General features: G+C 59.7%; 55 protein-coding genes and 1 tRNA gene (2 of these 56 only partly in view). 28 read left to right on the top strand and 28 right to left on the bottom strand.

From position 1 onward, the window contains the following. The 7 genes from AC27VO_RS12280 to pth all read left to right on the top strand — a co-directional run. A protein-coding gene (locus tag AC27VO_RS12280) for a tetratricopeptide repeat protein (protein ID WP_488667001.1) crosses the window boundary here: on the top strand, window positions 1–1,308 show its 3' portion. 456 nt of this gene lie to the left of the window's left edge; the window shows 1,308 of its 1,764 coding nt (coding positions 457–1,764); its start codon lies beyond the left edge, outside the window; the stop codon is at window positions 1,306–1,308. Between the two features lie 149 nt (window positions 1,309–1,457). Next, the gene (locus AC27VO_RS12275) at window positions 1,458–1,844 is read left to right on the top strand and encodes a lipoprotein insertase outer membrane protein LolB (RefSeq protein WP_488667000.1); all 387 of its coding nucleotides are present in this window, start codon (window positions 1,458–1,460) and stop codon (window positions 1,842–1,844) included. A gap of 42 nt (window positions 1,845–1,886) precedes the next feature. After that, a complete protein-coding gene (gene ispE, locus AC27VO_RS12270; protein ID WP_488666999.1) occupies window positions 1,887–2,747 on the top strand; it encodes a 4-(cytidine 5'-diphospho)-2-C-methyl-D-erythritol kinase in 861 nt (286 codons plus the stop codon). A gap of 42 nt (window positions 2,748–2,789) precedes the next feature. After that, a tRNA-Gln gene (locus AC27VO_RS12265) sits at window positions 2,790–2,866 on the top strand. Between the two features lie 41 nt (window positions 2,867–2,907). Beyond that, a complete protein-coding gene (locus AC27VO_RS12260) occupies window positions 2,908–3,867 on the top strand; it encodes a ribose-phosphate pyrophosphokinase (RefSeq protein ID WP_488666998.1) in 960 nt (319 codons plus the stop codon). A gap of 130 nt (window positions 3,868–3,997) precedes the next feature. Then, window positions 3,998–4,615, top strand: coding sequence for a 50S ribosomal protein L25/general stress protein Ctc (locus AC27VO_RS12255; protein ID WP_488666997.1), 618 nt, complete (start codon window positions 3,998–4,000; stop codon window positions 4,613–4,615). Between the two features lie 122 nt (window positions 4,616–4,737). Further along, complete coding sequence (gene pth / locus AC27VO_RS12250) at window positions 4,738–5,376, top strand: aminoacyl-tRNA hydrolase (RefSeq protein ID WP_488666996.1); 639 nt, start codon at window positions 4,738–4,740, stop codon at window positions 5,374–5,376. Window positions 5,377–5,439: 63 nt separating this feature from the next. Here the strand turns inward: pth and AC27VO_RS12245 are convergent, their stop codons facing one another. Continuing rightward, window positions 5,440–5,700 (bottom strand): YfhL family 4Fe-4S dicluster ferredoxin, encoded by a 261-nt coding sequence (locus AC27VO_RS12245; protein ID WP_488666995.1) that lies wholly within the window; start codon window positions 5,698–5,700, stop codon window positions 5,440–5,442. Window positions 5,701–5,891: 191 nt separating this feature from the next. Between AC27VO_RS12245 and AC27VO_RS12240 the strand changes: the two genes are divergently transcribed. The 5 genes from AC27VO_RS12240 (at window position 5,892) to AC27VO_RS12220 (ending at window position 11,213) form a co-directional block, all read left to right on the top strand. Further along, window positions 5,892–6,854 carry an ABC transporter permease gene (locus tag AC27VO_RS12240; protein ID WP_488666994.1) on the top strand — a complete coding sequence of 321 codons (963 nt, stop codon included), beginning with the start codon at window positions 5,892–5,894 and terminating at the stop codon, window positions 6,852–6,854. Then, window positions 6,851–7,696 (top strand): ABC transporter permease, encoded by an 846-nt coding sequence (locus AC27VO_RS12235; RefSeq protein WP_488666993.1) that lies wholly within the window; start codon window positions 6,851–6,853, stop codon window positions 7,694–7,696. Before AC27VO_RS12240 ends, AC27VO_RS12235 begins: the two co-directional genes overlap by 4 nt. A 15-nt stretch (window positions 7,697–7,711) precedes the next feature. After that, a complete protein-coding gene (locus tag AC27VO_RS12230; protein WP_488666992.1) occupies window positions 7,712–8,755 on the top strand; it encodes an ABC transporter ATP-binding protein in 1,044 nt (347 codons plus the stop codon). Then, window positions 8,752–9,615, top strand: coding sequence for an ATP-binding cassette domain-containing protein (locus AC27VO_RS12225; protein WP_488666991.1), 864 nt, complete (start codon window positions 8,752–8,754; stop codon window positions 9,613–9,615). Before AC27VO_RS12230 ends, AC27VO_RS12225 begins: the two co-directional genes overlap by 4 nt. A gap of 95 nt (window positions 9,616–9,710) precedes the next feature. Then, window positions 9,711–11,213, top strand: a complete 1,503-nt coding sequence (locus AC27VO_RS12220; RefSeq protein WP_488666990.1) for an ABC transporter substrate-binding protein — start codon at window positions 9,711–9,713, stop codon at window positions 11,211–11,213. A 93-nt stretch (window positions 11,214–11,306) separates the two neighbouring features. Here the strand turns inward: AC27VO_RS12220 and AC27VO_RS12215 are convergent, their stop codons facing one another. From AC27VO_RS12215 to AC27VO_RS12135, 17 genes are all read right to left on the bottom strand, one after another. Then, the gene (locus tag AC27VO_RS12215; RefSeq protein WP_488666989.1) at window positions 11,307–11,954 is read right to left on the bottom strand and encodes a LysE family translocator; all 648 of its coding nucleotides are present in this window, start codon (window positions 11,952–11,954) and stop codon (window positions 11,307–11,309) included. A gap of 143 nt (window positions 11,955–12,097) precedes the next feature. After that, window positions 12,098–12,328, bottom strand: coding sequence for a hypothetical protein (locus AC27VO_RS12210; protein WP_488666988.1), 231 nt, complete (start codon window positions 12,326–12,328; stop codon window positions 12,098–12,100). Between the two features lie 10 nt (window positions 12,329–12,338). Further along, on the bottom strand, window positions 12,339–13,220 hold the full coding sequence (locus tag AC27VO_RS12205) for an EamA family transporter (protein ID WP_488666987.1): 882 nt from the start codon (window positions 13,218–13,220) through the stop codon (window positions 12,339–12,341). A gap of 63 nt (window positions 13,221–13,283) precedes the next feature. After that, window positions 13,284–14,024: a GTP cyclohydrolase I gene (folE, locus tag AC27VO_RS12200; RefSeq protein ID WP_488666986.1), complete on the bottom strand. Its 741-nt coding sequence runs from the start codon at window positions 14,022–14,024 to the stop codon at window positions 13,284–13,286. Window positions 14,025–14,082: 58 nt separating this feature from the next. Further along, the gene (locus AC27VO_RS12195) at window positions 14,083–14,886 is read right to left on the bottom strand and encodes an endonuclease/exonuclease/phosphatase family protein (RefSeq protein WP_488666985.1); all 804 of its coding nucleotides are present in this window, start codon (window positions 14,884–14,886) and stop codon (window positions 14,083–14,085) included. Further along, complete coding sequence (nudB, locus tag AC27VO_RS12190) at window positions 14,883–15,359, bottom strand: dihydroneopterin triphosphate diphosphatase (protein WP_488666984.1); 477 nt, start codon at window positions 15,357–15,359, stop codon at window positions 14,883–14,885. The genes AC27VO_RS12195 and nudB overlap by 4 nt, the downstream gene beginning before the upstream one ends. Window positions 15,360–15,490: 131 nt before the next feature. Beyond that, window positions 15,491–17,293, bottom strand: coding sequence for an aspartate--tRNA ligase (gene aspS, locus AC27VO_RS12185; RefSeq protein ID WP_488666983.1), 1,803 nt, complete (start codon window positions 17,291–17,293; stop codon window positions 15,491–15,493). 44 nt (window positions 17,294–17,337) lie between these two features. Continuing rightward, window positions 17,338–17,961, bottom strand: a complete 624-nt coding sequence (locus tag AC27VO_RS12180) for a DUF502 domain-containing protein (RefSeq protein ID WP_488666982.1) — start codon at window positions 17,959–17,961, stop codon at window positions 17,338–17,340. A gap of 8 nt (window positions 17,962–17,969) precedes the next feature. Further along, window positions 17,970–18,248: an FmdB family zinc ribbon protein gene (locus AC27VO_RS12175; protein ID WP_488666981.1), complete on the bottom strand. Its 279-nt coding sequence runs from the start codon at window positions 18,246–18,248 to the stop codon at window positions 17,970–17,972. Between the two features lie 160 nt (window positions 18,249–18,408). Next, window positions 18,409–19,866, bottom strand: coding sequence for a high affinity choline transporter 1 (locus tag AC27VO_RS12170; protein WP_488666980.1), 1,458 nt, complete (start codon window positions 19,864–19,866; stop codon window positions 18,409–18,411). Window positions 19,867–20,122: 256 nt separating this feature from the next. Continuing rightward, window positions 20,123–21,688 carry a ubiquinone biosynthesis regulatory protein kinase UbiB gene (ubiB, locus tag AC27VO_RS12165; RefSeq protein ID WP_488666979.1) on the bottom strand — a complete coding sequence of 522 codons (1,566 nt, stop codon included), beginning with the start codon at window positions 21,686–21,688 and terminating at the stop codon, window positions 20,123–20,125. Next, a complete protein-coding gene (locus tag AC27VO_RS12160) occupies window positions 21,685–22,227 on the bottom strand; it encodes an SCP2 sterol-binding domain-containing protein (protein ID WP_488666978.1) in 543 nt (180 codons plus the stop codon). Before AC27VO_RS12160 ends, ubiB begins: the two co-directional genes overlap by 4 nt. Window positions 22,228–22,260: 33 nt before the next feature. Further along, window positions 22,261–23,250: a Tim44 domain-containing protein gene (locus AC27VO_RS12155; RefSeq protein ID WP_488666977.1), complete on the bottom strand. Its 990-nt coding sequence runs from the start codon at window positions 23,248–23,250 to the stop codon at window positions 22,261–22,263. Between the two features lie 83 nt (window positions 23,251–23,333). Continuing rightward, window positions 23,334–24,065: a bifunctional demethylmenaquinone methyltransferase/2-methoxy-6-polyprenyl-1,4-benzoquinol methylase UbiE gene (gene ubiE / locus AC27VO_RS12150; protein WP_488666976.1), complete on the bottom strand. Its 732-nt coding sequence runs from the start codon at window positions 24,063–24,065 to the stop codon at window positions 23,334–23,336. A 286-nt stretch (window positions 24,066–24,351) separates the two neighbouring features. Next, a complete protein-coding gene (locus AC27VO_RS12145; protein ID WP_488666975.1) occupies window positions 24,352–24,834 on the bottom strand; it encodes a gamma-butyrobetaine hydroxylase family protein in 483 nt (160 codons plus the stop codon). Between the two features lie 110 nt (window positions 24,835–24,944). Next, a complete protein-coding gene (locus tag AC27VO_RS12140; RefSeq protein WP_488666974.1) occupies window positions 24,945–25,376 on the bottom strand; it encodes an HIT family protein in 432 nt (143 codons plus the stop codon). Beyond that, a complete protein-coding gene (locus tag AC27VO_RS12135) occupies window positions 25,373–29,284 on the bottom strand; it encodes a DUF3683 domain-containing protein (protein WP_488666973.1) in 3,912 nt (1,303 codons plus the stop codon). Before AC27VO_RS12135 ends, AC27VO_RS12140 begins: the two co-directional genes overlap by 4 nt. 402 nt (window positions 29,285–29,686) lie before the next feature. Between AC27VO_RS12135 and ugpB the strand changes: the two genes are divergently transcribed. The 6 genes from ugpB (at window position 29,687) to ugpQ (ending at window position 35,832) form a co-directional block, all read left to right on the top strand. After that, window positions 29,687–31,006, top strand: a complete 1,320-nt coding sequence (gene ugpB / locus AC27VO_RS12130) for a sn-glycerol-3-phosphate ABC transporter substrate-binding protein UgpB (protein WP_488666972.1) — start codon at window positions 29,687–29,689, stop codon at window positions 31,004–31,006. Between the two features lie 222 nt (window positions 31,007–31,228). Then, on the top strand, window positions 31,229–32,110 hold the full coding sequence (ugpA, locus tag AC27VO_RS12125; protein WP_488666971.1) for a sn-glycerol-3-phosphate ABC transporter permease UgpA: 882 nt from the start codon (window positions 31,229–31,231) through the stop codon (window positions 32,108–32,110). A gap of 2 nt (window positions 32,111–32,112) precedes the next feature. Further along, complete coding sequence (ugpE, locus tag AC27VO_RS12120; protein WP_488666970.1) at window positions 32,113–32,961, top strand: sn-glycerol-3-phosphate ABC transporter permease UgpE; 849 nt, start codon at window positions 32,113–32,115, stop codon at window positions 32,959–32,961. A 59-nt stretch (window positions 32,962–33,020) separates the two neighbouring features. Beyond that, window positions 33,021–34,028, top strand: coding sequence for a sn-glycerol-3-phosphate import ATP-binding protein UgpC (locus tag AC27VO_RS12115; protein WP_488666969.1), 1,008 nt, complete (start codon window positions 33,021–33,023; stop codon window positions 34,026–34,028). Between the two features lie 173 nt (window positions 34,029–34,201). Further along, window positions 34,202–34,909: a glutathione S-transferase family protein gene (locus tag AC27VO_RS12110; protein WP_488666968.1), complete on the top strand. Its 708-nt coding sequence runs from the start codon at window positions 34,202–34,204 to the stop codon at window positions 34,907–34,909. A 146-nt stretch (window positions 34,910–35,055) separates the two neighbouring features. Beyond that, window positions 35,056–35,832 carry a glycerophosphodiester phosphodiesterase gene (gene ugpQ / locus AC27VO_RS12105; RefSeq protein WP_488666967.1) on the top strand — a complete coding sequence of 259 codons (777 nt, stop codon included), beginning with the start codon at window positions 35,056–35,058 and terminating at the stop codon, window positions 35,830–35,832. Between the two features lie 195 nt (window positions 35,833–36,027). Here the strand turns inward: ugpQ and AC27VO_RS12100 are convergent, their stop codons facing one another. The 3 genes from AC27VO_RS12100 to AC27VO_RS12090 all read right to left on the bottom strand — a co-directional run bounded on the left by AC27VO_RS12100 (window position 36,028) and on the right by AC27VO_RS12090 (window position 39,057). Then, the gene (locus tag AC27VO_RS12100) at window positions 36,028–36,999 is read right to left on the bottom strand and encodes a Bug family tripartite tricarboxylate transporter substrate binding protein (protein ID WP_488666966.1); all 972 of its coding nucleotides are present in this window, start codon (window positions 36,997–36,999) and stop codon (window positions 36,028–36,030) included. A 172-nt stretch (window positions 37,000–37,171) separates the two neighbouring features. Further along, the gene (locus AC27VO_RS12095; protein ID WP_488666965.1) at window positions 37,172–38,074 is read right to left on the bottom strand and encodes an N-formylglutamate amidohydrolase; all 903 of its coding nucleotides are present in this window, start codon (window positions 38,072–38,074) and stop codon (window positions 37,172–37,174) included. Continuing rightward, a complete protein-coding gene (locus AC27VO_RS12090) occupies window positions 38,074–39,057 on the bottom strand; it encodes a tripartite tricarboxylate transporter substrate binding protein BugE (RefSeq protein ID WP_488666964.1) in 984 nt (327 codons plus the stop codon). Before AC27VO_RS12090 ends, AC27VO_RS12095 begins: the two co-directional genes overlap by 1 nt. Before the next feature lie 150 nt (window positions 39,058–39,207). Between AC27VO_RS12090 and AC27VO_RS12085 the strand changes: the two genes are divergently transcribed. Further along, window positions 39,208–40,131: a LysR substrate-binding domain-containing protein gene (locus AC27VO_RS12085; protein WP_488666963.1), complete on the top strand. Its 924-nt coding sequence runs from the start codon at window positions 39,208–39,210 to the stop codon at window positions 40,129–40,131. Here the strand turns inward: AC27VO_RS12085 and AC27VO_RS12080 are convergent. Beyond that, a complete protein-coding gene (locus tag AC27VO_RS12080; RefSeq protein ID WP_488666962.1) occupies window positions 40,111–40,389 on the bottom strand; it encodes a hypothetical protein in 279 nt (92 codons plus the stop codon). The two genes, AC27VO_RS12085 and AC27VO_RS12080, sit on opposite strands and share 21 nt — an antisense overlap. A gap of 71 nt (window positions 40,390–40,460) precedes the next feature. On the opposite strand from AC27VO_RS12080, the gene hemA reads away from it, so the two are divergent. The 5 genes from hemA (at window position 40,461) to paeA (ending at window position 45,897) form a co-directional block, all read left to right on the top strand. Beyond that, window positions 40,461–41,756: a glutamyl-tRNA reductase gene (gene hemA / locus AC27VO_RS12075; protein ID WP_488666961.1), complete on the top strand. Its 1,296-nt coding sequence runs from the start codon at window positions 40,461–40,463 to the stop codon at window positions 41,754–41,756. Between the two features lie 102 nt (window positions 41,757–41,858). After that, window positions 41,859–42,941: a peptide chain release factor 1 gene (prfA, locus tag AC27VO_RS12070; protein ID WP_488666960.1), complete on the top strand. Its 1,083-nt coding sequence runs from the start codon at window positions 41,859–41,861 to the stop codon at window positions 42,939–42,941. 61 nt (window positions 42,942–43,002) lie between these two features. Next, a complete protein-coding gene (gene prmC / locus AC27VO_RS12065) occupies window positions 43,003–43,866 on the top strand; it encodes a peptide chain release factor N(5)-glutamine methyltransferase (protein ID WP_488666959.1) in 864 nt (287 codons plus the stop codon). Between the two features lie 53 nt (window positions 43,867–43,919). After that, window positions 43,920–44,243 carry a Grx4 family monothiol glutaredoxin gene (gene grxD, locus AC27VO_RS12060; protein ID WP_488666958.1) on the top strand — a complete coding sequence of 108 codons (324 nt, stop codon included), beginning with the start codon at window positions 43,920–43,922 and terminating at the stop codon, window positions 44,241–44,243. Window positions 44,244–44,451: 208 nt separating this feature from the next. Beyond that, complete coding sequence (paeA, locus tag AC27VO_RS12055; protein ID WP_488666957.1) at window positions 44,452–45,897, top strand: polyamine export protein PaeA; 1,446 nt, start codon at window positions 44,452–44,454, stop codon at window positions 45,895–45,897. Window positions 45,898–46,000: 103 nt separating this feature from the next. Here paeA and AC27VO_RS12050 read toward each other — a convergent pair whose 3' ends face one another. Continuing rightward, on the bottom strand, window positions 46,001–46,654 hold the full coding sequence (locus AC27VO_RS12050; protein ID WP_488666956.1) for a lytic transglycosylase domain-containing protein: 654 nt from the start codon (window positions 46,652–46,654) through the stop codon (window positions 46,001–46,003). A 147-nt stretch (window positions 46,655–46,801) separates the two neighbouring features. Continuing rightward, complete coding sequence (locus AC27VO_RS12045; RefSeq protein ID WP_488666955.1) at window positions 46,802–48,544, bottom strand: proline--tRNA ligase; 1,743 nt, start codon at window positions 48,542–48,544, stop codon at window positions 46,802–46,804. A 91-nt stretch (window positions 48,545–48,635) separates the two neighbouring features. On the opposite strand from AC27VO_RS12045, the gene AC27VO_RS12040 reads away from it, so the two are divergent. Then, window positions 48,636–49,289, top strand: coding sequence for an RNA pyrophosphohydrolase (locus AC27VO_RS12040; RefSeq protein WP_488666954.1), 654 nt, complete (start codon window positions 48,636–48,638; stop codon window positions 49,287–49,289). Window positions 49,290–49,353: 64 nt separating this feature from the next. Here AC27VO_RS12040 and proB read toward each other — a convergent pair whose 3' ends face one another. From proB to rplU, 4 genes are all read right to left on the bottom strand, one after another. Continuing rightward, the gene (gene proB, locus AC27VO_RS12035) at window positions 49,354–50,490 is read right to left on the bottom strand and encodes a glutamate 5-kinase (RefSeq protein WP_488666953.1); all 1,137 of its coding nucleotides are present in this window, start codon (window positions 50,488–50,490) and stop codon (window positions 49,354–49,356) included. Window positions 50,491–50,569: 79 nt separating this feature from the next. After that, the gene (gene cgtA / locus AC27VO_RS12030; RefSeq protein ID WP_488666952.1) at window positions 50,570–51,643 is read right to left on the bottom strand and encodes an Obg family GTPase CgtA; all 1,074 of its coding nucleotides are present in this window, start codon (window positions 51,641–51,643) and stop codon (window positions 50,570–50,572) included. A 170-nt stretch (window positions 51,644–51,813) separates the two neighbouring features. Next, window positions 51,814–52,074, bottom strand: a complete 261-nt coding sequence (gene rpmA, locus AC27VO_RS12025) for a 50S ribosomal protein L27 (RefSeq protein WP_042416998.1) — start codon at window positions 52,072–52,074, stop codon at window positions 51,814–51,816. 18 nt (window positions 52,075–52,092) lie between these two features. After that, window positions 52,093–52,404, bottom strand: coding sequence for a 50S ribosomal protein L21 (gene rplU, locus AC27VO_RS12020; protein ID WP_284335103.1), 312 nt, complete (start codon window positions 52,402–52,404; stop codon window positions 52,093–52,095). A gap of 210 nt (window positions 52,405–52,614) precedes the next feature. On the opposite strand from rplU, the gene AC27VO_RS12015 reads away from it, so the two are divergent. From AC27VO_RS12015 to AC27VO_RS12005, 3 genes are all read left to right on the top strand, one after another. Continuing rightward, entirely contained in the window at window positions 52,615–53,544 is a 930-nt protein-coding gene (locus AC27VO_RS12015) for a polyprenyl synthetase family protein (protein ID WP_488667011.1), read from the top strand. 142 nt (window positions 53,545–53,686) lie between these two features. Then, the gene (gene pilB, locus AC27VO_RS12010) at window positions 53,687–55,429 is read left to right on the top strand and encodes a type IV-A pilus assembly ATPase PilB (RefSeq protein WP_488666951.1); all 1,743 of its coding nucleotides are present in this window, start codon (window positions 53,687–53,689) and stop codon (window positions 55,427–55,429) included. 84 nt (window positions 55,430–55,513) lie between these two features. Further along, window positions 55,514–56,636: the 5' portion of a type II secretion system F family protein gene (locus tag AC27VO_RS12005; protein WP_488666950.1), read on the top strand. 101 nt of this gene lie beyond the right edge of the window; 1,123 of the gene's 1,224 nt are visible here — the first part of the coding sequence; it begins with the start codon at window positions 55,514–55,516; the stop codon falls past the right edge of the window.

Here is a 56,636-nt window from a genome sequence, read left to right as displayed (position 1 = left end):
GCCAAGCCAGCGACATACCTTGCCATTGCCCAGCTTTACAGCCGTGTCACGGACAAGGCCTTGGCCGCGGCCGTGGTCGAGCAAGCATTGCAAACTGATCTGAAAAATGCTGACCTGGCACCCGCAGCTTGGGCCACGATTGGACATCTGCGCATTGCGGCCAACCAGAAAGACTTGGCATTGCAGGCCTTGGTACATGCCCATGACCAAGGGCCGCGCAGCGGCGCCACCGCCTTGCTGGCACTGGAACTGATGGAAGCCGGCGTGTCATCGGCGGAGTCCATGGCTCAAGCCTATATGCGCGCGGAGCCGGCACCGACCATTCAAATGGCCTATGCCCGCGTCTTGATGGGCCAGAACCGCTGGGATGAAGCCCAAAACCAGCTGACTGCACTGCTCAAAGCCAACCCCAATATGGCCGACGCTTGGATGGCACAAGCCAGCCTGCATGCGCAAAAAGGCAACTGGAAGAAAGCCCAGCAAGCGGTAGCGCGCGTTGAAAGCCTTGTGCAATCCCTGCCTGATGCCTCTGCACGTGACTTCGCGCTATCACAAGCCTATTTGCTCGGCGGGCGCATCTCGCTGCAGCAAAAAGACTATGTACAGGCACTGACGTGGCTGGAAAAAATACCGAATGCATCCGCGCTACTGAACGTACAAAGCCTCAAAGCCCTGGCGCTGGCCAAGCAAGGCAAGCTGGCCCAAGGCCGTGCATTGATTCGTGCCGTGCCCGCTGAAAGCGACGCAGAGGCGATGCAAAAACGCCAGGCAGAAGTCACACTGCTGCGGGAAAACGGCGCCCCACAAGAAGCCTACCTGCTGCAACTGACGCTGTACGAGCAGTTTCCCAACAATGCCGACATTGCCTATGAGACTGCACTCTTGGCTGAACGCGCGGGCAAGCTCGATGCCATGGAAAGCATTCTCCAAAATGTCATCGCTCAGCACCCGAACCACTACCACGCCGCGAATGCGCTGGGATATTCCTATGCCGATCGCGGCATCCGCCTGCCTGAAGCGAAGAGATTGATTGAAACAGCACTGCAGCACGCACCTGATGACCCGTTCATCACGGACAGCCTTGCCTGGGTTGAATTCCGCATGGGCAATACCAGCAAGGCGCTGGAGTTGCTCGAACAAGCATACGCACAACGCGATGACGTAGAAATTGCTGCCCATTTGGGCGAGGTGCTCTGGAGCGCGGGGCAACAAGACCGCGCACGCAGTATTTGGCGCCAAGCCCTTGATCGCGATGCCGACAATGAAACCCTGCGTGCGACCTTGACGCGGCTGCAGGTCAATCCTTGAAAGCGGTAGCACCCATGATGCGCTGGATGCCGACTGCCCGCCAATTCACAGCTTGCACGCTAACTGCTGCGGCGCTCGTACTCTCCGGTTGCAAGGCACCTCCCCTGCAATTGACTGCAGGGCAAGAGGGCCATAGCTGGAGCGGCCGCATGGGCCTGCAAATACACGACCCCATGGCGCAAGAACAGTCATTCAGTGCGTCATTTCACCTGCAGGGCACGCCAGAACAAGGGAGCCTGGACGTATTCAATCCCCTCGGGTCACAAATTGCCAAGCTGCAATGGCAGCCAGACACAGCGCTCCTGCAGCAAGGCGAGCAAATCACCCAATCCGATTCCCTGCAGGCGCTATTACACCAAAGCCTAGGGACGGCATTACCGGTGCAAGCCCTTTTCAGCTGGCTGCAAGGGCGCGCCACCAACGCAGACGGCTGGACAGTCGATTTGAGTCGCCATGCCGAAGGGCGCATTACTGCGCAACGCATGAGCCCACCGCCGCAAGCCACATTGCGGGTGGTATTGCAACCCACCGAGTAAAGCCCCTCGCCCGCTGCACCGCTTGCTGTATTCGTTTTCCCCATGCACTGCCTCTACGACGTACCCGCGCCCGCCAAACTCAACCTGTTTCTGCACATTACCGGACGCAGGGATGACGGCTACCACCTGCTGCAGTCGGTCTTCATGCTCATTGACTGGCAAGACCGGCTGCACTTTGAGCGCATTCAAAGCGCCGAAGTCTCCCGCCAAGACCTGAACCCCCTGGCGCCCGCATTGCCCACCAACGATTTGTGCGTACGCGCCGCCCAAGCGCTGCAAGCGGCGACGGGATGCACCCAAGGCGTGCGTATTGCGATTGACAAGCACATTCCTTCCCAGGCGGGCATGGGCGGTGGTTCTTCTGACGCGGCCTCCACGCTGATTGCACTCAATCGCCTGTGGAACCTGCAGCTCACCCGCACAGATTTGGAGCACATCGGCGTGCGCTTAGGCGCAGATGTTCCTTTTTTCATACGCGGCCAAAACGCTTGGGTTGAAGGTATTGGCGAGGCCATCACCCCACTGACCGCCGCCTCCGCGCTGCCTGCCCGTGATTTCTGGGTCGTCAAACCCGAAGCAGGCGTGAATACACAAAGCATATTCACCGCGCCGCAGCTGCAACGCAACACAAAGCATGCTACAATCGAAGACTTTGCTGCAGATCACTATGGCTTTGGCCACAACGACTTGCAGCCTGTCGCTGAAGCACTGTGTGCCGATGTGATGCGCGCCAAGAACTGGCTCAACTCACAAGGAATGCGTGCTACAATGACTGGCTCAGGAAGTGCAGTGTTTGCACAAGCCAGCAAAGCCATTGATTTACCAAGCGCTCCTAGCAAATGGCAAATCAAACTTTGCAAAAATCTGGAAAAACATCCTTTGTTCGATTGGATTCCAGAGTAACAAGCTACAGGTTGATTGTTATCGATGACAATTGACCAGTGTAGGGGAGTCGCCAAGTTGGTTAAGGCACCGGATTTTGATTCCGGCATGCGAGGGTTCGAGTCCTTCCTCCCCTGCCAAATATCTTTTGCGTTTAAGCAAACCCAATACTGGGAAGCTCATGCACTCCAACAATTCTGAATTCGTGGTTTTTACGGGCAACGCTAACCGCGTTATGGCCGAAGAAATCGCCAAGCACCTCGGCGCCACTCTGGGCGCTGCTGACGTTGGTCGTTTCTCTGACGGTGAAGTTACCGTAGAAATCAAGCAAAACGTACGTACACGCGACGTGTTCGTGGTACAGCCTACCTGCGCCCCCACCAACGACAACCTGATGGAGTTGCTGGTGATGGTGGATGCTTTGAAGCGTGCTTCCGCTCAAAGCATCTGCGCAGTGATCCCCTACTTTGGTTATGCCCGCCAAGACCGCCGTGTGCGTTCGACCCGTGTGGCAATTACCGCCAAGGTTGTGGCCAACATGTTGCAAGCCGCTGGCGTCAGCCGCGTGCTAACCATGGATCTGCACGCTGACCAAATCCAGGGTTTCTTCGACATTCCTGTCGACAACATCTACGCTTCGCCCGTTCTGCTGCGTGACCTGAACCAGAAGAAGTACGAAGACCTGATCGTCGTCTCTCCTGACGTGGGTGGTGTGGTGCGTGCACGTGCACTGGCCAAGCAACTGGGTTGCGATTTGGCCATCATCGACAAGCGTCGCCCCAAGGCCAATGTCTCGGAAGTGATGCACGTCATTGGCGACATTGATGGCCGTAACTGCGTGATCATGGACGACATGATCGACACCGCAGGCACCTTGGTGAAAGCTGCCGAAGTGCTCAAGCAACGCGGCGCGAAGAATGTGTATGCCTATTGCACACACCCCATCTTCTCCGGCCCTGCGATCCAGCGTATTTCCGAAGGCACTGCGCTGGACGAAGTGGTGGTGACCAACACCATTCCTTTGACACCCGCAGCCCAGGCATGCGGCAAGATTCGCCAGCTGTCCGTGGCCCCTCTGTTTGCAGAGACCATGCAGCGCATCTCCACCGGTGATTCGGTGAGCAGCCTGTTCCAGGACTAAGTTTTTTCCTTCGGGAAATACATCCAGCCTCCTTCGGGAGGCTTGTGTTTTCCGGAGTTTCACCCAAGGCATGCGCCTTGGATATCAACCGAGTGGGACTGGTCGCGGTCCACTCATTTTGGAGTTAGTTATGCAAATCGTCGCAACAACGCGCAATCTGCAAGGTACGGGTGCGAGCCGCCGCCTGCGTATTTCCGGCAACACCCCTGGTATCGTTTTTGGCGCTGGCCAAGATGCCCAAAAGATTGAAATCAATCACAACAACCTGTTCCACGCTCTGAAGAAGGAAGAATTCCACACTTCGATCCTGGACCTGGAAGTTGACGGCAAGTCCACCAAGGTTGTGCTGCGCGACGTGCAGTTCCACCCCTTCCGCCCTATGGTTCTGCACATTGACTTCCAACGTGTGGACGAGAACACCAAGGTGGAATCCAAGGTTGCTCTGCGTTACGAAAACATCGAGCAGTCGCCTGCTGTGGCCACTGAAAACGGCACCGTGACTCCTCTGATCACCGAAGTGTCCGTGCTGGCTATTCCTGCGAAGACTCCTGAGTTCATCGCTGTGGACCTGTCCAAGCTGTCGACCAAGGCTATCCCCGGTCTGCAAACTGTGAAGGCTCCTGCTGGCGTGAAGATCATCGCTCGTGGCGCAAACAAGAACCCCGTTCTGGTTTCCATCAAGTTGCCTGAAGCTGCTGTTGCCGCTCCTGTGGCTGCTGCTCCTACCGACAAGAAGAAGAAGAAGTAATTTTTCGCTTGCTGTCGCTACAGCCCCTCGGGGCTGTGAGCAAAACAAATGGCCCACCTCGCGTGGGCCATTTGTTTTGCTGGCTACACCCTTGTATCCAGCCCTGATTGGATAATCCTCGCATGATCAAACTGTTTGTGGGCCTTGGTAACCCAGGCCCGGAATATGAAGACACCCGCCATAACGCCGGTTTTTGGTGGATCGACGGATTGGCGCGTGAACTCAAGGTCACGTTGCAACCCGAACGCAGCTACTGGGGCTTGGCCGCACGCGCCAATGTGCAAGGGCAGCCTGTGTGGCTGCTGCAGCCACAGACCTTCATGAACCTGTCGGGCAAATCCGTCGGTGCGCTGGCACGCTTTTTTAAGATCAAGCCGGAAGAAGTACTGGTCGTACACGATGAGCTGGACTTCGAGCCCGGCCAGATCAAGCTTAAAAAAGGCGGAAGCCATGGCGGGCACAACGGTCTGCGCGATATTCATGCCCAGCTGGGCAGCCCTGAGTACTGGCGTCTGCGTGTGGGAATTGGCCACCCCGGGCAAAAAGGTGAAGTGTCAGGCTGGGTGCTTAAAAAGCCGCCCCAGGAACAGTGGAATGCCATCCACGAACAGCTGGATCGCAGCCTCAAAGCCTGGCCCTTGCTGGTAGCCGGTGACATGGACAAAGCCACCGTGCAAATCAACACCAACAAGCCACCACGCCCCAAGCCACCGCGGCAAGCGCCTGCACAGCCAGCGGCCCCCACAGCCTCTAAAGAATAAAAAAATAGCTGCTAGCGCTTATTCCATCAGCGTTAGCAGCGTATTTGATGGACAACGCCAAACTCAGTGCTTGGCGGCCTCCGCCTGCAAACGGGCAAATTTCTGCAGCAAGGTCTCCTGACTCTCGACAAAATCGGGGTTCACCGGGATGCATGACACCGGGCACACCTGCATGCACTGCGGCTCATCAAAGTGGCCCACGCACTCCGTGCACTTCAAGGGGTCAATCTCATAGATGACCTGCCCCATGTAAATAGCATCGTTGGGGCATTCAGGCTCGCACACATCGCAGTTGATGCATTCATCCGTGATCATCAGCGCCATAGCACGCCTCCTTGGCACAAGGCCGCACAGCAGGCTGGGGCACGGTCATAGGTGTTCAACACAGGGGACATGGACACAATTATCGTGCCCCAGCACCACCACCCTGGCATATGGCGCACACTTCCATGCTTTGCACTGTGGGATTTCCCGCTATGCTCGGAGCCCGCTACTCCACCAACCGCCTTGCTGCCATGCGTGTTTTCCTCCTCCAAAGACTGCTGACGCTGATCGCCACCCTGCTGGGCGCCTCCGTCGTAGTGTTTGCCGTACTGGAAATACTGCCAGGCAACGCAGCCCAGGTGCTGATGGGACCCGATGCGGACCCCGAAGCCGTGGCAGCCATGACCGAACAGCTAGGACTGAACCAGCCGGCATTGCAACGCTATCTGGATTGGATATGCGGTTTTTTCACCGGCAACCTTGGCAACAGCTATGCCTACGGCTCTCCGGTATGGGATTTGGTGCAAGAGCGCCTGGCGCTCACACTGCCCTTGGCCATACTGGCCATGCTCATCACCACGGTACTGGCTTTGCTGGCTGGCGTGTATGCCGCTTCGCGCCACAACAAGCTGGGCGATGCGGGCATCATGGGGCTGGCACAACTGGGCATCGCCATCCCCAACTTCTGGTTCTCCATCCTTTTGATCTTGCTGTTTTCCGTGAAGCTGCAATGGTTCTCTGCCGGCGGCTTCCCTGGCTGGAGTACAGAGATGGGCGGTGGCCTGTGGCCCGCTCTGCAAGCACTCTTGTTGCCCGCGATTGCCCTGGCCGTGGTGCAAGCGGCCATTTTGGCGCGCATCACACGCTCTGCGGTGCTGGAAGTCATGCGGGAAGACTTTGTCCGCACCGCCCGTGCCAAGGGGCTGAGTCAGCGTGCCGTACTCTGGGGCCATGTGCTGCGCAACGCCATGATTCCCGTCATCACCGTCATGGGCCTGCAATTTGCCAACTTGCTGGCAGGCACCATCGTGGTGGAAAACGTGTTTTACCTGCCCGGCCTGGGGCGCTTGATTTTTCAATCCATCGCCAATCGCGACCTGATCGTCGTGCGCAACTGCGTCATGCTGCTGGCGGCCATGGTCATCTTCGTCAATTTTGTGGTGGACCTGCTGTATGCCGCCATTGACCCCCGTGTGAAAGCCAGCGATCTATGAGCCAGCCCCGCACCTTGCTGCAGCGCGGGCTGCATCACCCCAGCTTTGTCATTGGCGCCCTGCTCACGCTGGCGATGCTTGCTTGCGCCCTGCTGTCTTTCATCTGGACCCCCTGGAGTCCTTACGCGATGAATATGGACGCCAAGCTGCTGCCCCCCAGCGCACAATTCTGGATGGGCACCGACGCTTTTGGCCGCGATGTGCTTTCACAAATCATGGTGGGCGCGCGCAGCTCCATTGCCGTAGGGTTGATTGCTGTCGGCGTGGGCGTGGGGTTTGGCGTCACGCTGGGGCTGCTGGCTGCCGCCTTCCGTGGCTGGGTGGAAGAAGTCATCATGCGAATGTCAGACTTCACATTCGCTTTCCCGGCCATCTTGTCAGCCATCATGATGACGGCTGTGTTTGGCCCCGGCATGGTCAACGCCATCATTGCCATCGGCATCTTCAACATCCCTACGTTTGCCCGCATCACACGTGCTTCTGCCAATGCCATCTGGTCACGCGAATACGTCTTGGCAGCACGCGCCTGTGGCAAAAACCGCTTCAGCATCACGCTGCAGCACATCCTGCCCAACATTCTGGGCGTGCTCACCGTGCAGGCCACCATCCAGTTTGCCCTGGCCATCCTGGCTGAAGCCGCTCTGTCCTACCTGGGCTTGGGCACGCAGCCGCCGCAACCCTCCTGGGGGCGCATGCTCAGTGATGCGCAGACATTGATGTTCCAGGCGCCATTGCTGGCCGTCTTCCCCGGCGTCGCGATTGCGCTGTCCGTGCTGGGTCTGAACCTGCTGGGCGACGGTCTGCGCGATGTCATGGACCCGCGCCTGAGCCACCAGCGCTGATACTGCAAGACCGCCATGCCCCTGCTTGAAGTCACCGGCCTCAACCTTTTTCTGCGCAACCGCCAGGGCGCTGCCCAGGCCTTGCGCCACCTCTCGTTCAAGCTCGAACGCGGGCATTCGCTGGGCATCATTGGTGAATCCGGTTGCGGCAAATCCCTCACCGCGCAAACATTGATGGGGCTGCAGCCCAGCCATGCCAGCACCACAGGCAGCATCCTGTGGGATGGCCAGGAACTGCTGGGCCAGCCAGAGCACGCATGGCAAGCCCTGCGCGGCAACCGCATGGCCATGGTGTTTCAAGAGCCCATGACCGCCCTCAACCCCGTACACAGCGTGGGCCGCCAAGTGGCCGAACCCATGGTACGCCACCGGGGCTTGACGCGCCAGCAAGCACTCCACGCCGCGATTGCTTTGCTCGAGCGCGTTGGCATTGCGAATGCCAGCACACGTGCCCATGACTATCCCCACCAGTTCTCCGGTGGTCAGCGCCAGCGCATCACCATCGCTATGGCGCTGGCCTGCGAGCCCGATCTGCTGATTGCCGATGAGCCCACCACCGCACTGGACGTGACGGTGCAGCAGCAAATTCTCGACTTGATCAACGACGTCGTGGCCGAGCGCAATATGGCGCTGATCCTCATCTCCCACGATCTGGGCGTCATCTCGCAGAACGTGGATGACATGCTGGTCATGTATGGCGGTCAAATCGTGGAAAGCGGCCCTACTGCAGCCATCTTCCGGCACATGGCTCACCCTTACACCCGCGGTCTGATGGCCGCCCGCCCCCGGCTGGATGCCCCACGCCAGCCCAGCGGCAAGCCTTTGGACCTGTTCACCATTCCCGGTGCCGTGCCAACACTGGCCGACTTGCCCCGTGGGTGCACGTTTGCTGGCCGCTGCGCATTCACACAGGAGCGCTGCTTTGAAGACAGGCCGCAGCGCGTAGGCATTCCCAGCTTTCAGCCGCACGAAGCCGAGTACAGCAGCCTTGGCGTGCACCAGGTGCGCTGCCTGCGCCCGGAGGCCATGCGCCCCGGCAACATGGAGGCCTGGAAATGACACCCGACAGCATTCGCGCCCCCCTGCTGCAAACCCAGGGGCTGAGCAAAACCTATCAGTTGCCCCGCCGCCAGCTGTGGCAACCGGCGCCCCAGCTGCAAGCGCTGCAAGACATTGATCTGACCGTCTACAGCGGCCGCAACGTGGGCATTGTGGGGGAGTCAGGCTCCGGAAAATCCACGCTCGCACGCCTGGCCATGGGGCTCGATACCCCCACCGCTGGCCATGTGCACTGGGAAGGGCAAGACCTGCAGACGCTCTCCAACCAAGCCTTGCGCAGCGCCCGCCGCAACTACCAGATGGTGTTCCAGGATCCTTACGGTTCGCTGGACCCTCGCATGACGATTGCCCGCATCGTGGCCGAGCCGCTGCAGGCACTGAGTCGCAGCAGCCGTACCGAACAGCGCGAGCAGGCAGCCGAAGCACTCGATCAGGTGGGCCTGCAGACCCATGACCTGGACAAATACCCGCACGAGTTCTCCGGCGGGCAACGTCAGCGTATTGCCATTGCGCGCGCGCTGATCACACGCCCCCAGCTCATCGTGGCCGACGAACCCGTGAGTGCGCTGGATGTCTCCATCCAGGCCCAGGTGCTCAATCTGCTGCTGGACTTGCAGCAGCGTTTTGGCATGACCTACTTGCTCATCAGCCATGACCTGGCTGTGGTCAATCACCTGTGCGATGAGGTGGTGGTCATGCAGCAAGGGCGCATTGTGGAGCGTGGCGCCCCCAAACAGCTGTTTACGCATGCGCGCCACCCCTATACCCAGAAGCTGCTGAACGCCGTGCCACAAATTGCACCTGGGCGTGCACGGGCACTGCGCAACCTGCGCAGCAAAGCAAATTCCAACTTGGTGTAAAAAGCGGTCTGCGCACGCAGATTGCGCACTGCAACAAAGGCTTGGGCCTGCGTTGTCTACCCCATTCCACCGAGACATACTGGAGACGCCCCATCATGATCCATCGCCGCAGCTTGCTTGCGTCCGGCGCCCTGGCCGGACTGACCGCGCTGGTGCCACTGCACACCTTGGCGCAGCAGGTGAAAAAAAATACGGTGACACTGGCCTTGACGCTGGAGCCTCCGGTGCTGGATCCCACGGCCAGTGCCTCGTCGTCGATTGCGGAAATCACGCAATACAACATTTTTGAGACGCTCACCAAGATCAACCCGGACGGCAGCGTCTCTCCGCTGCTGGCCGAGAGCTGGGAAGTCTCCAAAGACCTCAAGACCTACACCTTCCGTCTGCGCAAAGGTGTGAAGTTCCAAAATGGCGAACCGCTCACCGCAGAAACGGTGAAGTTTGCCTTTGAGCGCGCAGGCAGCGAAAAAAGCACCAACAAAGACAAGCGCACCTTCGCCAACCTGAAGGTACAGGTGCTGGATGCCTCAACGGTGGAGCTGGTCACCGAAGAGATCGACCCCGACTTCCTGTTCGTGCTGGGCCAGGGCACCTCTATCATCGTGGAGCCCAAAAGCGCCCCCACCAACGCGACACAACCCGTGGGCACCGGCCCTTACAAGTTGGCGCAATGGCAAAAAGGGGCCTCCATCACCCTGGCAGCCTGGCCCGACTTCCGCGATGCCAGCAAGATCCGCATTCAGCGCGCTACCTTCCGCTTTATTCCAGACGCAGCCGCCCAGGTGGCGGCCCTGCTGGCCGGCGATGTGGATGCCTTCCCCCGCGCCACACCGCGCAGCGTGCCGCAGTTTGAGAAGAACCCACGCTTTCAAGTGACGGTCAGCGGCTCGCGTGCAAAAACGATCCTGGCCATCAACAACGGCAAAAAGCCACTCAACGATGTGCGCGTACGCAAAGCGATTGCCGCCGCCATTGACCGCAAGGCCATCATCGAAGGGGCTGCCGAAGGCTATGGCGTGCCCATTGGCAGCCACTACGTGCCTGGCGCGTTTGGCTATGTCGACACCACGGGCATCAACCCGCACAACATCGACAAAGCCAAGGCCCTGCTGGCCGAAGCCGGGGTCAAACTGCCCCTGAAGCTGACCATGACCCTGCCCCCCGCACCGTATGCGCGCCAGGGCGGTGAAATCATTGCGGCCCAGCTCGCGCAGGTCGGTATCGAGGTCAAGCTGCAGAACGTGGAGTGGGCGCAATGGCTGTCCGGCACCTACGGGCAAAAGCAGTACGACCTGACCATGATCAGCCACGTTGAACCGTTTGACCTGGGCAACTTTGCCAAGCCGGATTACTACTGGGCTTACGACTCTGCAGCATTCCGCGAGCTGTTCGAGAAAATCAAGAACACCCCCAAGCCCACAGACCGTGCGCGCCTGCTAGGTGAAGCGCAGCGCCTGTTGGCCAATGATGCCGTGCACGGCTTCCTATATCAGCCGCAATGGGTGACGATTGCCAACAAGAACCTGCGCGGTCTGTGGAAAGACATGCCCGTGTTTGTGAATGACCTGTCCGCCATGTATTGGTCGGACAAGAGCTAAGCAATCACAAAAAAATAGCGCCTAGCACTCATAAACAAAGGGGTTCAGATGCAAAACCATCTGAACCCTTTTTTGCATCTGCGCTAGCCGCTCTTATTTTTGCAAGCTGACCAAGCGCACCGCCAGCCCCAGAAACACCACGCCCGCCAGCCGGTTCAGCCACCACTGCGCACGCGCAGAGCGCTGCAAGATGCCGCCAAACACGCCAGAGAAGCAGGCAATGGCGCCAAACACCATGAAAGTGGCCAGCACAAACACCAGGCCAAAGCACACGATCTGCAGCGCCACGCTGCCGCGCTCCGGATCGGCAAACTGCGGCAAAAAGGCCAGAAAGAAAATCAGCACCTTGGGGTTGGTGATGTTCATCACCACGCCACGCCCCACCATGCGCAGTGCTTCGCGCCACGCCAGCGGTTGCACCATGGCATGGCCCTGTGGCGTGTCATCGGTGCTGGCAGGTGCACGCAGTGCACCCCAGGCCAACCACGCCAGATAGGCCGCACCGGCCCATTTCAGCAGTACAAACGCCGTGCTGGATGCCGCAAACAAGGCCGCCAGCCCCAGGGCCACCGCCGTGGTGTGCACCACAATGCCCAGGCACAGCCCCAGCACCACGCACATGCCCACGCGCCAGCCACGCTGGATGGATTGCACCAGTACAAACAAGTTATCTGGGCCAGGGCTCAGTGCCAGCAGCACTGCCACCCCCAAAAAGGCCACCAAAGCATTCCATGCAGGCATTGTGTCAACCGCTTTTCCATGCAAACCACGAAGCTGCCATTGTGCGTGCGCTGCGGCGCGAACACCAAGCACGCCGATGACAGCACCTCAGGCCCACAGCATCAGCAGTTGGCATCGTTCTTGGAAAAGCTGCAAAGATTTTTTCAACGCCCAGGCGCCCGCGTCGCAGGCGTCTGCGGCTGGCACTGCGCATTGTGAAAAGGCCCTTGCAGCTTGCGCCAGCCCTGGGCCGGCATGGCCTGTGCGCACACGCGCTGCCCATCGTGCCGACTCTCCCACCAGAACCACGGCGCGGGTTTGGCCCAGGCAGGCACAGCCAGCATCACGCAGGCCACCGCAATGCCGGCGCACCACGCCGTTTTGTACATTGGCATGCGCACCATCTCAGCCCAACCCCAAAGCTGTCACCCCCAGCGCGATCAGGATGGCACCGCCAATACGCACCATACGATCGCCCTCCCGCAGCAGGTGGCCGCCAATCAGCGCCGCAAACAGCATGGACACCTCGCGCGCAGGCGCGACGTGGGAAATGGGGGCGCTTTGCATGGCAAACAGCACCAGCACATAGGCGATGGGGCTGACCACCGCCACCAGCAAGGCCCAGCGCCACTGCAGCAACCACAGGGATTTGGCCTGCGCCACATTGCACAGGACCACCGGTGCCAGCAACACCACACGCAGGCAACTGCCCAGGTAATCAATCAGGATGGGCGAGAGCAGCAGCACCTTCACACCATAGCCATCCACCACGGTATAGCCGGCGATGAAAATACCCGTCACCACCCCGTAGAACAGCCCGTGGTACAGGCGCTGCTGCGCCGCTGCATCTGTGCGCTGGCGAAACAGGCTGGGGCCACCCGCAATGAAAAAGACGCCCAGCACCACCCCGGCGACACCCAACAGGCCCAGCTGCGAAATCTCTTCGCCCAGCACCACAATCGCGAACAGTGAACTCATCAACGGCCCGCTGCCACGCGCCAGTGGGTACACCACCGTCAAATCCGCCTTGCGATAGCCGCGCAGCAAGATCACGTAGTAAAACAGGTGCAGCAAGCCACTGAGTGCCACCAATGCCCATGCCTGCCAACCCCAATGCGGCACCACATCGTGCCCTACCCACCACGCCAGTGGCGCCCACACGATGATGAGCAGCAACGAGGTGAAGAAGGCAAAGCGCGAATCACCCCCGGCCTTTTTGGCGGCGATGTTCCAGCCAGCGTGAATCAGACCCGCCAATAAAATCAGTGCGAAGGCTTGCAAGGACATGAGAGAGACTCAGAAACGAAAAAGGCTGCGCACTGCGCAGCCTGAAAGCTTGGGCGAACAACTTTAATCGACCTTGCGCCCGGGAATCAATGCCAGAAACTCACGGCGCAAGGTGGGGTCCTTCAGGAACGCGCCGCGCATGACCGAGTTCAGCATCTTGCTGTCTTTCTCGCGCACACCGCGCCAGGACATGCAAAAGTGCGAGCACTCCATGACCACTGCCAGGCCGTCTGGGCGTGTTTTTTCCATGATCAAATCGGCCAGCTGAATGATGCCCTCTTCCTGGATCTGCGGGCGGCCCAGCACCCAGTCCACCAGCCGTGCATATTTGGACAGGCCAATCACATTGGTGTTCTTGTTGGGCATCACGCCAATCCAGACCTTGCCCATTACCGGGCACAGGTGGTGGCTGCAGGCGCTGCGCACCGTGATCGGGCCGACGATCATCAACTCGTTGAGGTGCTTGCCGTTGGGGAACTCCGTGATCTTGGGCGCTGTGTGGTAGCGGCCGGCGAACACTTCCTTGAGGTACATCTTGGCCACACGGCGCGCCGTGGCCTGGCTGTTGTGATCATTGACGGTGTCAATCACCATGCTGTCCAGCACACCCTGCATCTTCGCCTCGACCTCGTCGAGCAATAGCTCCAGCTCACCGGGTTCGATGAAGTCTGCAATATTGTCGTTGGCGTGAAAGCTCTGCCCGGCTGCCTGAACGCGTTCGCGAATCTTGACAGAAACGGGGGTGCCTTGCGGGTCAACGCCTGCGGGCTGTTTGTCGGATGCAGCAACCAAATCTTGAAACATGGGCGGATGGTAACAGTGAATCAGCGGGCCGACAGACCCTATGGAAATGCCTGCAGCCTCAGAGCTTAAACTCGGCAATCAGGGGCAAGTGGTCCGACATGCGCCACCAGATACGGCCTTGTGGCACCAGCAGGCTCAAAGGCTCCAGCCCGCGTACATACACATGGTCCAGCTGGGCCAGCGGCAGGCGCGAGGGATAGGTGAACGTGCTGCTGTCACCGTCATATTCGTACATGCCAAAACCGGCCAGCATGCGCTTGATGTGATGGCCCCAGTCGTTGAAATCTCCGGCCACCACCACAGGAGCCCCGGGGGGCACCTCATGCTCGATGAACTGGTGCAGCTGTTGAATCTGGCGCACGCGGCTGCCCGCAATCAGGCCCAGATGCACCACCACGGTATGCACCGAGCGGCCCTGGAACATCACCTCGGCATGCAGCAGACCCCGCTGCTCAAAACGGTGGTCAGACACATCCAGGTGCTTGATGTCACGCACCGGCCAGCGCGACAGCAGCGCATTGCCGTGCTCGCCATCGCGCGTGTAGGCATTCGTGTGATAGACCGCTTCATAGCCATCAGGGGCCAGAAACTCTGCCTGACCCACTGCGGGCCAGTTGTCAAAATACACCGCCTCGCGCCGGTTCATCTTGCGCACTTCCTGCAGGCACACGATGTCGGCATCCAACTGTTCCACGGCCAGGCCCAGGTTGTAGATTTCCAGGCGCCGCGTCGGCCCCAGGCCCTGCACGCCCTTGTGAATGTTGTAGGTTGCCACGCGCAGCACCCCGGGTTCGGGCGGCACAATGATGCCCGACTCCGTGGTCGTTGCGGCAGACAGGGGGAACTGGGGCTCAGAGGTCATGCGGCAAGAAAAGCTGGCAAATGAAGAATGGCTTCGGCGTTCGAGGGCGCATAGCAGCGGTCAGCGGCTTCACGCCAAGGATGCCAAGCAAACGCGGTGTGTTCACGCGGATTCAAGGTCACGTGTGCGTAGGACGGCAACTGAAGCCCGAAAACCCGCTCGGTATTGCTGCACACACCCGGTGCGTAGCGGTGCAGCCACTGTGGATAGATCGGGTAGATGTTTTCAAGTTCCCAATCGTGCAGCAGGCAACCCGGGGCATGGACGTTGATACCCGTCTCTTCCGCCACCTCACGTGCAGCCACCTGCGCCCAGGGCTCGGCTTCAAAATCTTTGCTGCCTGTGACCGATTGCCAGAACTCGCCACCCAAACCATCGCCTTGCGTGCGCTGCAGCAACAGCACATCGCCCTGCCGGGTGTAGATGACCACCAAGACCGATTGCGCAATTTTGTAAGCCACAGGCTGCTGCATACATCCCATCTTCACACCAAACGCGGGCGCCCCATGAAAAAAGCCTTTGCGTTTCCGCAAAGGCTTTGTGCTTTTTTGGCCTCTAGCGCTCGTACATCAAGCGCTTGTAGCTATGACTTTATGAGTCATCGTTACACAGCTTTCACTGCATCAGGGTTGCGCAGCTTGATGTGCAGCTCGCGCAATTGCTTTTCGTCCACAGGCGAAGGCGCTTGTGTCAACAAGTCTTGAGCGCGCTGTGTCTTGGGGAATGCAATCACGTCGCGGATCGACTCAGAGCCGGTCATCAAAGTGATCAGACGGTCCAAACCGAAGGCCAGACCACCGTGGGGAGGCGCACCGTATTGCAATGCGTCCAACAGGTAGCCGAACTTAGCGCGCTGCTGCTCGGGCGTGATGTGCAGGGCTTCAAACACCTTGGCTTGCACGTCGGCACGGTGGATACGCACCGAGCCACCGCCCAGTTCCCAACCGTTCAGCACCATGTCGTAGGCCTTGGCGATGCACTTGCCGGGATCGGTGGCCATGAACTCTTCGTGGCCATCCTTGGGAGATGTGAAGGGGTGGTGCACCGCCACCCAACGGCCTGTTTCTTCGTCGTGTTCGAACATGGGGAAGTCCACCACCCACAGCGGTGCCCACTTGTCTTCGAACAGACCGTTCTTCTTACCAAACTCGCTGTGACCGACCTTCAAACGCAGCGCGCCGATGGAGTCGTTCACAACCTTTTCCTTGTCCGCACCGAAGAACAGCAGATCGCCGTCTTGTGCGCCGGTGCGCTTCAAGATTTCTGCGATAGCGGCATCGTGCAGGTTCTTCACGATGGGCGACTGCAGACCGTCACGGCCCTTGGCCACTTCGTTGACCTTGATCCAGGCCAGGCCCTTGGCACCGTAGATCTTGACGAACTCGGTGTAGCCATCGATCTCGCCACGCGAGATGTGGGCGCCACCGGGCACGCGCAGGGCCACCACACGGCCACCCTTGGTGGTAGCGGGGGTCGAGAAGACCTTGAAGTCCACATCCTTCATGCAATCGGTCAGCTCGGTGAATTCGAGCTTGACGCGCAGGTCAGGCTTGTCCGAACCAAACCGGAAGGCCGCATCTTGGTACGTCATGATCGGGAATTCGCCCAAGTCCACGTTCAGCTGCTGTTGGAACACTTCCTTGATCATCTGCTGGAAGATCGCGCGGATTTCTTCTTCGTTCAGGAACGAAGTTTCGCAGTCGATCTGTGTGAATTCAGGCTGGCGGTCAGCGCGCAAGTCTTCGTCGCGGAAGCACTTGGTGATCTGGTAGTAGCGGTCAAAGCCCGAGACCATCAGCATCTGCTTGTACAGCTGGGGCGACTGAGGCAGCGCGAAGAACTGACCGTCGTGCACACGCGAAGGCACCAGGTAGTCGCGGGCGCCTTCGGGGGTCGACTTGCCCAGCATGGGCGTTTCGATGTCGATGAAGCCCAGCTTGTCCAGGAAGTTACGCACCTGGATCGATGTCTTGTAGCGCAGCATCAGGTTGCGCTGCATTTGGGGGCGACGCAGATCCATCACGCGGTTGGTCAAACGCACGTTTTCGGACAGGTTGTCGTCATCCACCTGGAAGGGAGGTGTGACGGCGGCGTTGAGCACGTTCAGCTCGTGACACAGCACTTCGATCTGGCCGCTCTTGAGCTTGTCGTTGGTCGTGCCAGCAGGACGCGCACGCACCACGCCCTTCACTTGGACGCAGAACTCGTTGCGGATCTCTTCGGCCACCTTGAACATGTCAGGGCGGTCAGGATCGCACACCACCTGCACATAACCTTCGCGGTCGCGCAGGTCAATAAAGATCACGCCACCGTGGTCACGGCGACGATTCACCCAGCCGCACAGGGTAACGGTTTCGCCCATTCGGGCTTCGGTCACAAGACCGCAATATTCAGAGCGCATGGCCATGGTCTATCTTCCTGCGCCTCAGGGGACGCGCTTTTTTGGGTTGTTTATCGTTCTTCGTCCGGCACAGGCAGGGGCGGAGGCACCACCACACCCATCGAGACGATGTACTTGAGCGCAGCGTCCACGCTCATTTCAAGTTCCACACAGTCACTCTTGCGCATCAGCACAAAGTAACCGCCTGTCGGGTTGGGCGTGGTCGGCACGAACACGCTCACAAACTCATCGCGCAAGTAGCTGGCCACCTCGCCAGCTGGTGTGCCCGTAATAAAGGCCACCGTCCACACGCCTTCGCGTGGCCACTGCACCAACACGGCCGTGCGAAATGCATTGCCGTTGTCGGAGAACACCGTGTCAGACACCTGTTTGACGCTGGAATAAATCGAGCGTACCACTGGTATGCGGGTGATGAGGGCATCACCCCAAGTCACCAACTTGCGGCCTACAAAATTACTGGCGATTGCCCCGATGGAGAGCAGCACCACCAGCGTCAGGATGACCCCGAAGCCCGGGATGTGCATGCCCAGCAGATGATCGGGCTGCCAGTCGGCGGGCAACAGATAGAGGGTCTGGTCCAGCGTGCTGATGATCCAGTGCAGCACCCAGACGGTGATCACACCCGGCACGATGACCAACAAGCCGGTAAACAGCCATTTACGCAATGCAGACATGGTGCGCATCAAGCCTCGGTGGCGGCGGGGCAACCCGCTGCAGCACAGGCGCTGCCGCCGTTGTCACAGGCGGCTGCGGGCGCAGCCGACGCACTGCTGCTGGTGCCGCCCTTGAAATCGGTGGCATACCAGCCCGTGCCTTTGAGCTGAAAGCCCGGGGCAGTCAGCTGCTTGGAAAATGCAGCAGCGCCGCAGGCCGGACAATCGGTCAGCGGGGCAGCAGACATCTTCTGGAGAACATCCTTGGCGTGGCCACAGGCGCCACACTTGTACGCATAAATCGGCATAGCTTCAGATCAGCTCAGCTTTGGGCTTAAGTAGAGAATTCGCAAAACCCTCAATTATAGGCAGCCCTACTTTTTTTGCCGTAACAAGTGGGCTTGCACCTGGCAACAAAAAGGGCGCGTATGCGCCCTTTTTGAGAATCTGTCCCCGATGGACGGTGCCTTATTCGGTTTTGCTGCCTTGATAGTGCATGACATGGCCATGCTGGTTGGGGATGAACTGGGGCGCCAGGGAGCCAAAGATCATGCCGGCAAACGCTGCCATCAAGCCTGCCAGCTGCTGCGGGAATGCATCGGCCCAGCCCGGCATGAAGATGAACATCAGCCACACGCCCAGGCCCAGGGCCACCGCCAGCAAGGCACCTTGGGTGGTGGCACGCTTCCAGTACAGACCACAGACCAGCGGCACAAAAGCACCCACCAGCGGCACTTGATAGGCCCCTGCCACCATTTCATAGATGGAGCTGTCTTGCATGCTGATGGCATACACCAGCACACAGAGGGTGAACACCACCACGGTCACGCGCATGGCTTTGAGGGTCTGTGCATCGCTCATGCCCGGCTTGATGTTGCGCAGCACGTTTTCCACAAACGAGGTCGAAGGCGCCAGCATGGTGGCCGAAGCGGTCGACATGATGGCCGACAGCAGCGCGCCAAAGAAGGCGATCTGCAGCGCGACGGGCATGTGCTCCATCACCAAGGTGGGCAAAATCTTCTGTGGGTCATCCGCCATCAGCGCTTCGGTGGCCTCGGGCATGATCAACACCGCTGCCGTCACCACAAACATGGGGATGAAGGCAAAGCAGATGTACAGCGCACCACCGATGATGGGACCCAGGCGGGCCACGTTCTCATCCTTGGAGGACATCACGCGCTGGAACACGTCTTGCTGCGGGATAGAGCCCAGCATCATGGTGATGGCCGCTGCAAAGAAGAACAGCCAAGTCTTCAGGTCCGCATCCACCGGGAAGAACTGCATCTTGCCTTCGGCCACGGCAAAGTCGATCACCTTGTCGGCGCCGCCCGCCAGATCCCCGGCAAACCAGGCAATCGCGGCCAGACCCACACAGATCACGACCATCTGCACCAAGTCGGTGATGGCCACCGACCACATGCCGCCAAACAGCGTGTAGACCAGCACGATCAGCGTGCCCAGCACCATGCCTTGCACCAGCGACAGGGCGCCGCCGGTCAGCAGGTTGAACACCAGACCCAGGGCCGTTACCTGCGCTGCCACCCAGCCCAGGTAGCTGAAGATGATGATGACCGAGCACACCAGCTCGATGGTCCTGCCAAAGCGCAGGCGGTAGTAGTCACCAATCGTGATGAGGTTCTTCTTGTAGAGCTTGTAGGCAAAGAACAGGCCCACCAGAATCAGGCAGAAACCTGCGCCAAACGGATCTTCCACCACGCCGCCCAGGCCTTTTTGCACAAACACGGCCGAGACACCCAGCACCAGCTCCGAGCCGAACCATGTCGCAAACGTCGTCGCCACCACGATGTACAGCGGCAAATTACGCCCCGCCACCGCATAGTCCGCCGTGTTGTTCACACGGCGCGCAGCGTACAGACCAATGCCGATGGACACCAACAGGTACACGGCGATAAAGGTAATCAGCATGGTGGCTGCTCCCCCCGAAAAAAGAAGAAGTTGTTGAAATTTTGAGGCGCGATTATGGGCATGAACCCACACCCGTTCGCAGAAAAAAACGCGGCCTGTCTGCTTGCGACCACAAATAAAAAAGAGCGCCTTGCGCTTGACCTCTCTGGATTTGCGAGTGATATCACTCTTAAAGCCTTTAAGAACAAGCGCTAGGCGCTCTCTTTATTTGCAGATAAGTGCTTGCTTACACAGCAAGCCCACTACCAAGCCAGCGTTAGAAAACCCGAAACCGCGTAAGGATTTGCATGGCCAACATGCCCAGTACAAACCCCAATCCGCCGTAAACCAGGCCCTGCAGCAAGCGATTGGTGCGCCGCTGCTCACGAAGCAACTCCTGTACCAATTGCTGATCAGGCCCGTTTTTCTGCTGCAGATAGCCATAGACCAGGCGCGGCAGCCCAGGGATGAGCTTGGCGTAGCGCGGCGCCTCGGCCTGCAGCTCGCGCCAAAAGCGCTGAGGGCCCATTTGCTCGAGCATCCACTTCTCCAGAAATGGCTTGGCCGTGCTCCACAGATCCAGGTTCGGGTCGAGCTGGCGACCCAGCCCTTCGATGTTCAGCAGCGTCTTTTGCAGCAGCACCAGCTGCGGCTGAATCTCGACCTGGAAACGACGCGACGTCTGGAACAGGCGCATCAGCACCATGCCCAGCGAAATTTCAGCCAGCGGACGGTCAAAGTAAGGCTCACACACGGCGCGAATCGCTGCTTCCAGCTCTTCCACCCGGGTGGTTGCAGGCACCCAGCCACTTTCGATGTGCAGTTGCGCCACGCGCTTGTAGTCGCGGCGGAAGAAGGCCAGAAAGTTCTGCGCCAGATACTCTTTGTCGAACTCGGTGAGCGTGCCGACAATGCCAAAGTCCAGCGAGATATATCGCCCGAAGGTGGCGGGATCCAGGCTGACCATGATGTTGCCCGGGTGCATGTCGGCGTGGAAGAAGCCATCACGGAACACCTGGGTGAAAAACAGCGTGACGCCATCGCGTGCCAGCTGCGGAATGTCCACCCCGGCGTCGCGCAAGCGCTCCACCTGGCTGATGGGTACACCCTGCATGCGCTCCATCACCATCACCTCGGCATGGCAGTAATCCCAGAATATCTCGGGGATCAGCACCAGGTCCAGCCCTTCCATGTTGCGGCGCAGCTGCGCCGCGTTAGAGGCCTCACGGATCAGGTCCAGCTCGTCGTGCAGGTAGTTGTCAAACTCGGCCACCACCTGGCGGGGCTTGAGGCGCTTGCCGTCACTGGAGAGCTTTTCGACCCAGCCCGCCATCATGTGCATGAGGGCCAGATCCTTGTCGATCACCGACTTCATCCCGGGGCGCAACACCTTCACCGCCACATCGCGCGTCTGGCCATCACGGTCACGCACGGTGGCAAAGTGCACCTGCGCAATCGATGCGCTGGCCACAGGCGTGCGCTCGAAGCTGGTGAAAATCTGGTCCAGCGGCTTGCGGAAGCTGCGCTCGATCGTATTCACCGCAATTTGCGAATCAAACGGTGGCACGCGGTCTTGCAGCTTGGCCAGCTCTTCGGCCACATCGGGTGGCATCAAGTCGCTGCGTGTGGAAAGCACCTGGCCAAACTTCACAAAGATGGGCCCCAGCTGCTCCAGCGCCTCACGCAGGCGCTGCCCGCGCGGAGCCTCCAGCTTGCGGCCGATGGTCAGCACACGGCGCAGCGTGTTCAGCGTGGGGTGCTTGAAGCTCGAGAGCACCAGCTCATCGAGCCCATAGCGCAGCACCACCCAGACGATGGTGAAGCCTCGGAAGAATCGGCTCATTGCTGCGCGCCGCCCGAAGGCATACGGCCACCGACAAACTGGCGCACCGCGCCGGCCACCGTGCGGCCAATGCTGGCCAGCGTGTGCGCGGGCACATCTCCCATGATGCGGGCCATGTCTTCTTCGACATCCCACTCCACGTTGTCGACCAGCCAGTGAATGTCTGCCGCCAGTTGCACATCGCCTTCGATGCGCAGATTGGGCTTACCGCCGCTGAGCGCGGTTTGCGCCAGTGCCAGCGGGTTGCTGTCCAGAATTTCCAGCTGCAGATCGGGTTCTGCGCCTTCGGCCGCCAAATTCAGCAGGCCAGCAGGCGTCACCACCAGCGCCATATTGAAGTTGCGCCACTGCACACGGGCCACGCGCCCTTTTTGGCGCACCAGGCGCTCCATGGCTTCGCGCTCCTGCATCAACACATGGTTGAGAAACAGCACGGCGCGCTGCTGGGTTTCGTGGACGAGCCAGCTTGGTGGCTGCACGACTTCAACCGCGCGCTCCACTAAACCGTTCAGGAATGAAAAAGGGGACTGTGTTGCCATAGTCCCCTGATTATTCCTGAAGTGGAAAGTTTTTTAACCTAAGGCTTGTAAACCCGCAACCAACCATCCACTGGAGTTGTCTTTGGGCTTGGCCATATTCCACACTTCCCGGAAGGGGCTGGGGCCTGCGGAGGGCTCTTCGCGGATCAGGCCCGAAAATTCCACACTGGCCATGTAGGAATCTCCCAAATCTTCGATCCCCAGCAGCTGGCCATCAATCATGAGCACATCGGTTTGGTTGGGTGCGCCGCCACTTTCGGCTTCACGCGCTTCCAACTGGTGCTTGATTTCAGCCAGCATCTCGTCCGTCATCATGGAACGCAGGGTGGAAATATCGCCCTTGTCCCATGCGGCTTGCAGGGTCACGAAGTTGCGCTTGGCTGCGTCGAGGAAGCCATTGGCATCAAAGTCGGCAGGCACATCCCAGCTGGAGGCTGCGGGCGTCAGGCCGGCACCAATCATCGAGCCGTGCGCACCACCTAGAATCTGCTCCCAGGGGCGTGCCGATGCATCGTTGCCCACGTTCTGGGGCTTGTACTGTGGAGGTGTCGCCACGGCATCCGGCTGCACAGGGGCACCAGCGCCCTGGAAGGCAAACGGCGACGCAGCGGCAGTCGCCGGCTTTTTGTTGGCACGCGCACGCAGGATGGCGCCAATGACCACCATCACCACCAATGCCAACAGGCCAAACATCAACATATTGGCAAATGCCTCGCCAAAGCCCAGTGAGTTGGCCAGCCAGGCCAGGCCCAGGCCGGCTGCCAGGCCACCCAGCATGGCGCCCCAAGGCTTCTTGGCGGGCGCTGCCGCAGGCGCAGCAGGCTTGGCCGCAGCGGTATTGGACTGTGCGTTCGAAGGCTGCGCAGGGCGCGCAGGCGGAGCGGCTGGAGGTGTGGCCTGGCGCTGTGTCACGCCGCTGGACTGTTTGCCGAAGGAGCCACCGCCCCCCATGCGTTTGGCTTCTGCCAGGGGATGCATGACGACCAACGCCGTCGCCAAAGTCACTGCCCACACCTTCTTCATCGTTCTATCTCCGCTTAAATTCAAATTCACTGCTGCTTAGCCAAACCCGGCAAAAAAACTATGCATGAGGCTGCACTCCCTGCTCAGCACTTGATACCCACGTGCAGGGCCACAATGCCCGCCGACATGTTGTGGTAGTCCACGTGCCCGAATCCGGCCGCCTGCATCATGGTCTTGAGCTCTTCTTGCCCAGGGTGCATGCGAATGGATTCCGCCAGGTAGCGGTAGCTGTCGGGGTCACCGGCCACCATCGAGCCCATCTTGGGCAGCATGTTGAAGGAGTACCAGTCATACACCTTCTCCAGCGGCTTGGCGACCTTGGAGAATTCCAGCACCAGCAGCTTGCCGCCGGGCTTGAGCACGCGATTCATTTCTTTGAGCGCCGCATCCTTGTGCGTCATATTGCGCAGGCCAAACGCCACGCTGACCAGATTGAAATGGCCATCGGGGAAAGGCAGCTTTTCCGCATCGCACACCAAGGTGGGCAGCAAGATGCCCTTGTCGGTCAGTCGATCACGGCCCACGCGCAGCATGGCTTCGTTGATGTCGGTGTGCACCACGGTACCGCTGGCGCCCACCTTCTTGGAAAACGCCATGGACAAATCGCCCGTGCCGCCTGCAATATCGAGCACCTGGTCGCCCTCTTTGAGGTTGGCCACCATGACGGTATAGGCCTTCCAGGCGCGGTGCAAACCGGCCGACATCAAGTCGTTCATGACGTCGTACTTGGACGCCACCGAGTCAAACACGCCACGCACGCGGCTGGCTTTTTCTTTCTCGTCGACTGTCTGGAATCCAAAGTGTGTGCTGCTCATAAGCTTCAAATGTAAGCAGGACGCTGCGCTGAGACCAGCGACAACCCCGCGTACTCGCAGGGCATACAGTGCCTGAGTCAAAAGTCTGTACCGGAAAGTCGCTTTGACAGCCTGACTTCCCAGCTACGTTAAATATAGCATTGCACTGCCAGTCAGCTGAAAACCCGAGGATTTCACCTGTGACTGCAATGCATCAAATGCTGGGCAAGGGCGTCAAAAAAACACTTTGCCAATCAATATCTTGCGCTTTCACTGCGCCAACCCCGGGTTGCCAGGGCTGCGCCGATCAGCTGCCGCAACCGCAGGCGCCGCTGCCACAACCACCGCCCGTGGCAGGCTCTGCCGCACTGCTGCTGGAGCCGCAACCACCACCGGTGCCGCAGCTGCCGCCCGCTTTTTCGGGCATGGGGGTGTCGCGGTCCACACCTGCAGCTTGCAGGCGTGCCAAGTATTCCGCCCACAGCGCATCTTGCTGGGAGCCCAGTTCGTACAGGTAGTTCCAGGTGAACAGGCCGCTTTCGTGGCCATCGCTGAAAAACGGCTTGATGGCGTAGTTGCCCACCTGCTCGATGTTGTCGATGGTGACGTTGCGCTTGCCCGTCTGCAGCACTTCCTGACCGGGGCCGTGGCCCTGGACTTCTGCCGAGGGCGAATACACGCGCATCAGCTCAAAGGGCAGGCGAAAGCTCTTGCCGTCGGAATAGCCGATCTCGAGCACGCGCGAGGCTTCGTGCACCGTCAGCGATTGGGGGAGAGGCATGTCTACCATGGAATGCTACCTATCAAAACAATAGCTGCATGCGCTGGCAGATAGCCAACTTCAGCAATAAAACTGGCTGAAGTGCTTATTTACCGAGCGCAAGCCGCTCATATTTATATTCAAACCCACCGCGCCAATGCGCTGACGATGGCCGCATCGCAGGCTGCGATGCCTGGATGCAATTGTGCTTCGCGCGCCAAATCGCGTTCACGCAAGGGGTTTGCCCAGACCGACGCAGGGAAGTGGCTGTCCCAGTCATAGCGCGCAATCACATGCCAGTGCAGGTGCGGCACCATGTTACCGAGGGCTGCCAGATTGATCTTGGTGGGCTGCAGGTGCGTGCGCATCACGCGCTCCACCTCAGCCACCACTGCCATGCAGGTGTTGCGGTCGGACTCGGACAAGTCCGACAACTCGGCCGCATGCGCCATCCAGATCACGCGGTAAAAGCCCGGAAAGCCCGCTTCTTGCGCACGGATCACGCGCAGCTGCGCACCCTGCCAGACGGGCTGACCGCCCGCCTCCTGGCACAAGACGCAGGCCGCGCTCACAGCAGCACCCGCTCAATCCCGCCGGCGTTGGCGCGGTTCACGTACTCGGGCATCCAGTTGTCACCCAGGATCTGCTTGGCCATTTCCACCACGATGTAGTCGGCTTCCAGCAGACCGTTTTGCAGGTCGTTGCCGTAACGGCTCAGGCCTTGCAAGCAGCTGGGGCAGCTGGTCAGGATCTTGACGTTGTCCTTGGCACCCACCGAGCCATTGGCGCGCAGCGCGGCCTCACCCTGGCGCAGCTCATCTTCCTTGCGGAAGCGGATCTGCGTGGAGATGTCGGGGCGCGAGACACCCAGCGTGCCCGATTCACCGCAGCAGCGGTCGCTCTTGAGCACACCATCACCGACCAAGGCCTTCACGGTCTTCATCGGGTCCTGCAGCTTCATGGGGCTGTGGCAAGGGTCGTGGTAGAGGTAACCGCCCTGTGCGCCATCCGCCGCGCCGGGCAGAGTGATGCCCTTTTCCAGCAGGTATTCGTGGATGTCGATGATGCGGCAGCCCGGGAAGATCTTGTCGAACGCGTAGCCCTGCAACTGGTCATAGCAGGTGCCGCAGCTGACCACCACGGTCTTGATGTCCAGGTAGTTCAGCGTGTTGGCCACGCGGTGGAACAGCACCCGGTTGTCCGTGATCATCTTGTCGGCCACGTCGTACTGGCCCGAGCCGCGTTGCGGATAGCCGCAGCACAGATAGCCCGGGGGCAGCACGGTTTGCACACCGGCATGCCACAGCATGGCCTGCGTGGCCAGACCCACCTGGCTGTACAGACGCTCCGATCCGCAACCGGGGAAATAGAACACGGCCTCGGTATCGGCAGTGGTGCTCTTGGGGTCGCGAATGATAGGAACGTAGTCCTTGTTCTCGATGTCCAGCAGCGCACGCGCTGTCTTGGTGGGCAGGCCGCCGGGCAGCTTCTTGTTCACAAAGTGAATCACCTGCTCCTTGATGGGCGGCTTGCCCACGGTGGCTGGCGGATGCTTCATCTGCGGTTTGGCCACCGCATGCAGCAGATCCGACGCTAGGCGCTGTGCCTTGAAGCCAATCCCCACCATGCCCTTGCGCAGCACATTGATGGTGTCGGGGTTGGTGGCGTTCAACATGGCCATGGCCATCTTGTTGCCCGGATTGAAGCTCTTCTTGCCCATCTTGCGCAGCAGATTGCGCATGTTCATGGTCACGTCGCCAAAGTCAATCTTGACCGGGCAAGGCGTGAAGCACTTGTGGCAGACAGTGCAGTGGTCGGCCACGTCTTCAAACTCTTGCCAGTGCTTGATCGACACACCGCGGCGCGTTTGCTCTTCGTACAGGAAGGCTTCGACCAAAAGCGAGGTGGCCAAAATCTTGTTGCGCGGCGAATACAGCATGTTCGCGCCCGGAATGTGCGTGTTGCACACGGGCTTGCACTTGCCGCAGCGCAGGCAGTCTTTGACCGAATCGGCAATGGCGCCAATATCGGACTGCTGCATGATCAGCGACTCGTGCCCCATCAGGCCAAACGATGGCGTGTAGGCGTTGGTCAAATCGGCATACATCAGCGCTTCGCGCGGAGACTCGGCCGGCACCAGGCCGTTCTTTTCGCGAATCAGCTTGCCGCGGTTAAAGCGGCCCTGCGGATCCACGCGCTGCTTGTAGTCGGCAAAGGGCTGCAGCTCTTCATCGCTCAGGAATTCGAGCTTGGTGATACCAATCCCGTGCTCACCGGAGATCACCCCATCCAGGCTGCGTGCCAGTTGCATGATGCGCGCCACGGCTTCGTGGGCGGTCTGCAGCATCTCGTAGTCGTCAGAGTTGACGGGGATGTTGGTGTGCACATTGCCGTCGCCGGCATGCATGTGCAGCGCCACCCACACGCGGCCCTTGAGCACGCGCTGGTGCACCTGCACCGCTTCTGCCAGCACAGGCTTGAAAGCCTCGCCGTTGAAAATCTGCGCCAGCGGCGTCTTGATCTGGGTTTTCCAGCTGGCACGCAGGCTGTGGTCTTGCAGCTGTGGGAACAGTGTGGCCACTTCGGCCAGCCAACCGCTCCACTGATCGCGCACGTCCTGCACCAAGGCAATCGCCTGGTGCACGCGGTCTTCCAGCAGCTCCGCCGTTGGAATCTCGCCCGCATCGTCCTGCTTGCCCAGCGGCAGATTGCCGTTTTGGAAGAACGCCAGCAAGGCATCGCACAGCTTGAGCTTGTTGCGCAGGCTCAGCTCAATATTGATGCGCTCGATACCGTCGGTGTACTCGGCCATGCGCGGCAACGGAATCACTACGTCTTCATTGATCTTGAAGGCGTTGGTGTGCTTGGAAATCGCGGCCGTGCGCTTGCGATCCAGCCAGAATTTCTTGCGCGCTTCGGCGCTGATGGCGACAAAGCCTTCGCCGTTGCGCGAATTGGCAATGCGCACCACTTCGCTGGTCACGCGCGCCACTTCGTCGGCGTCATCGCCCACGATGTCGCCAATCAGCACCATCTTGGGCAGATGGCCGTTGCCCTTCTTGGACTTGGTGGCGTAACCCACCGCCTTCAGGTAGCGGTCATCCAGGTGTTCGAGGCCCGCGAGCAGCACACCGCTGCGCTTTTGCTCCTCGAACATATAGTCTTTGATTTCCACGATCGAGGGCACGGCGTCCTTGGCATTGCCAAAGAACTCCATGCACACCGTACGCACATTGCTCGGCATGCGGTGCACGATCCAGCGCGCGCTGGTGATCAGGCCGTCGGTGCCTTCCTTTTGCACCCCGGGCAGGCCCGAGAGGAACTTGTCGGTCACGTCTTTGCCCAGGCCTTCCTTGCGGAATTTGTGGCCAGGAATATCCAGGCGTTCCGTGCGAATGGGCGTCTTGCCATCGGCCTGAAAGTAGCGCAGCTCAAAGCTGGCCATCTCTGCATCGTGAATCTTGCCCAGGTTGTGCCCCACACGGGTCACTTCCAGCCATTCGGCATCGGGCGTCACCATGCGCCAGCTGGCCAGGTTGTCCAGCGCCGTGCCCCACAGCACAGCCTTCTTGCCACCCGCATTCATGGCGATATTGCCGCCAATGCACGAGGCTTCGATCGAGGTGGGGTCGACCGCGAACACAAAACCAGCGCGCTCGGCCGCATCGGCCACGCGCTGGGTCACCACACCGGCTTCGGTCCACACGGTAGGCACCGGGTGCTCCACGCCGGGCAGCATGACTTTCTCGACCTCGGTGATGGCCTGCAGCTTTTCGGTGTTGATGACCACCGAGCGCCAGGTCAGTGGAATCGCACCACCGGTGTAGCCGGTACCACCCCCACGAGGGATGATGGTCAGCTCCAGCTCAATACAGCCCTTGACCAGCAGCGCCATCTCTTCTTCGGTGTCTGGCGTCAGCACCACAAAGGGGTACTCCACGCGCCAGTCGGTCGCATCGGTCACATGGCTGACGCGCGAGAGGCCGTCAAACTTGATGTTGTCCTTGTGCGTGAGCTTGCCCAGCGTCTTGCGCACACGGTGGCGCAAAGAGGCTGCTTCTTCAAACATCCGGTCGAATTCACGCACCGCGCGGTTGGCGGCATCGATCAGCTCCACGACCAGCGCATCACGGTGCACATCGTCTTGGGGCATGCGGCGCTTTTGCACTTCCGCCATGCGATGCTGCAAGGCCTCCACCAGCAGCTTGCGGCGGTCCGGGCTGTGCAGCAAATCGTCTTGCAGATACGGGTTGCGCTGCACCACCCACATATCACCCAGCACCTCATAGAGCATGCGGGCGGATCGGCCGGTCTGACGCTCTTGTCGCAGCTGGTTGAGCACACTCCATGCGGAGGTACCCAATAAGCGAATCACGATTTCCTTGTCGGAAAACGAGGTGTAGTTATAGGGAATCTCACGGAGACGGGCAGGTTCGGCAGCGTGGTTGACCAGCGCTGCCTGCGCAATCGGTGCATTCATGGATGTAGACCGGGTTGGGCGCGGGGGCGCACCTAAGTCATGGGGAAAACGATTTTAAGCCAGCCCCTGAACTCTGTTGACACAACTGCAATAGACCCGACTCCCCAATTGCCAAAAGCTTCTCGCTATGGTTTTGTTCTCTTTTCACCACTACGCAATAGCCACAATTGCGCTCAAAAATCATCAAAAAAGAAAAAAATTCGCGTCAATCCTAGTTTCGATTTTTTTCTTGGCTTCTAGAATGGCGCCACTGTCGCCGGCCAATTTACAGTTTGTAAAGAATATGGACGGGTGTGCGGTACGCCAGTCATAAAGCCACATACTGGAGGCGTGGCTGTCATAAAAGTGCAGCATTCGTTCATACGATGAAGGCACTAGTTTCTACACGTAGAGGAGTTTTCCATGCAATACAAGCAAATCGCCCTGTCTGCGGTACTCGCCGCAACCACACTGGGCGCCGCCAATGCGGCCACTGAAATCCAGTGGTGGCATTCGATGACCGCCGTGAACAACGAGTGGGTTACCGATCTGGCCAAGCAATTCAACGAAAGCCAAAGCGAAGTCAAAGTGGTGCCTACATTCAAGGGCCAGTATGACGAAAGCATGACAGCGGCCATCGCAGCTTTCCGCTCCGGCAACGCTCCGCACATCCTGCAAGTGTTTGAAGTGGGCACCGCCACCATGATGGCTTCCAAGGGCGCTACCGTGCCCGTGGGCAAGGTGATGGCCGATGCTGGCGCCAAGTTTGACCCCGCAGCCTACATCCCTGCCGTGGCCGGTTACTACACCGCCCCCAACGGCCAGATGCTGAGCTTCCCGTTCAACAGCTCCACCACCATCTTCTATTACAACAAGGACGCCTTCAAGAAGGCTGGCCTGAACGCCGACGTGGCCCCCAAGACGTGGCCTGAAGTGTTTGCCGCCGCCAAGAAGCTCAAGGAATCGGGCCACAGCTGCCCCATGACCCTGGCATGGAATGGCTGGACCCAGCTGGAATCCTTCTCCACCTGGCACAACGTGGAAATGGCTTCCCACCAGAACGGTCTGGGCAAGGAAGGCTACAAGGCACGACTGAAGGTGAACTCCCCCCTGCACGTCAAGCACATCGACAACCTGGCTGCTGCAGCCAAGGCCGGTGAGTATGTGTACAAGGGCCGTGGTTCTACCGCCCAGGCTTCTTTCGTTTCTGGCGAGTGCGCCATGATCCAGACATCGTCTGGCTTCTACGGTGACGTGGCCAAGAACGCCAAGTTTGCCTACGCACTGGCTCCCCTGCCTTACTACGACGATGTGAAGGGTGCCCCCCAGAACACCGTGATCGGCGGCGCTTCGCTGTGGGTCATGGCTGGCAAGAAGGCCGAAGAGTACAAGGCCGTGGCCAAGTTCTTCGAATTCCTGTCCAAGCCTGAAATCCAGGCTGCTTCGCACCAGCGCACTGGCTACCTGCCTATCACGACCGAAGCGTTCAAGATGACCGAGAAGGCTGGCTTCTACGCCAAGAACCCCGGCACTGACGTGGCTGTGAACCAGATGATCCGCAAGGTGACCGATAACTCGCGCGGTATCCGCCTGGGTAACTATGTGCAGATCCGCACCATCGAGGACGAAGAACTCGAACAAGTGTGGGCTGGCAAGCAGTCTGGCAAGCAAGCCCTGGACAACATCGTCAAGCGTGGCGATGAACTGCTGGCGCGCTTTGAGCGCTCCGCTGGTGGCAAGTAACCCCCCCCCTGCAGAAGGGCTAATACCCTTCTGAGTTACACGGTACAGCCGCTGCGTAGTTGCCGCAGCGGCTGTCAGCTAGGCACAATACGCGCACATTCGATTACATGTAGTGTTTCGACTTTGTTCGTTTTGACGCGAATTCAGTCCGCACCACGCGATGCATCTCACTTTCCTCCGCGGCTGTCATAGGCTCCGGCGGTTTTTTATTTTGTGACCATCATGGAAAAACGCGTACTTTTCCGATCGCAATGGCTCCCTTGGGCATTGATCATGCCCCAGCTGCTCATCATTGCGATTTTCTTCTTCTGGCCTGCTGGCCAAGCCATCTTGCAGTCCTTCCAAATGGAAGATGCATTTGGTCTGTCCAGTGAATGGGTGGGTTTGGACAACTTCCGCCACCTGCTGGATGACCCCACCTACCTGAATTCTTTCCAGCGCACCGCCCTGTTCTCGGTGCTGGTGGCTGGTATCGGTATTGCGATTTCCCTGATGCTGGCGATTTTTGCGGATCGCATCATCCGCTTTGCCATGGTCTACAAGACCTTGCTGATCGTGCCTTACGCCGTCGCACCCGTCATCGCCGGTGTGCTGTGGGTCTTCATGTTCTCCCCCTCCATCGGAGTGGTGACGTATTACCTGGGCAAACTCGGCTACGAGTGGAACCACCTGATGAACGACAACCAGGCCATGGCCCTGGTGGTGATCGCTTCGGTGTGGAAACAGATTTCGTACAACTTCTTGTTCTTCCTGGCAGGCTTGCAATCCATTCCCAAGGCGCTGATCGAAGCGGCCTCCATCGATGGTGCAGGCCCCTGGCGCCGTTTCTGGAATATCCAGCTGCCACTGCTCTCGCCCACCACCTTCTTCCTGCTGGTGATCAATATCGTCTACGCGTTCTTTGACACCTTCGGCATCATTGACGCAGCCACCCAGGGCGGCCCTGGCCAATCGACCTCGATTCTGGTCTACAAGGTCTACCACGATGGCTTCAAGGCGCTGGACCTCGGCGGCTCCGCAGCCCAGTCCGTAGTGCTTATGTTCATCGTGGTCGTACTGACCGTGATCCAGTTCCGCTATGTTGAAAAGAAAGTGCAGTACTGATCATGGTTGACCGCAATCCCTGGCTGACTATCCTCTCGCACGCCGTACTGATCCTCGGCGTTGCCATTGTGGCCTTCCCGCTGTATCTGGCACTGGTCGCATCCACCCACACGGCCGATGCCATCGTGCAGTCGCCCATGCCGCTGCTGCCCGGTGCCCACCTGTGGGAAAACTACAATGAAGCGCTGCTCGGCTCCGGCAAGCTCGGCTCCAACACCAATGTCGTGAACATGATGTGGGTGAGCTTTGTGGTGGCCATGATCATCACCGTGGGCAAGATCGCGATCTCGCTGCTGTCCGCGTTTGCCATCGTGTACTTCCGCTTCCCCTTCAAGATGCTGTGCTTCTGGGCCATTTTCCTGACCCTGATGCTGCCCGTGGAAGTGCGCATTCTGCCCACCTACAAGGTGGTGGCGGAGTTGGGCCTGCTCAACAGCTACGCCGGCTTGTCGCTGCCGCTGATCGCCTCGGCCACCGCCACGTTCCTGTTCCGTCAGTTCTTCCTGACGGTGCCGGATGAGCTGGTGGAAGCCGCCCGCATTGACGGCGCTGGCGCCATGCGCTTCTTCAAGGACATCCTGGTGCCCTTGTCCAAGACCTCCATCGCTGCCCTGTTCGTGATCCAGTTCATCTACGGCTGGAACCAGTACCTGTGGCCACTGCTGATGACCACCTCGGAAGACATGTACCCCGTGGTGATCGGTATCAAGCGCATGCTGGCGGGCGGTGAAGCCGCTGTGGACTGGAACATTGTGATGGCCACCGCCATCCTGGCCATGCTGCCCCCTACGGCTGTGGTGATCCTGATGCAAAAGTGGTTTGTCAAAGGCTTGGTGGATACCGAAAAGTAATCCCCGCTGCCACATCCACCCTCTTTTGACCCATTGAACGAATACTTGGAAGACCTGTCATGGCATCCATCTCTTTAAAGAACATCATCAAGCGCTACGGCACAGGCAAGACGGCCGTGCCCGTGATTCACGGCATCGACGTTGAAATCAAGGACGGCGAATTCATCGTGCTGGTTGGCCCTTCGGGCTGCGGCAAATCGACCCTGCTGCGCATGATTGCCGGTCTGGAAGAAATCACCGACGGCGATCTGCTGATTGGCGACAAGAAAGTCAACGATCTGGAACCTGCCAAGCGCAACATCGCCATGGTGTTCCAGAACTACGCGCTGTACCCGCACATGAGCAACTACGAGAACATGGCCTATGGCCTGAAGCTCGCCAAGGTGCCCGCTGACGAAATCAAGCGCCGCGTGGACAAGGCTGCCAAAATTTTGGAGCTGAGCCACCTGCTGGATCGCAAGCCCCGCCAGCTGTCCGGCGGTCAACGCCAGCGCGTGGCCATGGGCCGCGCCATCGTGCGCCAGCCTCAGGTATTCCTGTTTGACGAGCCGCTGTCCAACCTGGACGCCAAGCTGCGCGGCCAGACCCGCCTGGAAATCCAGAAGCTGCACGCTGAACTGGGTATTACCAGCCTGTTCGTGACCCACGACCAAGTGGAAGCCATGACACTGGCCCAGCGCATGGTGGTAATGAACGGCGGCAACGTCGAGCAATTCGGCACCCCCGAAGAGGTCTACCACACGCCCGCTTCCACCTTTGTGGCCAGCTTCATCGGCTCGCCCCCCATGAACCTGCTGAAGAATTCTCCCAACGGCAAGCCAGGCCTGATCCTGGGTATCCGCCCTGAGCACATCGACCTGGTCGAAGCCGGTGGCGTGGAATTCAAGGTCCACACTGTGGAACTGCTGGGCGCCGAGCGCCTGCTGTACGGCAAGGTGGGTGAAGAAGACGTGACCGTGCGCGTGGAAGAAGGCAAGCCCTATCCCAAGCCCGGCGAAACCACCCGCATTTCGGCCCGCGACGACCGCCTGCATTGGTTCAACGCAGAAACAGGCAAGCGCGTCTAAATCGCGGCGTGCTGCGAGCACCATCCCAAAGAGAGCCTCAGGGTTCTCTTTTTTTTGCGCTTATCGCTCACTGTCAGACGCCGCTGGCCGCTCGGCCGTCAAACACCTGAGACCCATCAGGGCTTCTCGGCAGCATGGCATAAACAAGGCTTTCCATTCCTGCTTGCACTGCCATGCGCACCTTCCCAGATTTTCCCAGCACCTTGTACTGGCCGCCTGTGAATGACAAGGCCATCCAGCTCTACTCCTACCCCACGCCCAATGGCGTGAAGGTGTCGTTGATGCTGGAGGAAACAGGTCTGCCCTACGACACGTTCCTGGTGGACTTCGCCGCCAAAGACCAGCAAACCCCTGCCTTCGCCAGTGTCAGCCCCAACCGCAAGATTCCGGCCATCCTCGATTTGGACGGCCCGGGCGGCAAGCCCTTGGCGCTGTTCGAAAGCGGAGCCATCTTGCTGTATCTGGCCGACAAGTCGGGGCAGTTCATGCCTGCCAGCAAAAAATGGGAAATCACGCAATGGCTGATGTTCCAGATGTCCGGCATCGGCCCCATGTTCGGGCAGTTTGGCTTCTTCCACCACTATGCAGGCAAGGCCGTGCAAGACCCGATTCCGCGCGAGCGCTACCGCGCAGAGTGCGAGCGTCTGCTGAAAGTGCTGGACGGTGCCCTGGAAGGCCGGGAATGGCTGGTAGATGACTACTCCATCGCGGACATCGCCATGGGCCCTTGGTTGCACGGCATGATCGAGTACTACAAGGGGGCCGATCTGATCGGCTGGCACCAGCTGCGCAATGTGCCGGCGTACTTTGAACGCTTCATGGCGCGACCGGCCGTTCAGCGCGCCCACCACATCCCTGTCGTACCACCCAGCCAACCCTAAGAAACCTGCATGTGGGCTCCAGCGCTGGAGCCCCTACAGGGGTGATTTGGCACACGTCTTCTTCGCCCAGACGCCACTGCTGCGCAGTACCATTGCAGCACCGTTGACTCGTCTTTCTGGCAGCTGCGTTGGCTGCCCTCCATGTCATGACTACCACTCTGAAACCTTGGCCTTACCCCCGTTGGGTAGCCCACCGCGGCGCTGGCAAGCTGGCCCCTGAAAACACCCTGAGCGCCTTCCGCCTGGGTGCGCTGCACGGCTACCGCTTCTTTGAGTGTGATGCCAAGCTGAGCCAAGACGGCGTGCTGTTTTTGATGCACGACGCCACCCTCAACCGCACCACCAACGCCCAAGGCACGGGCGGCGATCTGACCATGGGCGAGATTGCCCAGCTCGATGCCGGCAGCTGGCATTCGCGCGCCTATGCGGGCGAGCAACTGCCCACGCTGGAGGCGCTGGCCCGTTGGTGCCTGGCCAACCACCTGCACCTGAATGTGGAAATCAAGCCCACACCCGGCCAGGAGCTGGAAACCGGCCGCGCCTGTGGCGCATTGATGAACCGCATCTGGCCCCAGACGGAAGTGGCACCGCTGTTCACCTCGTTCAAGCCCGAATCGCTGCAAGGTGCCAAGGAAGTGGCGCCCCACATTCCCCGCGGCCTGCTGGTGGACAAGTTTGCCGACGGCACAGGGGACGCCGATCTGCAGATCGCCCTGGATCTGGACTGCAGCGCCATGGTGCTGAACCACGCGCTGTGGAACCCAGCGCTGGTCGCCAAGGTGCACGGCGCTGGCCTGCGTTGCAGCAGCTACACCGTGAACGATGAATGGGCCGCGCAGCGCCTGATCGACCTGGGCACAGACGGCATCATCACCGACCGCGTGGACCTGTTCAGCCCCGCGCAGACTGGCGCCACACTGTAAAAAACAGAGCTGTTTGCGCTTATCAATAAATGCATTCAAAGCAATAAAGCATTGAAACCATTGCAATACATGCGCTAGCAGCTACCAAATTTTCAAAATTAGGGGTCCCCGCCCCTGGGCAGCTACAAAAAAAGGCCTTCCTCGTCAGGAAGGCCTTTTGCATGGGCGTGCGCCACACGGTAGCGCGCGCCACGTTCAATCCATCTTGGTGCCTGAAGCTTTCACCGCATTGGCCCAGCGCGGCATTTCGGCGCTCAGGTACTTGGCAAAGGCATCTGCGCCCATGAAGTCAGGGTTCGCGCCCTGGCTGACCATACGCTCGCGCAGCTCGGGGTTCTCCATCACTTTCTGGAAGGCCTGGCTCAGGCGGTCCACCACGGGCTTGGGCGTACCTGCTGGCGCCAAAAAGCCGTAAAAGCCCACCACTTCAAAGCCCTTGAGGCCAGCTTCCATGGCGGTCGGAATGTCTGGCAACGCGGGATTGCGCGTCTTGCTGGTCACCGCCAGCGCGCGCACCTTGCCTTGCTTGTGATAGGACGCTGCCTGCGGAATGCTTTCGGCCATGAACTGCACCTGGCCACCCATCAAGTCGGTGAACGCGGGTGCGCTTCCTTTGTAGGGGATGTGCATCATGTCGATGCCCGCTTCGGTCTTGAGCATCTCGGGTACCAGATGGCTGATGCCGCCATTGCCGGCCGAGCCGAAGTTCACCTTGCCTGGGTTGGCCTTGGCATAGCTGATGAATTCCGGCAGCGTCTTGGTTGGCATGTCGTTGCTGACCAGCAGCGCCAGCGGCTGCATGGCGGTGCGCGCAATCGGTGTGAAGTCGCGCAGCGTCTGGTAAGGTAGCTTGGGGTAGAGCGCGGGATTGATCACCATCACGCCGGTGTTGGCGATCATCAGTGTGTGACCGTCAGCAGGTGCCTTCATCACGTCCTGCGCGCCCAGCGTGCCACCGGCACCGGGTTTGTAGTCCATCACAATGGGCTGTCCCAGCTCGGCCTGCAGCTTGTCTGACAGCAAACGCGCATGCTGATCCAGCGGACCACCTGCCGGGAAGCCCATGACGATGCGAATGGGTTTGCTCGGGAAATCCTGTGCCTGTGCGCTGGCGACCGCCGCCAAACATGCCAGGGCCGCCAGGCCGGTGCGTAGTGTGAATGCCATAGTGCCTCTCTCCTCCTTGTAGTGATTGGACGGGCCGCATCACTGTGCGAGCCACTTTGGCGCGCATTCTAGAGAGCGGCAGCCGCCGATCGCGGCAACGCAGGCGACAGGCAAAAAAATGGACCGGTGCCATGCACCAGTCCATCCCAATTCAATCACCGCACAGCTGCGGTCAATGCGGCGGCAAGAAGGCTTGCTGGCTGCGTACGTAGTCAGCCACCACGCGCATCACTTGCTGCAAATGCTGTTGCACCTGGGCAAAGTGGGCATTGGGCTCGCGCGTGTCTTCCTGCAGATAGATCTTGCGGTTGATCTCAATTTGCAGGCTGTGCCGGTGGTACGCAGGCTGGCCAATGCGGCCAATCAGCGCCACACCTTTGTACGGCTCGTTGTAGGTCACGCTGTAGCCCTGGGCCTGCAAGGTCTCGCCAATCAAGTGAATGAAGGCGGGGTCGCAGGTGGTGCCGTCGCGGTCACCCAGCACAAAGTCGGCCAGTTGCTTGTCAGGCGTTCCCAGGCGGGCATACACATCGCTGGGCATGGAATGCAGATTGATGTGCCACACACCGCCAAAACGCTCCACGCTCCAGCGGATGGCCTGGGCCAGTGCCGCGTGATAGGGGCGCCAGTAGTGCGCAATGCGCTGCTGCACCTCGGCCACGCTGAGCTTGCGGTCATACATGGGCGTGGACTGCCCCGCCTGGTTGATCTTTTCCCAAATCAGCCCCAAACCCTGCTGCGTTTTGACGCTGGGCGTCAAAGGCTGCGGCCATGCGCCATCGAGCATCGCGGGGTTGATGTCTTCTTCCTCGCGGTTCGGATCAATGTAGGTGCGCGGAAACGTGGCCTCTATCAGCGTGGCGCCGTGCTGGGGCCATTGCTCCCACAGCGTGTGCACCAGCGAGTCCTCCCCCCGGCGCAGCAGCGCCATGGGCACCACCACGCCAAAGTCGGCCGGGTAGGCCGTGCCGCTGTGGGGTGAGTCGCACACCAGCGGCAGCACGCCGCCCTGCGGCGGATGCACCAGCACTGGCGCATCCGGGCGGGGCTTCAAAAAGTCAGACAAGTCTTGCATCAATCAATTTTGATGTTGGCACGCTTGGCCACAGCGGTGTAGCGGGCAATGGCCGCATCGATCTGCTTGGCAAACTCTTCAGGGGTGTTGGCCATGCCTTCACCCGCAATTTCTTTTTGCTTTTGCAGATAGCTGGGGTCTTGCATGGCCTTGTGGGCCGCTGCGTTCAGCTTGTCAATGATGGCCTTGGGGGTGCCAGCGGGGGCCACCAGACCAAACCAGCCGCCATCACCCATCTGGGCATAACCCATTTCGGTGTAGGTGGGCACATCGGGCAGCACTTCAGCGCGCTTGAGTGCCAGCACCGCCAGCGGGCGCAGCTTGCCCGCCTTGATGTTGGTCAGCGAGGACGACAAGTTATCGGTCATCGCATTCACCTGGCCACCCAGCGCATCGTTCAGCGCCTGGCCGGCACCCTTGTACGGGATATGCAGCAGTTCAATACCGGCCAAGTTCATGAAGTTTTCAATATTGGCATGGCCCAGCGAGCCCGTGCCGGGCGAGGCAAAGGTGTACTTGCCAGGTTCCTTCTTGGCCAATGCAACGAACTCCTGCATGGTCTTGGCAGGCACGCTGGGGTGCACCACGAACACGCTGGGCACCGCCATCACATTGGTAATGGGCGCAAAGTCTTTCTTCGCGTCATAGGGCAGCTTGCTCATGATGGCCGGATTGGCACCGTGCGTGGACACCGTGGCCATGCCGATGGTGTAGCCGTCCGGCGCTGCCTTGGCGATTTCCGCCGCACCAATGGAGCCGCCCGCGCCGCCCTTGTTCTCAATCACCACGGCCTGACCCAGGATGGGCCCCATCTTGTCGGCCAGCAAGCGGGCCACGATGTCGGTGGAGCCACCGGCTCCAAAGGGCACCACCAGTCGAACCGCACGGCTGGGGTAGTTGTCAGCGGCCCACGAGGCAGGCGCCAAAGTGGTCAAAGCTGCAGCGGCAGCCACGGTCGAGAGCAGGGTACGGCGCAAATTCATGGGTTCTCCTTCGAAGGGGAAAAGGGTATGAGCAGAATGCACGCATTCTTTGGCAGGTAGCGCTGTGCTGAAAAGGGACAAAAAGACAAGAATGCATTACCAAAGGTAATAATTCAGACCCGCTCTTGCTGCCCCACCACCGCTGCCCCTATGCGTCTGCAGTCTCCATCGATCTCCGAACTCCACGCTTTTACCCAGGCAGCCCGCCTGGGCAGCTACACGCAGGCGGCCGATGCCCTGCAGGTCACACAAGGGGCCATCAGCCGCTCGATCGCACGGCTGGAAGAACACCTGGGTTTTGCCGTGTTCGAGCGCCAGGGCCGCCGCAGCGTGCTGACCACAGCGGGCCGCCAGTACCTGGACGCGATTGGCCCGGCCATCTTCACCATCGAATCTGCCACCCAAGCCATGCGCCGCAAGCGCGAAGGACGGCATGTGCGCCTGTCCATGCCGCCCACACTGTTCAGCCACTGGCTGATTCCGCGCCTGCCGGATTTCACCGCCCAGCACCCGGGCACAGTGCTGTCGTTTGCGCCATACCGGCGCGACGACGCCCTGACGTCGCCCGACATTGACGCCTGGATCCGCATTGGCGCCATGCCGTTTCCCGACACCTTGCATGCCGACTACCTGGTGGGCCGCGACCTGGTGCCCATTTGCCGCCCCCACGATGCGCTGAGCATCTGCCGCCCGCAGGATTTGCTGCGCCGCCCGCTGCTGGCGCACACCAATTACCCAGACAACTGGGCCCGCTGGTTTGAAAAAATGGGTTGCGATGGCCCCTATCCGGCCCCGGCGGCTGATTTTGAGCTGGTGGGCATGTTGGTGCAGGCCGTCATTGCCGGCATGGGCGTGGCGGTGGTGCAGTGCTGCCTGATTGAAGACGATCTGGCCGCCGGCCGTGTCGCCATTCCCATTCACAGGCCTTTTCAGATTGAACGCGGCTACTTCCTGTGCCAGCCCGCCGCGCGGCCTGCTTCGCATGCGCTGCAGGACTTTCGCCACTGGTTGCTGGCACAAGCGCAGGCAGATGCACAGCGCCAGCCGCAGGCCTCAGGCGCGCCAGCCGCCTGACATCAGCCACTGGCAGCTGCCCATGACCAGCACCAGCACCGCATAAGTGCCCATGCGCCCGTCTTGGCCCAGCAGCACCAGGCCCAGCGCCAGCACCAAAATGCCCAGCAGCATATTCACGCTGGCCATGTGATACCAAGGAAGCAAGTGCGTTCTTTTGCGCCACACCAGACGTGCCCCCACAGACAGCACCACCCCTAGGAAAAAGGCTGGTGCAACAAAGCTCAACAGGTGAATCAGGAAGTCAAGTGCAGGCATGGAAATGACGCAGATCAAGTCTTTGATCAACAGAACAGCGCAAAAGCTGCACAAATTTTATAATCCAACCCATGGCAGTCTGGGCACTCGGCATCAACCACAACACGGCACCGTTGGATTTACGGGGCCGTTTTGCATTTGCGATCGACCAAATCGCCCCTACTTTACAGGGGCTGCGCACCGCGTTGTCCAGCGCAACCCGCCACCCCGAGGTGGAAACCGCCATCCTCTCCACCTGTAACCGCACCGAGATTTACTGCGCCGCGGGCGCCCCGGCGCTGGAACACACACTGGGCTGGCTGGCCCAGTCCGGTGGCGTCACCGCCGATGTGCTGCGCTCGCACTCTTATCTGCTGGAAGACGGCTCCGTGGCGCGCCACGCTTTCCGTGTGGCTTCGGGGCTGGATTCCATGGTGCTGGGCGAAACCCAGATTCTGGGCCAGATGAAGAATGCCGTGCGCGCCGCCGAAGAAGCTGGCGCCCTGGGCTCCACGCTGAACCAGCTTTTCCAGCGCAGCTTTGCCGTTGCCAAGGAAGTGCGCAGCTCTACCGAGATTGGCGAGCACAGCATCTCCATGGCCGCCGCCGCCGTGCGCCTGGCCGGTCAGCTGTTTGAAGACCTGAGCAAAATCCGCATCCTGTTTGTGGGCGCGGGCGAGATGATTGAGCTGGCCACGGCCCACTTTGCAGCCAAAAACCCTGCGCACATCACCATTGCCAACCGCACCATGGAGCGCGGTGAGAAGCTGGCCACCCGCCTGGGTGCCAGCGTGATGCCGCTGGCCGAGATTCCAGAGCACCTGCACGAGTACGACGCCATCATCAGCTGCACCGCCTCCAGCCTGCCCATCATTGGCCTGGGTGCCATTGAGACCGCGCTCAAAAAGCGCAAGCACCGCCCTATGTTCATGGTGGACTTGGCCGTGCCGCGCGACATTGAGCCGCAAGTCAAAGACCTGCGCGACGTGTACCTGTACACCGTGGACGATCTGGCCACCGTGGTGCGCACCGCCCAGGCCCAGCGCCAGGCCACCGTGGCCGAGGCCGAAGTCATCATCGACGCGGGCGTGCACAACTTCATGCAATGGATGAACCAGCGCGCCCAGGGCGGCGTGGTGCCATTCATTCAGCAGCTGAACGCACAAACCGACGCATGGCGCATGGCCGAAATCAGCCGCGCCAAAAAGCTGCTGGCCAAGGGCGAAGACATGGATGCCGTGCTGGACGCCCTGTCGCGCGGCTTGACGCAAAAAATGCTGCACGGCACCCTGGCCGCGCTGCACAAGGGCACAGAGCTAGAGCGTGCCCAGACGGTGGACACCGTCTCCAAACTGTTTCTGCGCCCCGGCAAGCCCGGCCAGCGTTAGCGCCGCTGCGCGCCCCGGCTTTCACAGCCAAATCAGCCTCTAGCGCTTATCTAGCAAGCGCTACCAGCTACCTTTTGCGTAGCGCCTCTCTTAAAGACTGACATGAAACCATTCCTGCGCACCCAGCTGGAGCGCTTTGCCCAGCGCCTTGAAGAACTGGACTTTCTGCTCTCGCGAGAAGACATCATGGGCGATATGCAAAAGTACCGCACCATCTCGCGCGAACACGCGGACGTGACCGCCGTGGCAGGCCGCTATGCGCGCTACCAGCAGTGCGAGGCTGACCTGGTCACCGCCCGCGAGATGCTGAACGACCCGGACATGGCCGAGATGGCGCAGGAAGAGATCACCAACGGCGAGGCGGAGCTGATCAAGCTCGAAGACGAGTTGCAGCGCCTGCTGCTGCCCAAAGACCCCGACGACGCCCGCCCCGCCTATGTGGAAATCCGCGCTGGCACAGGCGGCGATGAATCGGCACTGTTTGCCGGTGACGTGGCCCGCATGTACACCCGCTACGCCGCCAACGTGGGCTGGAAGGTGGAGATCATGTCTGCCAACGAAAGCGAAATCGGCGGCTACAAGGAAGTGGTGCTGCGCATTGAGGGCGAGAACGCCTACGGTGCGCTGCGCTTTGAGTCGGGCGGCCACCGCGTGCAACGCGTGCCTGCCACCGAAACCCAGGGCCGCATCCACACCAGCGCCTGTACCGTGGCGGTGATGCCTGAGCCCGACGAGACCGTGGCCATCACGCTGAATCCGACCGACTTGCGCATCGACACCTTCCGCGCCAGCGGCGCCGGTGGCCAGCACATCAACAAGACCGACTCGGCCGTGCGCGTGGTGCACATTCCCACCGGCATCGTGGCCGAGTGCCAGGACGGCCGCAGCCAGCACAGCAACAAGGCCAAGGCCCTGCAAGTGCTGCAGGCACGTATCCAGGAAAAAGAGCGCAAGGAGCGCGAAGCCAAGGAAGCCGCGCTGCGCAAGGGCCTGATTGGCTCGGGCGACCGCAGCGACCGCATTCGCACCTACAACTTTCCACAAGGCCGCCTGACCGACCACCGCATCAACCTGACGCTGTACAAGCTGCTGAACATCATGGAAGGTGACTTGGGCGATGTGATCGAGGCGCTCAAGCACGCCCGCGAGGCCGAATTGCTGGCCGAGCTGGAAGTGAACGCTTAATAAATTTCAAGCCAAATCACCCTCTAACGCTTATTCCACCAGCGCTAACAGCTATCAAAACGTGAACTCCAGCACCACCACTTTGCAGCAAGCCCTGCTCCAAGCCCACCACCGCGGCATGGCGCGCATTGATGCGCAAATGCTGCTGCTGCATGTGCTGGGCCAGCCCGGTGCGGGCCGCGCCTGGCTGCTCACGCACGACAGCGATGTGCTGACGCCTGCGCAGCTCACCCAGTTTGAAAATCTGTGTGTGCAGCGGCTGGATGGCGTGCCTGTGGCCTACCTCACAGGCTGCAAAGAATTTTTCGGCCTGCCGCTGCAGGTGGATGCCCGTGTGCTTGATCCGCGCCCAGACACCGAGACGCTGGTGGAATGGGTGCTGGACGTGGTTGAAAAAACCGTTTCACCCACCATCATCGACCTGGGCACCGGCAGCGGCGCCATTGCGCTGGCGGTGCAAAGCCAGCGCCCGGATGCAACGGTCACCGCCGTGGACTTCAGCCAGGATGCGCTGGATGTGGCGGCGGCCAATGCCCAGCGCCTGCAGCTGCCCGTGCGTTTTGTTCAGTCCTCGTGGCTGCAGCAGGTCGACGGTGTGTTTGACGTGATTGCCAGCAACCCGCCCTACATCCGCGAAGATGATGCGCACATGCCGGCCCTGCGCCACGAGCCCCGCCACGCGCTGACCAGCGGTGCCGACGGCCTGGACGACATCCGCGCCCTCATCACCCAGGCCCCTGCGCACCTGAAGGCCGGTGGCTGGCTGCTGCTGGAGCACGGCTGGGACCAGGCCGAGCCGGTGCAGCAACTGCTGCGCGCCGCCGGTTTTGCCCAGGTGCACAGCCGCCAGGATCTGGCTGGAATTGCCCGTTGCACGGGTGGCCAAATCCCGCCAAACGCCAACTGTGGCGAGACAGTGAAATAATCACGTAGATTGCCTGGTGTGGACAACACCGGCTCCCCTGCAAGGAGAACCCCATGAGCGACGTACAACAACGCATCGACCAACTGGTCAAGAACAACGACATCCTGCTGTTCATGAAGGGCAGCGCCAGCTTCCCCATGTGCGGCTTCTCTGGCCGCGCCATTCAAATTCTGAAGGCCTGTGGCGTAGACCCCAAGGCCATCTCCACCGTGAATGTCTTGGAAGACCAGGAAATTCGCCAAGGCATCAAGGACTACAGCAACTGGCCCACCATTCCCCAGCTGTACGTCAAGGGCGAATTCATCGGCGGCTCGGACATCATGATGGAAATGTATGAATCCGGTGAGCTGCAGCAAGTGATCAACGGCGAAGCCTGATCCCTGCCACATGCACACACTGGGTCCACTGCCAACTCCAATGACCAGTTTGGCTGGTATGGCCCCTGCTTTATCCAAAACCGCCCCTGTGGGCGGTTTTTTCGTTCTCGGCCGCAGGGCAGCGGCACGGGGCGTTCTTGAATGCCGGCATGCGAAGGAGGCATGCACAATGGGGACACTCGGCCGTCACCAGCCATTCCACTGACTTATGACACTCACCCAAAGCCTGCTCATCATTGCGTTGCTGATTGCTGCCAGCGCCTTCGTAGCCGTGGCCGAGATTTCCTTGGCTGCTTCCCGCCGTCTGCGCTTGCGACAGATGGCAGACGATGGCGACCCCCGCGCAGAAAAAGCCATTCAGCTGCAAGAGCAACCCGGTGACTACTTCACCGTGGTGCAAGTGGGCCAAAACGCCATCGCCATTTTGGGCGGTATCGTCGGTGAGAGTGCCCTGAGCAGTACCTTGGCTGGCATCTTGGCTTGGTGGATGCCTGAGAACATGGCGCAGAACCTGGGTTCGGTGATTTCGTTCTTCATCATCACCTCGCTGTTCATTTTGTTTGCTGACTTGCTGCCGCGCCGTTTGAGCATGGTGGAGCCCGAGCGCCTGCTGCTGCGCGTGCTGCGCCCCATGCAGTTTTGCATGACGCTGTTCAAGCCCATCGTCTGGTTCTACGGCCGCATCACCGATGCCGTCATTCGTTTGCTGGGCCTGCCCGACAAACGCAATGAGCAAATCACCTCGGACGACATTCTGGCCATGACCGAAGACGGTGCCCGTGCCGGGGTGCTGGCCGAGCGCGAACAACAGGCCATTGCCAACATCTTTGAGCTGGATACGCGCACCGTGGCTTCGGCCATGACACAGCGCGACAGCGTGGCCTACTTTCTGCGCGATGACCCGGACCACGTGATCCGCGCACGCATTGCCGAAGAGCCCTTCTCCACCTACCCCGTGTGCGAGGGCGACATTGACCACGTGGTCGGCTATGTGGATGCCAAGGACCTGTTCCAGCGCGTGCTGAACAACCAGCCCATCTCGCTGCAGGACGACAGTCTGATCCGCAAGATCTTGCTGGTGCCCGAGAAGAACACGCTGGCCGAGGTGCTGGACCAGTTCCAGCAGGCACACGAAGACTTTGCCGTCATCCTGAACGAGTACAGCCTGGTCGTGGGCGTGGTCACCCTCAACGATGTGATGAGCACGGTGATGGGCGATCTGGTCACCGCAGACGATGAAGAGCAAATCATCCAGCGCGATGAAAACTCCTGGCTGATTGATGGCGTCACCCCGATCGACGACGTGATGCGCGCACTCGATCTGGCGGCCCTGCCCAACGAGGAAGAGTACGAAACGCTGGCTGGCTTTTTGATGCTAATGCTGCGCCGTATTCCACGCCGCACCGACAGCGTGGATTGGGGCGGCTACCGCTTTGAGGTGATGGACGTCGACAGCTACCGCATCGACCAGGTGCTGGTCACCCGCCTGCGTGACAGCGATGGCCAGGTGCTGCAGCATCCGGCGTCCGCCCTGTCGGCCGTGGCAGCGGTTGCCGCCACCGAGCCTGACGTGCCCCCTGCCCCACCGGCAGCCACACCAGTTGCTGGCCAGCCAGCGGCCACGCCGCAGCCTGAAACGCCCAGCGTGCCCTGAGCCTAAAAAGCAGAGCACCTAGCGCACATAAACAAAGGACTTCAGAGATAAAACACTCTGAAGTCCTTTTTCTTTAAGCGCAAGCCGCTCACAAAATAAAGCGTCACACCTTGCGCGGCGCGTTCGGGTCAAACAGCCATTGTTTTTGCGCCCCCAGCACCAGGTTCGGGTATTTATCTTTACCGCGGCTGCCGTTGTAGCGCCCCAGCGCCATGAACAAATCGCCACGCTCGCGCTCCAGGTAGTGGCGCAAGATCACACAGCCAAAGCGCAGATTGGTCTGCATGTGAAACAGCGTGCCCGGATCACCGTCGCCAATCACCCGTGTCCAGAACGGCATGATCTGCATGAACCCACGCGCACCGGCCACCGACACGGCGAACTTGCGGAACCCGCTCTCGACCTGAATCAACCCCAGCACCAGCGACACTTCCAGCCCGGAGCGCTTGGCCTCATACCAGACCGTCTGCAAGAAGTCGCGCCGCACTTCCCAGTCCGGCATGCGGCGGTGCAGACGATCGCTCATGGTCGTCAGCCAGCGCAAATACTCCATGCGCGCATCGGTGGACGTAAACCAGGGCTCAGGCGGTGCCAGGTCGCCCACCGCAGCGCTCAAGGCGCTGCGCACCGCGTCGGCCAAAGGCTCTTCCAGCTGCGCCCCCGCCCACGCACCAGGCACAGCAGCGCTGGCTGCACAGGCAGCCACCGCACCCAGCCAGTGGCGGCGCGTGATGGTCGATCCGGAAGACTCCCTCATAGTCGTTTGGGTGTGAATAGTTAGAGTGGGTGCGAAACACCAAACACGCAGTGTCGCCCAGATTCATCGGCCCAGCAATGCGAAAAGGCAGCTTCGGCTGCCTTTTCATGCACAGCGCGCACGGGTGTGGCCCAGTGCGCAGCGGGTTTACAGACCCAGCTTGGCTTTCAGATGCGCCAGCACATCGGCGGGGGCAATCTTGGTGGCTTCGGTATCACGGCGGGCCTGGTACTCGACCACGCCTTCTTTCAAACCACGGTCACCCAGCACCACACGGTGCGGCACGCCAATCAGCTCCCAATCGGCCAGCATGGCGCCGGGGCGCTCATCGCGGTCGTCCAAGATCACATCCACGCCCAGCGCCAACAGTGCGTTGTACAGCTTGAAGGCTTCTTCCTTCACCGCTTCGCTGCGGCCCATGCCGATGGGGCAGATCACCACGGTGAAAGGCGCAATCGCATCGGGCCAGATCATGCCGCGCTCGTCGTGGTTTTGCTCCACGGCGGCAGCAGGCAAGCGTGTCACGCCAATGCCGTAGCAGCCCATTTCGAAGTGCTGGGGCTTGCCGTTGTCACCCAAGAAAGTGGCATCCATGGCCTTGGAGTACTTGGTGCCCAGGTAGAACACGTGACCGATTTCGATACCGCGCTCAATCGCCAGCTCACCCTTGCCATCCGGCGACTTGTCGCCCGCCACCACATTGCGCAGGTCGGCCACCAGAGCAGGCTCGGGCAGGTCACGGCCAAAGTTCACGCCGGTGATGTGGAAGTCTTCCTCGTTGGCACCGCACACCCAGTCGGCCATCACGGCGACTTCACGGTCCACCACGACGTTTACGGGCTTCTTCAGGTTGATGGGGCCCAGATAGCCGGGCTTGCAACCGAAGTGCTCTTCGATCTCAGGCACGGAGGCAAAGCGGAAGTTGGCCAAGCCGTCGACCTTGCCCACCTTGATCTCGTTCATGTCGTGGTCGCCGCGCAGCAGCAGCAGCCAGACTTGCGTCTTGACGATGATGCCCTTGTCATCCAGCTCGTCGGTGGCCAGCACCAGCGATTTCACTGTCTGCTGCAAAGACAGACCCAGCTGGGTCGCCACGGCTTCGCAAGTGCTGTTGCCGGGCGTAGCCACTTTTTCCATGGCCTTGGCAGCGGCAGGGCGGGCCTGCGCAGGCGCCAGGGCTTCCGCCTTTTCGATGTTGGCGGCGTAATCGCTGTTCGGGCAGTAAACGATGGCGTCTTCACCGGTGGAAGCGATCACCTGGAATTCTTCGCTCAAATCACCACCAATGGCACCGCTGTCAGCACGCACGGCACGGAACTGCAGGCCAAAGCGGTTGAAGATGCGCTGATAGGCTTCGCGCATGGTCTGGTAGCTGATCTGGGCGGCGTCGCGGTCTTTATCGAAGGAGTACGCGTCCTTCATGATGAACTCACGGCCACGCATCAGGCCAAAGCGCGGACGGCGCTCGTCGCGGAACTTGGTCTGAATTTGGTAGAGGTTCTTGGGCAGCTGCTTGTAGCTCTTGAACTCCTGGCGGGCAATATCCGTCACCACTTCTTCGGAAGTGGGCTGGATCACAAAGTCACGGCCATGGCGATCTTGGATGCGCAGCAGCTCAGGGCCCATCTTTTCGAAGCGACCTGTTTCTTGCCACAGCTCCGCAGGCTGCACCACAGGCATGGTGGTTTCAATGGCACCGGCGCGGTTCATTTCCTCGCGCACGATGGCTTCGACCTTGCGAATCACGCGCAGGCCCATAGGCATGTAGTTGTAGATGCCAGCACCCAACTTTTTGATCATGCCAGCCCGCATCATGAGCTTGTGGCTGACCACTTCGGCATCGGCCGGAGCTTCTTTGAGGGTGGAGATGAGAAATTGGGAGGCTTTCATGAGGCAGAGAGAGCGGGATAAAGCTGCGGCAGTTTGGCTGGGCACAGACTGCCGTGCATAATGAACGCAATATAGAAATTGGGGTTCGATTATGCTTGACCGGGACGGATTTCGCCCGAACGTCGGCATCATCCTGCTCAACCAGAAGAACCAGGTGTTCTGGGGCAAACGAATTCGTACCCACAGCTGGCAGTTTCCGCAAGGTGGCATTGATCGGGGCGAAACCCCCGAGCAGGCCATGTTCCGTGAACTGCATGAGGAAGTGGGGCTCAAGCCCAACCACGTTCGCGTGGTCGCAAGAACAAGGGACTGGTTGCGCTACGAGGTGCCGGATCGTTATATACGCCGCGATGCGCGAGGTCATTACAAAGGCCAGAAGCAAATCTGGTTCTTGCTCCAGTTGCTCGGTCAGGACTGGGACTTGAACCTGCGTGCTACCGATCACCCAGAGTTCGATGCCTGGCGCTGGAACGATTACTGGGTACCACTGGATGTGGTGGTGGAGTTCAAACGCGGCGTCTACGAAATGGCGTTGACTGAATTGGCCCGCTACGTGCCGCGCAACGAGCAGCAACGCAATCGCTACCTGCGCAGCGGCATGCGACCACGCGAGGGCCAGCCTGAAATGGCGCCGCTCCCCGCCCCCACTTTGCGCAGCCATGGTCTGATGCAAAACCCGGGCATGGAACTACCACCGGGTGCCAGTTTTGACCCGGACCCGCAAAACGACGCCAACCAGCGCTGAATACAAAAATCCCGCATGCCTCACAGCATTGCGGGATTTTTTATGTACCAGCCAGCGGCGCAGTTCAGTGCAGCACCACCATATTGTCTCGGTGCACCATCTCGGGCTCGCCGCGGTAACCCAGCAACTGTTCCACATCGGACGAGGCATGCTTGCACAGCAAACGCGCCTCGGCGCTGGAGTAGTTGGCCAAGCCCCGCGCCACTTCATCCCCGGCAGCGTTGCGCACGGCGATCACATCACCGCGGGAGAAGTCGCCGTCCACTGCCACCATACCCACAGGCAACAGGCTCTTGCCTTCATCGCGCAGTTTCAGCACGGCGCCGGCATCGATGGTGACCGATCCACGCATCTGCAGATGGTCACGAATCCATTGTTTGCGCGCCTGGTTTTTGTGGGTCGGCGCCACCAGCAAGGTGCCAATGGCTTCGCCTTGCGTCAAGCGCAGCAGCGCATTGGGTTCACGCCCCCAGGCAATCACGGTCGATGTCCCTGAACCCGCTGCGCGCTTGGCCGCCAAAATCTTGGTGAGCATGCCGCCCTTGCCAATGCTGGAGCCCGCACCGCCAGCCATGGCTTCCAGCGTCACATCACCGGCTTGCGCCTCGTGCACAAACTGGGCATCGGGGTTGCGGCGTGGGTCTGCCGTGTACAGGCCTTTTTGGTCGGTCAAGATCACATAGGCATCGGCGTCCACCAAATTTGCCACCAAAGCACCCAGGGTGTCGTTGTCGCCAAACTTGATTTCATCGTTGACCACGGTGTCGTTTTCATTGATCACCGGCACCACACCCAGTTTGAGCAGGGTCAACAAAGTGGAGCGTGCGTTCAGATAGCGCTCACGGTCGGCCAGGTCCGCGTGCGTCAGCAAAACCTGTGCGCTGCCCACCTGGTGGTTGCGCAGCTTGGTCTCGTACATCTGCACCAGGCCCATTTGGCCCACCGCCGCCGCTGCCTGCAGCTCGTGAATTTCTTTGGGTCGTGTGGCCCAGCCCAGGCGTTTCATGCCTTCGGCCACTGCGCCGCTGGACACCATGATCACTTCACGGCGAAGGCCGTCGTCACCGTGCACCAGGGCCGCCAGCTGGCGCGACCATTCTTCAATAGCGCCTTCATCCAGGCCACGGCCTTCATTGGTCACCAAACTGGAGCCGACCTTGACCACGATGCGACGCGCATCTTGCAAAACACGGGAAGACATGATTTAGAGCTTTTTATGGCTCTAGCGCTTATGCACAAAGCGCTAGTAGCTATTAATCAAGAAGCAGCAGAACTGCGTTTCACTCGGGCGCATGGCCCGCAAAACGGGGATCGTACTCCGCTTCCTGCGGCTGCTCAGCCTTCTGCACCACATGCACGTGCTTGAAGATGTCTTGCACCAGACGCTCCGTACCCTCGCGTGCCAGGGCCGAAATTTCAAACACCGGGCCCTTCCACTTCAGGCGCTTCACAAAGTCCTTGACCTTGGCGGCGCGCTCTTCCTGCGGCACCATGTCCAGCTTGTTGAGCACCAGCCAGCGCGGCTTGCTGTAGAGTTCTTCGTCGTACTTTTTCAGCTCTTGCACAATGGCCTTGGCCTGCTCGACCGGGTCCACGCTCTCGTCAAACGGTGCCAGATCCACAATATGCAGCAGCAAGCGGGTACGCTGCAGATGGCGCAGGAACTGGTGACCCAGACCGGCACCGTCGGAGGCGCCTTCGATCAAACCGGGGATGTCGGCGATCACAAAGCTTTGCTCTGGCCCCACGCGCACCACACCCAGATTGGGGTGCAAGGTGGTGAAAGGGTAGTCCGCAATTTTGGGGCGTGCGTTGGACACCGACGAGATGAACGTCGACTTGCCCGCATTGGGCATGCCCAGCAGACCCACATCGGCCAGCACCTTCAGCTCCAGCTTCAGGCTGAAGCGCTCACCCGCACGACCGGGTGTTTTTTGGCGGGGCGCGCGGTTGATCGCGCTCTTGAAACGCAAGTTGCCAAAACCGCCATCACCACCCTGGGCCAGCACGATCTTCTCGCCGGGGTTCAGCAACTCATGCAGGACCTCGCCCGTGGCTTCATCACTGATGATGGTGCCCACTGGCAAGCGCAGCGTGATGTCTTTACCCGCTGCGCCAAACATATCATTACCCATACCGTTTTCACCACGCTCCGCTTCATGGCGGCGCGAGTAACGGTAGTCAATCAGTGTATTCAAATTCACATCGGCCACGGCAAATACGTGGCCACCACGGCCGCCGTCACCTCCGTCGGGTCCGCCGAATTCCTTGTATTTTTCGTGTCGGAACGTGGCTGCGCCATTACCACCATCGCCCGCGGCAATTTCAATATAGGCTTCATCGACGAACTTCATGAGGCTTTCCCGTGATTCATTAGAGAGACCAGCACGCTGCGTGCCGATCCAAAAGCATAAGCCAAGGACATCCTTCGCCTGCTATACAAGGACATTGCCGCCCTTGTGAAAACAACAAAGCCCCGACGCATCGGGGCTTTGTGATCGTCAGATGACGCTTGTTGCTTAAATTAAGCAGCAGGCGTGATGCTGACAGTGTGCTTGGACAAAGCGCCCTTCGTGTCAAAAGACACGTGGCCGTCAACCAAAGCAAACAAAGTGTGATCCTTGCCGATACCAACATTGGTGCCGGGGTGGAACTTGGTACCACGTTGACGAACGATGATCGAGCCAGCGCTGATCAGTTCACCACCGAAGGCCTTCACACCAAGCATTTTTGGCTTGGAATCACGACCGTTGCGCGTAGAGCCGCCGCCTTTTTTCTGTGCCATGACTTAGCTCCTTGGGAATTAAGCGGCAATCGCCACGATTTGCAGTTCAGTGAACTGCTGGCGATGGCCTTGGTGCTTGGCGTAGTGCTTACGACGACGCAGTTTGAAGATGCGTACTTTGTCGTGCTTGCCGTGAGCAACCACAGTTGCCTTCACAGATGCGCCGGACACCAGGGGTGTGCCAACCTTCAGTTCTGCGCCGTTGCCGACTGCCAAAACTTGGTCGATCACGATTTCCTGGCCTACGTCCGCAGCAATCTGTTCTACCTTGATTTTTTCGCCAGCAGCAACACGATACTGTTTGCCGCCGGTTTTTATGACCGCGTACATGTAAAACCTCTTTCGATTCTCGAGTCTCCGCAGACGAATTTCCACGGAAGCCCGCTATTGTACGCATAAACACCTTTTCCCGTCGCTGCCTCAACCTTATTCCCACTCGGACATCCGGAACCTCTTCCTATAATTGGCGACTCTCTCGGTGGCATTACCTTGAATACAGCAACTCACACCCCCAATCCACTCGCCCTGATTGCCGACGACATGCAGGCGATGGATCGCGTCATCGCCCAGCGACTGACAACCAGCGTCCCCCTGATCGGCCAGATTTCCCACTACATCATTGCAGCGGGCGGCAAGCGCTTGCGCCCCGCTCTGCTGCTGATGGTGAGCAATGCCCTGGGCGACTCCAACCCCACCAAGCATGCACTGGCAACGGTTGTGGAGCTGATCCATACCGCCACACTGCTGCACGATGATGTGGTCGACGAGTCCACCATGCGCCGCGGTCGCCCTACGGCCAACGAGTCATTTGGCAATCCGGCCAGTGTGCTGGTTGGCGATTTCCTGCACACACGCTCCTTCCAAATGATGGTGGAGGCCGGGAATATGCGCATCCTGCAAGTGCTCTCGGATGCCACCAACATCATTGCCGAAGGTGAAGTTCAGCAGTTGATCAACACGCACGATGCCTCGCTGGATGAAGCTGGGTATCTGAACGTTATCCGCTCCAAAACAGCCAAGTTGTTTGAAGCCAGCACGCAGATTGCAGCCATCTTGGCCCAGGCAACGCCCGAAGTAGAGGCCGCCTGCGCCACCTACGGCCAGGCGCTGGGCACCGCGTTCCAGATCATTGATGACGTGCTGGACTACGATGGTGATGCGCACGAGATGGGTAAGAACCTTGGGGATGATCTGCGCGAAGGGAAATGCACCCTCCCCCTCATCATCGCCATGCAGCGCGCCAGCACGGAAGATGCACAGGTAGTACGACAGGCCATTGAACAAGGGTCAACCGAGCAGTTGCCCAGCATCTTGCGTATCGTCAAGAGCACCGGCGCCTTGGACGCCACACGCCAGGCCGCACACGATGAAGCCATGCGCGCCATTGAGGCCCTTCAGTTGTTGCCAGACAACGCCTACACACAAGCGATGGAACAGCTGGCAGCCCAACTGTTGTTGCGACGCACATGACAATGTAAGCAAAGGTTTGTGCGCTTTCACCCTGGCGCATCAACACATCCTCAAAAAGCCTGCAGACGCAGGCTTTTTACATCTGTACAGCCGGAGCACGATCAGGGATGATGCTGCACACAGCAACCCCCCTGCTCGGGTAATGACACCTGCCTCCAACACTTCGCCTCTTTCAAACTCCAGTGCCGCACCGCTTGCCGGTCTGGCGCGAGCATTGGTCAGCGCCGGAAAGCTGACCGAAACCGCCGCCCAAGAGGTTTCACGCAAAGCCCAGGCAAGCAAAACCAGCTTTGTGTCGCAACTGGTTTCCAGCGGACAGCTGCCCGCCACCGAGCTGGCCCACCAGATCGCCCACATTTTCAGCACCCCATTGCTGGACCTGGACACCATCGATCCCGTGCATTTGCCCAAGGATTTGCTTGATGCGAAGTTGTGTGCCAGCTACAAAGTGCTGCCGCTGCTCAAGCGCGGCAACCGCATCGTCGTTGCGACGGCAGACCCGTCAGACAAAGAAGCCTCGGAAAAAATCAAGTTCACTGCACAAATGGGCGTGGACTGGATCATTGTCGAGTACGACAAGCTGGTGCGCCTGGTCGATGCCACCGCAAAAAGCGTAGCAGACACCCTCGATTCTTTCAGCGCTGATAGCGATTTTCAGTTTGATGACGTCAAGGATGTTCCTGAGACGGAAGAAAAAGACCCGGGTATCGCTGAAGTCGAAGATGCGCCTGTAGTCAAGTTCTTGCACAAAATGCTCATTGATGCCTTCAACATGCGGGCATCCGATTTGCACTTTGAGCCCTACGAGCACACCTACCGCGTCCGCTTTCGCATTGATGGCGAGCTGCGTGAAATTGCTACCCCCCCGATTGCCATCAAGGAAAAACTGGCCTCGCGCATCAAGGTTATTTCTCGCCTGGACATTTCTGAGAAACGGGTACCTCAAGACGGCCGCATGAAGCTCAAAGTAGGGGCAGATCGCGTGATCGACTTCCGCGTCTCTACCTTACCCACGCTGTTTGGCGAAAAGATTGTGATCCGTATCTTGGACCCCAGCAGCGCCAAGATGGGGATTGATGCGCTGGGCTATGAAGCTGATGAAAAGAAGCGGCTAATGGATGCCATTCAGCGCCCCTACGGCATGATCTTGGTCACCGGCCCCACAGGCTCAGGGAAAACCGTGTCGCTGTATAGCTGCCTGAACCTACTGAACAAGCCAGGGGTCAATATTTCGACGGCCGAAGACCCGTCTGAAATCAATATGCCAGGGGTCAACCAGGTCAACGTCAACGAAAAAGCCGGACTAACCTTTGCGGCAGCCCTGAAATCCTTCCTGCGCCAGGATCCTGACGTGATCATGGTGGGTGAAATTCGTGATCTGGAAACCGCAGACATTTCCATCAAGGCCGCACAGACTGGGCACTTGGTGCTTTCCACGCTGCACACCAATGATGCGCCAACCACGCTGACGCGCATGCGCAACATGGGGATCGCACCTTTCAACATCGCCTCCAGCGTGATCTTGATTACTGCTCAGCGACTGGGCCGACGGCTGTGCCCGCAGTGCAAACAAGCACACGACGTCCCACGCGAAGCGCTCCTGGAAGCGGGCTACGAAGAGGACCAGCTTGATGGATCCTGGGTGCCCTACAAGGCCGTAGGTTGCCATGCCTGCAACAACGGCTACAAGGGCCGCGTCGGTATCTACCAGGTCATGCCTATCAGCGAAGACATGCAGCAAATCATTTTGCGCGACGGCAGCGCACTAGACATTGCTGCACAAGCCAAGCGTGAAGGCGTCAAGTCCCTGCGCGAGTCGGGCTTGGACAAGGTCAAACTGGGCGTCACCTCCTTAGAAGAAGTTCTTGCAGTGACCAACCTTTAACACCCACCATTGGTGCACCGCAGTCTCCGCAGACTGCGACCAAGAGAAACACACAACAACACTGACAGCAGAGGGAGCAGCGGTATGGCATATGCGACAACTGGCAAGGCCACTGCCAAAGAGTTTGTCTTTGAATGGGCGGGCAAAGACCGCCAGGGCAAAGAGTTACGTGGAGAAATGCGAGCCACCGGCGAAGCACAGGTACAAGCCTCTTTGCGTCGTCAAGGCATCTTCATCACCAAACTGAAGAAGCGCAGCATGCGTGCGGGCAAGAAGATCAAGCCCAAAGACATTGCTTTGTTCACGCGGCAAATGGCCACGATGATGAAAGCAGGTGTACCGCTGCTGCAGTCTTTTGACATTGTGGGGCGTGGCAACCCCAACCCCAGCGTCACCAAGTTGCTCAACGATATCCGCCAGGATGTAGAAACCGGCACCTCGCTGAGTGCTGCGTTTCGCAAGCACCCCATGTACTTTGATGCGCTGTACTGCAACCTGATCGAAGCAGGTGAAGCCGCCGGTATTTTGGAAACGCTGATGGATCGCTTGGCAACCTATATGGAGAAGACCGAGGCGATCAAAAGCAAAATCAAATCCGCCCTGATGTACCCCACCTCGGTGATCGTTGTGGCATTTGTTGTCGTCACCGTGATCATGATTTTCGTGATTCCCGCCTTCAAGGAAGTGTTCACCTCGTTTGGCGCGGATCTACCAGCGCCCACCCTGCTCGTCATGGGCATCAGCGAATTCTTTGTGGAATATTGGTGGCTGATCTTTGGCATGATTGGCGGAGGCTTCTACTTTTTCATGCAAGCCTGGAAACGAAGCCCCAAGATGCAGCGCTTCATGGACCGACTGCTGTTGAAACTCCCCATTTTTGGCACATTGATCGACAAATCCTGCGTGGCGCGCTGGACGCGAACGCTCTCCACCATGTTTGCGGCAGGCGTACCACTGGTAGAGGCTCTGGACTCGGTCGGCGGCGCCTCGGGCAACAGTGTCTACAGAGAAGCCACCGAGCGCATTCAGCAGGAAGTATCTACCGGCACCAGCTTGAATGCGGCCATGAGCAATGCCAATGTATTTCCTTCCATGGTGCTGCAAATGTGCGCGATTGGCGAGGAATCCGGCTCCATTGACCACATGCTGGGCAAAGCGGCTGACTTTTATGAAGCCGAGGTCGATGAAATGGTCGCAGGCCTTTCCA

This window comes from Comamonas sp. 14P8.1.4 (assembly GCF_057799285.1).
The sequence above is the reverse complement of the archived record's forward strand: the minus strand, read 5'-3'. Positions and strand labels throughout refer to the sequence as shown.

Bases quoted from the DNA above. Each gene is read 5' to 3' on its own strand.
- AC27VO_RS12275 (WP_488667000.1), top strand. From the start codon at position 1,458: ATGGGCCTGCAAATACACGACCCCATGGCGCAAGAACAGTCATTCAGT.
- ispE (WP_488666999.1), top strand. From the start codon at position 1,887: ATGCACTGCCTCTACGACGTACCCGCGCCCGCCAAACTCAACCTGTTT.
- AC27VO_RS12260 (WP_488666998.1), top strand. From the start codon at position 2,908: ATGCACTCCAACAATTCTGAATTCGTGGTTTTTACGGGCAACGCTAAC.
- AC27VO_RS12255 (WP_488666997.1), top strand. From the start codon at position 3,998: ATGCAAATCGTCGCAACAACGCGCAATCTGCAAGGTACGGGTGCGAGC.
- pth (WP_488666996.1), top strand. From the start codon at position 4,738: ATGATCAAACTGTTTGTGGGCCTTGGTAACCCAGGCCCGGAATATGAA.
- AC27VO_RS12245 (WP_488666995.1), bottom strand. From the start codon at position 5,700: ATGGCGCTGATGATCACGGATGAATGCATCAACTGCGATGTGTGCGAG.
- AC27VO_RS12240 (WP_488666994.1), top strand. From the start codon at position 5,892: ATGCGTGTTTTCCTCCTCCAAAGACTGCTGACGCTGATCGCCACCCTG.
- AC27VO_RS12235 (WP_488666993.1), top strand. From the start codon at position 6,851: ATGAGCCAGCCCCGCACCTTGCTGCAGCGCGGGCTGCATCACCCCAGC.
- AC27VO_RS12230 (WP_488666992.1), top strand. From the start codon at position 7,712: ATGCCCCTGCTTGAAGTCACCGGCCTCAACCTTTTTCTGCGCAACCGC.
- AC27VO_RS12225 (WP_488666991.1), top strand. From the start codon at position 8,752: ATGACACCCGACAGCATTCGCGCCCCCCTGCTGCAAACCCAGGGGCTG.
- AC27VO_RS12220 (WP_488666990.1), top strand. From the start codon at position 9,711: ATGATCCATCGCCGCAGCTTGCTTGCGTCCGGCGCCCTGGCCGGACTG.
- AC27VO_RS12215 (WP_488666989.1), bottom strand. From the start codon at position 11,954: ATGCCTGCATGGAATGCTTTGGTGGCCTTTTTGGGGGTGGCAGTGCTG.
- AC27VO_RS12210 (WP_488666988.1), bottom strand. From the start codon at position 12,328: ATGCCAATGTACAAAACGGCGTGGTGCGCCGGCATTGCGGTGGCCTGC.
- AC27VO_RS12205 (WP_488666987.1), bottom strand. From the start codon at position 13,220: ATGTCCTTGCAAGCCTTCGCACTGATTTTATTGGCGGGTCTGATTCAC.
- folE (WP_488666986.1), bottom strand. From the start codon at position 14,024: ATGTTTCAAGATTTGGTTGCTGCATCCGACAAACAGCCCGCAGGCGTT.
- AC27VO_RS12195 (WP_488666985.1), bottom strand. From the start codon at position 14,886: ATGACCTCTGAGCCCCAGTTCCCCCTGTCTGCCGCAACGACCACGGAG.
- nudB (WP_488666984.1), bottom strand. From the start codon at position 15,359: ATGCAGCAGCCTGTGGCTTACAAAATTGCGCAATCGGTCTTGGTGGTC.
- aspS (WP_488666983.1), bottom strand. From the start codon at position 17,293: ATGGCCATGCGCTCTGAATATTGCGGTCTTGTGACCGAAGCCCGAATG.
- AC27VO_RS12180 (WP_488666982.1), bottom strand. From the start codon at position 17,961: ATGTCTGCATTGCGTAAATGGCTGTTTACCGGCTTGTTGGTCATCGTG.
- AC27VO_RS12175 (WP_488666981.1), bottom strand. From the start codon at position 18,248: ATGCCGATTTATGCGTACAAGTGTGGCGCCTGTGGCCACGCCAAGGAT.
- AC27VO_RS12170 (WP_488666980.1), bottom strand. From the start codon at position 19,866: ATGCTGATTACCTTTATCGCCGTGTACCTGTTGGTGTCCATCGGCATT.
- ubiB (WP_488666979.1), bottom strand. From the start codon at position 21,688: ATGAGCCGATTCTTCCGAGGCTTCACCATCGTCTGGGTGGTGCTGCGC.
- AC27VO_RS12160 (WP_488666978.1), bottom strand. From the start codon at position 22,227: ATGGCAACACAGTCCCCTTTTTCATTCCTGAACGGTTTAGTGGAGCGC.
- AC27VO_RS12155 (WP_488666977.1), bottom strand. From the start codon at position 23,250: ATGAAGAAGGTGTGGGCAGTGACTTTGGCGACGGCGTTGGTCGTCATG.
- ubiE (WP_488666976.1), bottom strand. From the start codon at position 24,065: ATGAGCAGCACACACTTTGGATTCCAGACAGTCGACGAGAAAGAAAAA.
- AC27VO_RS12145 (WP_488666975.1), bottom strand. From the start codon at position 24,834: ATGGTAGACATGCCTCTCCCCCAATCGCTGACGGTGCACGAAGCCTCG.
- AC27VO_RS12135 (WP_488666973.1), bottom strand. From the start codon at position 29,284: ATGAATGCACCGATTGCGCAGGCAGCGCTGGTCAACCACGCTGCCGAA.
- ugpB (WP_488666972.1), top strand. From the start codon at position 29,687: ATGCAATACAAGCAAATCGCCCTGTCTGCGGTACTCGCCGCAACCACA.
- ugpA (WP_488666971.1), top strand. From the start codon at position 31,229: ATGGAAAAACGCGTACTTTTCCGATCGCAATGGCTCCCTTGGGCATTG.
- ugpE (WP_488666970.1), top strand. From the start codon at position 32,113: ATGGTTGACCGCAATCCCTGGCTGACTATCCTCTCGCACGCCGTACTG.
- AC27VO_RS12115 (WP_488666969.1), top strand. From the start codon at position 33,021: ATGGCATCCATCTCTTTAAAGAACATCATCAAGCGCTACGGCACAGGC.
- AC27VO_RS12110 (WP_488666968.1), top strand. From the start codon at position 34,202: ATGCGCACCTTCCCAGATTTTCCCAGCACCTTGTACTGGCCGCCTGTG.
- ugpQ (WP_488666967.1), top strand. From the start codon at position 35,056: ATGACTACCACTCTGAAACCTTGGCCTTACCCCCGTTGGGTAGCCCAC.
- AC27VO_RS12100 (WP_488666966.1), bottom strand. From the start codon at position 36,999: ATGGCATTCACACTACGCACCGGCCTGGCGGCCCTGGCATGTTTGGCG.
- AC27VO_RS12095 (WP_488666965.1), bottom strand. From the start codon at position 38,074: ATGCAAGACTTGTCTGACTTTTTGAAGCCCCGCCCGGATGCGCCAGTG.
- AC27VO_RS12090 (WP_488666964.1), bottom strand. From the start codon at position 39,057: ATGAATTTGCGCCGTACCCTGCTCTCGACCGTGGCTGCCGCTGCAGCT.
- AC27VO_RS12085 (WP_488666963.1), top strand. From the start codon at position 39,208: ATGCGTCTGCAGTCTCCATCGATCTCCGAACTCCACGCTTTTACCCAG.
- AC27VO_RS12080 (WP_488666962.1), bottom strand. From the start codon at position 40,389: ATGCCTGCACTTGACTTCCTGATTCACCTGTTGAGCTTTGTTGCACCA.
- hemA (WP_488666961.1), top strand. From the start codon at position 40,461: ATGGCAGTCTGGGCACTCGGCATCAACCACAACACGGCACCGTTGGAT.
- prfA (WP_488666960.1), top strand. From the start codon at position 41,859: ATGAAACCATTCCTGCGCACCCAGCTGGAGCGCTTTGCCCAGCGCCTT.
- grxD (WP_488666958.1), top strand. From the start codon at position 43,920: ATGAGCGACGTACAACAACGCATCGACCAACTGGTCAAGAACAACGAC.
- paeA (WP_488666957.1), top strand. From the start codon at position 44,452: ATGACACTCACCCAAAGCCTGCTCATCATTGCGTTGCTGATTGCTGCC.
- AC27VO_RS12050 (WP_488666956.1), bottom strand. From the start codon at position 46,654: ATGAGGGAGTCTTCCGGATCGACCATCACGCGCCGCCACTGGCTGGGT.
- AC27VO_RS12045 (WP_488666955.1), bottom strand. From the start codon at position 48,544: ATGAAAGCCTCCCAATTTCTCATCTCCACCCTCAAAGAAGCTCCGGCC.
- AC27VO_RS12040 (WP_488666954.1), top strand. From the start codon at position 48,636: ATGCTTGACCGGGACGGATTTCGCCCGAACGTCGGCATCATCCTGCTC.
- proB (WP_488666953.1), bottom strand. From the start codon at position 50,490: ATGTCTTCCCGTGTTTTGCAAGATGCGCGTCGCATCGTGGTCAAGGTC.
- cgtA (WP_488666952.1), bottom strand. From the start codon at position 51,643: ATGAAGTTCGTCGATGAAGCCTATATTGAAATTGCCGCGGGCGATGGT.
- rpmA (WP_042416998.1), bottom strand. From the start codon at position 52,074: ATGGCACAGAAAAAAGGCGGCGGCTCTACGCGCAACGGTCGTGATTCC.
- rplU (WP_284335103.1), bottom strand. From the start codon at position 52,404: ATGTACGCGGTCATAAAAACCGGCGGCAAACAGTATCGTGTTGCTGCT.
- AC27VO_RS12015 (WP_488667011.1), top strand. From the start codon at position 52,615: ATGCAGGCGATGGATCGCGTCATCGCCCAGCGACTGACAACCAGCGTC.
- pilB (WP_488666951.1), top strand. From the start codon at position 53,687: ATGACACCTGCCTCCAACACTTCGCCTCTTTCAAACTCCAGTGCCGCA.